The 57,671-nt window shown below is 38.2% G+C and carries 51 protein-coding genes, 11 pseudogenes and 2 riboswitches (2 of these 64 cut by a window edge); of the genes and pseudogenes, 25 read left to right on the plus strand and 37 right to left on the minus strand.

The window, feature by feature from the left end:
- Positions 1 to 445, minus strand: partial view of an amidohydrolase gene (locus tag ACZYRN_RS12120; RefSeq protein WP_488911864.1) — the start only. It extends 737 nt beyond the left edge of the window; 445 of the gene's 1,182 nt are visible here — the first part of the coding sequence; the start codon lies at positions 443 to 445; its stop codon lies beyond the left edge, outside the window.
- 14 nt (positions 446 to 459) lie between these two features.
- Positions 460 to 1,848, minus strand: a complete 1,389-nt coding sequence (locus tag ACZYRN_RS12125; RefSeq protein ID WP_488912038.1) for an MFS transporter — start codon at positions 1,846 to 1,848, stop codon at positions 460 to 462.
- Between the two features lie 109 nt (positions 1,849 to 1,957).
- Here ACZYRN_RS12125 and ACZYRN_RS12130 point away from each other — a divergent pair.
- Together ACZYRN_RS12130 and ACZYRN_RS12135 are read left to right on the plus strand one after the other, a co-directional pair.
- Positions 1,958 to 2,138, plus strand: a pseudogene (locus ACZYRN_RS12130) (iron-siderophore ABC transporter substrate-binding protein); the annotation flags it as partial.
- 288 nt (positions 2,139 to 2,426) lie between these two features.
- On the plus strand, positions 2,427 to 3,119 hold the full coding sequence (locus tag ACZYRN_RS12135) for an SIMPL domain-containing protein (protein ID WP_488911865.1): 693 nt from the start codon (positions 2,427 to 2,429) through the stop codon (positions 3,117 to 3,119).
- A gap of 99 nt (positions 3,120 to 3,218) precedes the next feature.
- On the opposite strand, the gene ACZYRN_RS12140 is transcribed toward ACZYRN_RS12135, so the two are convergent.
- Positions 3,219 to 3,455: a hypothetical protein gene (locus tag ACZYRN_RS12140; protein ID WP_488911866.1), complete on the minus strand. Its 237-nt coding sequence runs from the start codon at positions 3,453 to 3,455 to the stop codon at positions 3,219 to 3,221.
- 102 nt (positions 3,456 to 3,557) lie between these two features.
- Between ACZYRN_RS12140 and ACZYRN_RS12145 the strand changes: the two genes are divergently transcribed.
- The 3 genes from ACZYRN_RS12145 (at position 3,558) to ACZYRN_RS12155 (ending at position 4,725) form a co-directional block, all read left to right on the plus strand.
- Positions 3,558 to 3,716 carry a hypothetical protein gene (locus ACZYRN_RS12145; protein WP_488911867.1) on the plus strand — a complete coding sequence of 53 codons (159 nt, stop codon included), beginning with the start codon at positions 3,558 to 3,560 and terminating at the stop codon, positions 3,714 to 3,716.
- 285 nt (positions 3,717 to 4,001) lie between these two features.
- Positions 4,002 to 4,493, plus strand: a complete 492-nt coding sequence (locus ACZYRN_RS12150) for a DUF2975 domain-containing protein (protein WP_488911868.1) — start codon at positions 4,002 to 4,004, stop codon at positions 4,491 to 4,493.
- Between the two features lie 10 nt (positions 4,494 to 4,503).
- Positions 4,504 to 4,725 (plus strand): helix-turn-helix domain-containing protein, encoded by a 222-nt coding sequence (locus ACZYRN_RS12155; protein WP_488911869.1) that lies wholly within the window; start codon positions 4,504 to 4,506, stop codon positions 4,723 to 4,725.
- Between the two features lie 520 nt (positions 4,726 to 5,245).
- On the opposite strand, the gene ACZYRN_RS12160 is transcribed toward ACZYRN_RS12155, so the two are convergent.
- The 3 genes and pseudogenes from ACZYRN_RS12160 to ACZYRN_RS12170 form a co-directional block, all read right to left on the minus strand.
- The gene (locus ACZYRN_RS12160) at positions 5,246 to 5,404 is read right to left on the minus strand and encodes a DinB/UmuC family translesion DNA polymerase (protein ID WP_488912039.1); all 159 of its coding nucleotides are present in this window, start codon (positions 5,402 to 5,404) and stop codon (positions 5,246 to 5,248) included.
- Between the two features lie 11 nt (positions 5,405 to 5,415).
- Positions 5,416 to 5,628 (minus strand): annotated as a pseudogene (locus ACZYRN_RS12165) (DUF4275 family protein); the annotation flags it as partial.
- Positions 5,629 to 5,976: 348 nt separating this feature from the next.
- On the minus strand, positions 5,977 to 6,339 hold the full coding sequence (locus ACZYRN_RS12170) for a nuclear transport factor 2 family protein (protein WP_488911870.1): 363 nt from the start codon (positions 6,337 to 6,339) through the stop codon (positions 5,977 to 5,979).
- Between the two features lie 220 nt (positions 6,340 to 6,559).
- Here ACZYRN_RS12170 and ACZYRN_RS12175 point away from each other — a divergent pair, with 220 nt between their 5' ends.
- Positions 6,560 to 8,740 carry an ATP-binding protein gene (locus ACZYRN_RS12175; protein WP_488911871.1) on the plus strand — a complete coding sequence of 727 codons (2,181 nt, stop codon included), beginning with the start codon at positions 6,560 to 6,562 and terminating at the stop codon, positions 8,738 to 8,740.
- 84 nt (positions 8,741 to 8,824) lie between these two features.
- On the plus strand, positions 8,825 to 9,028 hold the full coding sequence (locus ACZYRN_RS12180) for a hypothetical protein (RefSeq protein WP_488911872.1): 204 nt from the start codon (positions 8,825 to 8,827) through the stop codon (positions 9,026 to 9,028).
- A gap of 89 nt (positions 9,029 to 9,117) precedes the next feature.
- Here ACZYRN_RS12180 and ACZYRN_RS12185 read toward each other — a convergent pair.
- The 3 genes and pseudogenes from ACZYRN_RS12185 to ACZYRN_RS12195 form a co-directional block, all read right to left on the minus strand.
- Positions 9,118 to 9,728 (minus strand): annotated as a pseudogene (locus ACZYRN_RS12185) (PhnE/PtxC family ABC transporter permease); the annotation flags it as partial.
- A gap of 316 nt (positions 9,729 to 10,044) precedes the next feature.
- A complete protein-coding gene (locus ACZYRN_RS12190) occupies positions 10,045 to 10,383 on the minus strand; it encodes a tyrosine-type recombinase/integrase (RefSeq protein ID WP_488911873.1) in 339 nt (112 codons plus the stop codon).
- Between the two features lie 116 nt (positions 10,384 to 10,499).
- Complete coding sequence (locus ACZYRN_RS12195) at positions 10,500 to 11,054, minus strand: hypothetical protein (RefSeq protein ID WP_488911874.1); 555 nt, start codon at positions 11,052 to 11,054, stop codon at positions 10,500 to 10,502.
- A gap of 805 nt (positions 11,055 to 11,859) precedes the next feature.
- Between ACZYRN_RS12195 and ACZYRN_RS12200 the strand changes: the two genes are divergently transcribed.
- From ACZYRN_RS12200 to ACZYRN_RS12215, 4 genes are all read left to right on the plus strand, one after another.
- On the plus strand, positions 11,860 to 12,660 hold the full coding sequence (locus ACZYRN_RS12200) for a HipA domain-containing protein (protein ID WP_488911875.1): 801 nt from the start codon (positions 11,860 to 11,862) through the stop codon (positions 12,658 to 12,660).
- Positions 12,657 to 13,052, plus strand: a complete 396-nt coding sequence (locus tag ACZYRN_RS12205; RefSeq protein ID WP_488911876.1) for a hypothetical protein — start codon at positions 12,657 to 12,659, stop codon at positions 13,050 to 13,052. The genes ACZYRN_RS12200 and ACZYRN_RS12205 overlap by 4 nt, the downstream gene beginning before the upstream one ends.
- Before the next feature lie 175 nt (positions 13,053 to 13,227).
- The gene (locus ACZYRN_RS12210; RefSeq protein ID WP_488911878.1) at positions 13,228 to 14,079 is read left to right on the plus strand and encodes a DegV family protein; all 852 of its coding nucleotides are present in this window, start codon (positions 13,228 to 13,230) and stop codon (positions 14,077 to 14,079) included.
- Between the two features lie 335 nt (positions 14,080 to 14,414).
- Positions 14,415 to 14,852, plus strand: a complete 438-nt coding sequence (locus ACZYRN_RS12215; RefSeq protein WP_488911879.1) for a CBS domain-containing protein — start codon at positions 14,415 to 14,417, stop codon at positions 14,850 to 14,852.
- Between the two features lie 455 nt (positions 14,853 to 15,307).
- On the opposite strand, the gene ACZYRN_RS12220 is transcribed toward ACZYRN_RS12215, so the two are convergent.
- Positions 15,308 to 18,103: a response regulator gene (locus tag ACZYRN_RS12220; protein WP_488911880.1), complete on the minus strand. Its 2,796-nt coding sequence runs from the start codon at positions 18,101 to 18,103 to the stop codon at positions 15,308 to 15,310.
- A 1,853-nt stretch (positions 18,104 to 19,956) separates the two neighbouring features.
- Between ACZYRN_RS12220 and ACZYRN_RS12225 the strand changes: the two genes are divergently transcribed.
- Positions 19,957 to 20,139: a hypothetical protein gene (locus ACZYRN_RS12225; protein ID WP_488911881.1), complete on the plus strand. Its 183-nt coding sequence runs from the start codon at positions 19,957 to 19,959 to the stop codon at positions 20,137 to 20,139.
- Between the two features lie 140 nt (positions 20,140 to 20,279).
- On the plus strand, positions 20,280 to 20,477 hold the full coding sequence (locus tag ACZYRN_RS12230) for a hypothetical protein (RefSeq protein WP_488911882.1): 198 nt from the start codon (positions 20,280 to 20,282) through the stop codon (positions 20,475 to 20,477).
- 123 nt (positions 20,478 to 20,600) lie between these two features.
- Here ACZYRN_RS12230 and ACZYRN_RS12235 read toward each other — a convergent pair.
- The 3 genes and pseudogenes from ACZYRN_RS12235 to ACZYRN_RS12245 all read right to left on the minus strand — a co-directional run.
- Positions 20,601 to 20,803 (minus strand): annotated as a pseudogene (locus tag ACZYRN_RS12235) (IS6 family transposase); the annotation flags it as partial.
- 387 nt (positions 20,804 to 21,190) lie between these two features.
- Positions 21,191 to 21,730 carry a PilZ domain-containing protein gene (locus ACZYRN_RS12240; RefSeq protein ID WP_488912040.1) on the minus strand — a complete coding sequence of 180 codons (540 nt, stop codon included), beginning with the start codon at positions 21,728 to 21,730 and terminating at the stop codon, positions 21,191 to 21,193.
- A 9-nt stretch (positions 21,731 to 21,739) separates the two neighbouring features.
- Positions 21,740 to 23,589, minus strand: a pseudogene (locus tag ACZYRN_RS12245) (putative bifunctional diguanylate cyclase/phosphodiesterase); the annotation flags it as partial.
- A 743-nt stretch (positions 23,590 to 24,332) separates the two neighbouring features.
- On the opposite strand from ACZYRN_RS12245, the gene ACZYRN_RS12250 reads away from it, so the two are divergent.
- Complete coding sequence (locus ACZYRN_RS12250; RefSeq protein ID WP_488911884.1) at positions 24,333 to 25,040, plus strand: IS6 family transposase; 708 nt, start codon at positions 24,333 to 24,335, stop codon at positions 25,038 to 25,040.
- Between the two features lie 128 nt (positions 25,041 to 25,168).
- Here the strand turns inward: ACZYRN_RS12250 and ACZYRN_RS12255 are convergent, their stop codons facing one another.
- The 12 genes and pseudogenes from ACZYRN_RS12255 to ACZYRN_RS12310 all read right to left on the minus strand — a co-directional run bounded on the left by ACZYRN_RS12255 (position 25,169) and on the right by ACZYRN_RS12310 (position 39,557).
- Positions 25,169 to 26,704 (minus strand): Na+/H+ antiporter, encoded by a 1,536-nt coding sequence (locus tag ACZYRN_RS12255; protein WP_488912042.1) that lies wholly within the window; start codon positions 26,702 to 26,704, stop codon positions 25,169 to 25,171.
- Positions 26,705 to 27,201: 497 nt separating this feature from the next.
- Positions 27,202 to 27,858 carry a potassium channel family protein gene (locus ACZYRN_RS12260; RefSeq protein WP_488911885.1) on the minus strand — a complete coding sequence of 219 codons (657 nt, stop codon included), beginning with the start codon at positions 27,856 to 27,858 and terminating at the stop codon, positions 27,202 to 27,204.
- Between the two features lie 26 nt (positions 27,859 to 27,884).
- Positions 27,885 to 29,225, minus strand: a complete 1,341-nt coding sequence (locus ACZYRN_RS12265; protein WP_488911886.1) for a TrkH family potassium uptake protein — start codon at positions 29,223 to 29,225, stop codon at positions 27,885 to 27,887.
- Positions 29,226 to 29,993: 768 nt separating this feature from the next.
- Entirely contained in the window at positions 29,994 to 30,410 is a 417-nt protein-coding gene (locus tag ACZYRN_RS12270; protein ID WP_488911887.1) for a sporulation protein, read from the minus strand.
- 47 nt (positions 30,411 to 30,457) lie between these two features.
- Positions 30,458 to 30,571 (minus strand): annotated as a pseudogene (locus ACZYRN_RS12275) (amino acid permease); the annotation flags it as partial.
- A gap of 325 nt (positions 30,572 to 30,896) precedes the next feature.
- Positions 30,897 to 31,039: riboswitch (cyclic di-AMP (ydaO/yuaA leader) on the minus strand.
- Positions 31,040 to 31,091: 52 nt separating this feature from the next.
- Positions 31,092 to 31,478 (minus strand): Na-translocating system protein MpsC family protein, encoded by a 387-nt coding sequence (locus tag ACZYRN_RS12280; RefSeq protein WP_488912043.1) that lies wholly within the window; start codon positions 31,476 to 31,478, stop codon positions 31,092 to 31,094.
- Between the two features lie 110 nt (positions 31,479 to 31,588).
- Positions 31,589 to 31,709: riboswitch (cyclic di-AMP (ydaO/yuaA leader) on the minus strand.
- A gap of 541 nt (positions 31,710 to 32,250) precedes the next feature.
- Complete coding sequence (locus tag ACZYRN_RS12285; RefSeq protein ID WP_488911889.1) at positions 32,251 to 33,699, minus strand: UDP-N-acetylmuramoyl-L-alanyl-D-glutamate--2,6-diaminopimelate ligase; 1,449 nt, start codon at positions 33,697 to 33,699, stop codon at positions 32,251 to 32,253.
- Positions 33,700 to 34,242: 543 nt separating this feature from the next.
- Positions 34,243 to 34,383 (minus strand): annotated as a pseudogene (locus tag ACZYRN_RS12290) (JAB domain-containing protein); the annotation flags it as partial.
- Between the two features lie 276 nt (positions 34,384 to 34,659).
- Positions 34,660 to 37,275 carry a phosphoenolpyruvate synthase gene (ppsA, locus tag ACZYRN_RS12295; protein ID WP_488911890.1) on the minus strand — a complete coding sequence of 872 codons (2,616 nt, stop codon included), beginning with the start codon at positions 37,273 to 37,275 and terminating at the stop codon, positions 34,660 to 34,662.
- A gap of 366 nt (positions 37,276 to 37,641) precedes the next feature.
- The gene (locus ACZYRN_RS12300; RefSeq protein ID WP_488911891.1) at positions 37,642 to 37,863 is read right to left on the minus strand and encodes a hypothetical protein; all 222 of its coding nucleotides are present in this window, start codon (positions 37,861 to 37,863) and stop codon (positions 37,642 to 37,644) included.
- Between the two features lie 294 nt (positions 37,864 to 38,157).
- Positions 38,158 to 38,739, minus strand: coding sequence for a DUF4256 domain-containing protein (locus ACZYRN_RS12305; protein WP_488911892.1), 582 nt, complete (start codon positions 38,737 to 38,739; stop codon positions 38,158 to 38,160).
- A 398-nt stretch (positions 38,740 to 39,137) separates the two neighbouring features.
- Complete coding sequence (locus ACZYRN_RS12310) at positions 39,138 to 39,557, minus strand: hypothetical protein (protein ID WP_488911893.1); 420 nt, start codon at positions 39,555 to 39,557, stop codon at positions 39,138 to 39,140.
- Between the two features lie 358 nt (positions 39,558 to 39,915).
- Between ACZYRN_RS12310 and ACZYRN_RS12315 the strand changes: the two are divergent.
- Positions 39,916 to 40,161, plus strand: a pseudogene (locus ACZYRN_RS12315) (IS30 family transposase); the annotation flags it as partial.
- 60 nt (positions 40,162 to 40,221) lie between these two features.
- On the opposite strand, the gene pssA reads toward ACZYRN_RS12315, so the two are convergent.
- Positions 40,222 to 40,905: a CDP-diacylglycerol--serine O-phosphatidyltransferase gene (gene pssA, locus ACZYRN_RS12320; RefSeq protein WP_488911894.1), complete on the minus strand. Its 684-nt coding sequence runs from the start codon at positions 40,903 to 40,905 to the stop codon at positions 40,222 to 40,224.
- A 180-nt stretch (positions 40,906 to 41,085) separates the two neighbouring features.
- On the opposite strand from pssA, the gene ACZYRN_RS12325 reads away from it, so the two are divergent.
- The 3 genes and pseudogenes from ACZYRN_RS12325 to ACZYRN_RS12335 all read left to right on the plus strand — a co-directional run.
- Positions 41,086 to 41,868 carry a phosphatidylserine decarboxylase gene (locus ACZYRN_RS12325; RefSeq protein WP_488911895.1) on the plus strand — a complete coding sequence of 261 codons (783 nt, stop codon included), beginning with the start codon at positions 41,086 to 41,088 and terminating at the stop codon, positions 41,866 to 41,868.
- 106 nt (positions 41,869 to 41,974) lie between these two features.
- Positions 41,975 to 42,580 (plus strand): TVP38/TMEM64 family protein, encoded by a 606-nt coding sequence (locus ACZYRN_RS12330; RefSeq protein WP_488911896.1) that lies wholly within the window; start codon positions 41,975 to 41,977, stop codon positions 42,578 to 42,580.
- A 55-nt stretch (positions 42,581 to 42,635) separates the two neighbouring features.
- Positions 42,636 to 42,755: pseudogene (locus ACZYRN_RS12335) on the plus strand (transcriptional regulator); the annotation flags it as partial.
- A 596-nt stretch (positions 42,756 to 43,351) separates the two neighbouring features.
- Here the strand turns inward: ACZYRN_RS12335 and ACZYRN_RS12340 are convergent.
- From ACZYRN_RS12340 to ACZYRN_RS12350, 3 genes are all read right to left on the minus strand, one after another.
- Entirely contained in the window at positions 43,352 to 43,600 is a 249-nt protein-coding gene (locus ACZYRN_RS12340) for a hypothetical protein (RefSeq protein WP_488911897.1), read from the minus strand.
- Positions 43,601 to 43,829: 229 nt separating this feature from the next.
- A complete protein-coding gene (locus ACZYRN_RS12345; protein WP_488911898.1) occupies positions 43,830 to 44,498 on the minus strand; it encodes a response regulator transcription factor in 669 nt (222 codons plus the stop codon).
- Positions 44,491 to 45,882 (minus strand): HAMP domain-containing sensor histidine kinase, encoded by a 1,392-nt coding sequence (locus ACZYRN_RS12350; RefSeq protein WP_488911899.1) that lies wholly within the window; start codon positions 45,880 to 45,882, stop codon positions 44,491 to 44,493. The genes ACZYRN_RS12345 and ACZYRN_RS12350 overlap by 8 nt, the downstream gene beginning before the upstream one ends.
- A gap of 152 nt (positions 45,883 to 46,034) precedes the next feature.
- Between ACZYRN_RS12350 and ACZYRN_RS12355 the strand changes: the two genes are divergently transcribed.
- Together ACZYRN_RS12355 and ACZYRN_RS12360 are read left to right on the plus strand one after the other, a co-directional pair.
- Positions 46,035 to 46,616: a YdhK family protein gene (locus ACZYRN_RS12355; RefSeq protein WP_488911900.1), complete on the plus strand. Its 582-nt coding sequence runs from the start codon at positions 46,035 to 46,037 to the stop codon at positions 46,614 to 46,616.
- Between the two features lie 161 nt (positions 46,617 to 46,777).
- Positions 46,778 to 47,200 (plus strand): hypothetical protein, encoded by a 423-nt coding sequence (locus ACZYRN_RS12360; protein ID WP_488911901.1) that lies wholly within the window; start codon positions 46,778 to 46,780, stop codon positions 47,198 to 47,200.
- A gap of 263 nt (positions 47,201 to 47,463) precedes the next feature.
- On the opposite strand, the gene ACZYRN_RS12365 is transcribed toward ACZYRN_RS12360, so the two are convergent.
- The gene (locus ACZYRN_RS12365; protein ID WP_488911902.1) at positions 47,464 to 48,165 is read right to left on the minus strand and encodes a class I SAM-dependent methyltransferase; all 702 of its coding nucleotides are present in this window, start codon (positions 48,163 to 48,165) and stop codon (positions 47,464 to 47,466) included.
- A gap of 326 nt (positions 48,166 to 48,491) precedes the next feature.
- Here ACZYRN_RS12365 and ACZYRN_RS12370 point away from each other — a divergent pair.
- Together ACZYRN_RS12370 and ACZYRN_RS12375 are read left to right on the plus strand one after the other, a co-directional pair.
- Positions 48,492 to 48,578, plus strand: a pseudogene (locus ACZYRN_RS12370) (CPCC family cysteine-rich protein); the annotation flags it as partial.
- Positions 48,579 to 48,707: 129 nt separating this feature from the next.
- Complete coding sequence (locus ACZYRN_RS12375) at positions 48,708 to 49,415, plus strand: IS6 family transposase (protein ID WP_488911903.1); 708 nt, start codon at positions 48,708 to 48,710, stop codon at positions 49,413 to 49,415.
- A gap of 169 nt (positions 49,416 to 49,584) precedes the next feature.
- Here ACZYRN_RS12375 and ACZYRN_RS12380 read toward each other — a convergent pair whose 3' ends face one another.
- A complete protein-coding gene (locus ACZYRN_RS12380; RefSeq protein WP_488911904.1) occupies positions 49,585 to 50,208 on the minus strand; it encodes a hypothetical protein in 624 nt (207 codons plus the stop codon).
- Positions 50,209 to 50,520: 312 nt separating this feature from the next.
- On the opposite strand from ACZYRN_RS12380, the gene ACZYRN_RS12385 reads away from it, so the two are divergent.
- The gene (locus ACZYRN_RS12385; protein ID WP_488911905.1) at positions 50,521 to 50,685 is read left to right on the plus strand and encodes a DUF2512 family protein; all 165 of its coding nucleotides are present in this window, start codon (positions 50,521 to 50,523) and stop codon (positions 50,683 to 50,685) included.
- Positions 50,686 to 50,930: 245 nt separating this feature from the next.
- On the opposite strand, the gene ACZYRN_RS12390 is transcribed toward ACZYRN_RS12385, so the two are convergent.
- Positions 50,931 to 51,647 carry a vanadium-dependent haloperoxidase gene (locus ACZYRN_RS12390; protein ID WP_488911906.1) on the minus strand — a complete coding sequence of 239 codons (717 nt, stop codon included), beginning with the start codon at positions 51,645 to 51,647 and terminating at the stop codon, positions 50,931 to 50,933.
- 267 nt (positions 51,648 to 51,914) lie between these two features.
- On the opposite strand from ACZYRN_RS12390, the gene ACZYRN_RS12395 reads away from it, so the two are divergent.
- Together ACZYRN_RS12395 and ACZYRN_RS12400 are read left to right on the plus strand one after the other, a co-directional pair.
- Entirely contained in the window at positions 51,915 to 52,109 is a 195-nt protein-coding gene (locus tag ACZYRN_RS12395; RefSeq protein ID WP_488912044.1) for a hypothetical protein, read from the plus strand.
- 432 nt (positions 52,110 to 52,541) lie between these two features.
- Positions 52,542 to 52,709 carry an aspartyl-phosphate phosphatase Spo0E family protein gene (locus tag ACZYRN_RS12400; protein WP_488911907.1) on the plus strand — a complete coding sequence of 56 codons (168 nt, stop codon included), beginning with the start codon at positions 52,542 to 52,544 and terminating at the stop codon, positions 52,707 to 52,709.
- A gap of 345 nt (positions 52,710 to 53,054) precedes the next feature.
- On the opposite strand, the gene ACZYRN_RS12405 is transcribed toward ACZYRN_RS12400, so the two are convergent.
- The 5 genes and pseudogenes from ACZYRN_RS12405 to ACZYRN_RS12425 form a co-directional block, all read right to left on the minus strand.
- On the minus strand, positions 53,055 to 55,028 hold the full coding sequence (locus ACZYRN_RS12405) for a helicase-related protein (protein WP_488911908.1): 1,974 nt from the start codon (positions 55,026 to 55,028) through the stop codon (positions 53,055 to 53,057).
- A 30-nt stretch (positions 55,029 to 55,058) separates the two neighbouring features.
- A complete protein-coding gene (locus ACZYRN_RS12410; RefSeq protein WP_488911909.1) occupies positions 55,059 to 55,370 on the minus strand; it encodes a restriction endonuclease FokI C-terminal domain-containing protein in 312 nt (103 codons plus the stop codon).
- A gap of 560 nt (positions 55,371 to 55,930) precedes the next feature.
- Positions 55,931 to 56,152 (minus strand): annotated as a pseudogene (locus ACZYRN_RS12415) (VWA domain-containing protein); the annotation flags it as partial.
- 487 nt (positions 56,153 to 56,639) lie between these two features.
- Positions 56,640 to 57,257, minus strand: a complete 618-nt coding sequence (locus tag ACZYRN_RS12420) for an HAD family hydrolase (RefSeq protein WP_488911910.1) — start codon at positions 57,255 to 57,257, stop codon at positions 56,640 to 56,642.
- A 54-nt stretch (positions 57,258 to 57,311) separates the two neighbouring features.
- On the minus strand, positions 57,312 to 57,671 hold the 3' end of the coding sequence (locus tag ACZYRN_RS12425) for an excinuclease ABC subunit UvrA (protein ID WP_488911911.1). 1,920 nt of this gene lie beyond the right edge of the window; 360 of the gene's 2,280 nt are visible here — the last part of the coding sequence; its start codon lies off the right edge, out of view — the gene reads right to left on this strand; its stop codon occupies positions 57,312 to 57,314.

Raw genomic sequence — 57,671 nt, forward strand, 5'->3', positions numbered from 1 at the left:
TACTTTTTGCTCCACCTGGTGGAACCTCTTCAGCATGCTGATGGATTATTTTAATGGTTCCGGATAGTTCTGATTTCAGTTGAATTAAACAATCTGCAAGAATTAACAAATATGCTGTATGACCATCATGTCCGCATCCATGCATGACACCTTCATTTTTCGACTTGAACGGCACATGCGTTTCTTCTACAATTGGAAGAGCGTCAAAATCTGCGCGCAATCCCATTGTTTTTCCAGGTTTCCCACCTACTATTGTTACAATAATTCCGTAACCATTTCCGACATTTGTTTGTACATCGACGTCTTTTCCTTTGTAAAAGTCAGCAATATATTGAGCCGTTTTTTCTTCTTTAAATGATAATTCAGGATGTTCATGTAAAAAACGGCGAATTTGAATCATTTCATCTTTACGTTCATCCAACATTTCCATTAATTTTTCTTTCATAACTAAAACACTCCTTATTTAACTTCACTTTTACCAGCATTATTTGGAACCATGAAGATAATTGATAACAATGCGATAACTGCGAAAATTATATTGGCAATAATACCTCCAGTTGCCGCTGCATCTACCCCACTTTTGTCTGCGATCATCGCATATACAGTCGCAGAAATCGCAACCCCGAAAGCAGAACCGAGGGAACTTGCCATTTTATAAATACCCGATGCTGCACCAATTTTATCGCCAGGTGCATTCGAAACCGCGGTGTCTGTAGATGGTGTTGCATAGATCCCTAATCCTAAACCGAACAAAGCGAATCCTATAATTACAACGACTGTGTAAGCTACGTCTGGTAAGAATGTTAAGCCCATCATCCCAACACCGATAAGCGTCAAAGTTGTACCCCAAAGCATTGGTTTTTTCGCACCAATTTTTTGAAGAATCTTTTCTCCAACACGAATCATTGCAAGTACAGCAATTAGATAACCGATGGAAAGCATACCCGATTGAAAAGATGTAAAACCTCTTCCTTCTTGTACATATGTATTCGCAACAACAAGCGTTCCGGCAACAGCATTGAGTAAGAAGTTTGAAACTGTTGCACCAGTGTATGGCGCGTTTTTAAATAATCCAAAATCGATTAGCGCATTCGATTTACCATTTTCAACTTTTATAAAGACAATCGCACCAATTACTGCGACAACTAACAGTACGATAGTAATCCAGTTTGTCCAACCAATTTCAGCACCTTGTGTGATGAAAATATTCAATGCTAACATTGTTATAATGAAAACAATTAGACCCCGAATATCAAATTTCGAATTACCAGTTTGCTTTGCCTTACTTTCAGGTGTGTCTTTTATTAACCACAATGCAAGAATTGCAAAGATAATGGAGAAGATGAAAATCCACTTCCATCCCATATATGTTGCGATAGCTCCACCTAATAACGAACAAACACCAGAACCACCCCAAGAACCAATTGACCAGTAACTAAGTGCTCGTTGACGTTCAGCCCCTTCAAAATAGTCTTTCATCAAGGCAATCGTTGCAGGCATAATACAAGCAGCCGATAAACCTTGAATGATCCGACCAATAATGAGTAATGTTGAACCATTTGCTAAAACTAAACAAAGTGAACCAATGATACTTAATATTAGTCCGATATTCGTTATTTTCTTCCGACCAATTTTATCGGCAAGACCACCTGCAGCGACGATAAAAATACCCGAGAAAAGTGCTGTTAAACTAATTGCAATGTTTACTGTTCCGGAAGAAACTCCTAAATCCTTTTGAACTGCGGGAACTACGTTGACCATTGCTTGAGCAAAAAGCCAAAATGTTATTACCCCAAATACAATCCCTGTAATCAATTTATTTGTACCTTTATAGGCGGTTGTCATAATTTGCTCTCCTTTATTTTTATTGCTTAATTCATTCTTTACAGAGCTACTAATATCTATGCATAAAGGTTCTGGTGCAAAAACTTCAAGACAGTTGCAAATCATCTTTAAAGTCCAATGGGCTATTCATGATGTTGCTCTCGCCCTCGGAGTTGTCCCTGTAGGCTTCTCTGCAGCGAATTACGGCGTTCAGGATGACAGCGACTTTTTTGCCTTGGACAGCTAAAAAGCTCGAGGAACTTGACGTAGATGAACCTAATATATTCCAGGATACCGATGGTCTTGATATGGAAGAAAATAAGATCCCTTCTAGCATAATTGAGTCATCCGATTGTGTTAATTAATAGCAAAAGCCATTCCTATTCAGGAAACAGCTTTTAATTCATTTAAGCGTCGGTCTTTGTGCTTTTAGGTACTGATATACTTACAGGAAACTATACTTAGTTTAATGCAAAGTGGTAGGATTTTGAGATGTGATAGTATGTCAAAAATAATTACAGTAGAAGGGCATTGGCATATTGCTACGAGGTTTTCCTTACATATATTAGACAATATCATTAAGTTAGGAGGGTGAACATCGGATGCAATATAAGGCGCAGCCTATAGGATTAAGAGGCTATGGTTATTTTTCATATACCGATCAATCTTATAGAAATCAAAATAACAAAACCATGACCATAGAAGGGAACGCAAATGTAACAGTAAAACCAGACCAAGCAATGTTAACCATAGGGATGATAACAGAAAATGTAAATATACAAGCAGCGCAACAAGAAAATTCATTAAATTCAAATCGATTAATTACAGCTCTAAAACAAGCAGGTATTGAACAAGATGATATAAAAACAACTGTTTATTCAGTTAATCCAAGGTATGATGTGGTTGAAGGAAAATCAGTTTTTAGAGGGTATGAAGTACGGCATTTTCTTCAAATAACTGTAGTAGAAATTTCAAAAATCGGAATGATATATGATATCGCTATTAGAAATGGGGCAAATCACACTGAAAGCCCCGAGTTTCAACACTCACAATCAGACTTATATTATCGTCAAGTATTATCCATGGCGGTTAATGACGCTCGGGAAAAGGCTCAACAAATTGCTAAAACCCTAGGAGTCTTTTTAAATAGTGTTCCTCAGAAAATAACAGAAGTAAGCAGTCAGCCAACATTTTATGCGCAAAGGACTTCCCATTATTCGGCGCTTGGACCACCAATACAACCTGGAGAACTTACATTTAATGCAAAGATAACAGCCATTTTTGAATATTTTTAAAAATGTAACAAACCGATATAACAGTCCTAGAAAAGGCTTGTTATATCGGTTTGTTTTTTCTAAAGGGCTATTTGGAGTTTTAGGACTATCCTATGTATCTTAGATCTGCCATATTAATCTCATATTTCGTGTCCTTAGTACTACGACAATCTCTTCAATCTGTCTGCCTAATCTTAAGCCTTCATTATTACCTGCTTGAAAATGTACTCCGGCATATAAACGAGATTGGGCAGAAGGGCAGGAAGGAAAACGTGGGGTAAACAATACGGTGGATATGTTCTTTTTATATTGATTTGGACGTATCCCATCCGAAAAAGGCATCATTAATAGCAGCATGAAAATATCCTAATATTCTTAGGTGAATACCTATAATACCGTAAAGTGTTTTAATGAAGGCCACAAAAAGAAGGGTGGATAAGAATAAAGGAGAAAATATCCATGAAAAAACCATTAAGTGTATTAGTTGCAGCATTAGCAGCAGGAGCAATTTTCACGTCGTCCGTTTCACCAGCGTCCGCGTCTTTCATTATAGAATGTCCTGGAAGCCCCTCACAGCGTTTTGATTTAAAGGTAATAAAAAAATCTATTATTCATTAAAAAAGCATTCTAAACGGACGCTTTAGCTAAATAAAATGTGCTGTACATACTTATCAAGTACAAATGATGTAAAAGTTGTTTCGGAATATAGATCTGTTACAAAAGCCTTGTTTCGTACATAGATTCTATCGTAATCCCGTACACCGTCATTTTGAAGTATTTCTTTTACTAAAAAGGAATATTTTTATAACAATAAAAATACAGTATAAAAGAATAATAATTTGTTGTAATACGATAAATGATGTATTAAAATCAAATTATCAATAAATAGGTGAGGTGTTTTTTATGAAACAAGGATCAACACTCTTTTTAAAAATAGCTGTTATTCTTATGGGAATTCCAGTTCTTGCTTTGTGTCTATTTTGGTTGCCGCAGATAACGAATGAAGCAAATGAGGCAGCAGAAAGAGGCGCAGATGTGGCTTTTGTAGTATATGGCATTTTAATGGTTATGTATGTTTCGGCGGTACCGTTTTACATGGCTCTGTATCAAGCATTTAAACTTTTAAGCTATATTGACAAGAACAAGGCTTTCTCGAAATTATCTGTAAGGGCTCTAAAGAATATCAAAAACTGTGCCCTCATAATCAGTGGCTTGTATGTAGTAGCCCTGCCATTCGTCTTTATCATGGCGCAGACAGATGACGCACCGGGTCTTGCATTAGTCGGAATGGTCCCTATCTTTGCTTCAATGGTGATTGCAGTCTTCGCTGCTGTTCTTCAAAGACTTTTACAAGAAGCCATCGATATAAAATCAGAAAATGACTTAATAGTCTGAGGTGAAAACAATGGCCATAATAATCAATATTGATGTGATGCTGGCGAAAAGGAAAATGAGTGTAACAGAACTGTCGGAGAGAGTTGGAATCACAATGGCAAACCTTTCGATCTTGAAAAACGGAAAGGCAAAAGCGATACGATTATCCACTTTAGAGGCGATTTGTAAGGCGTTAGATTGTCAGCCGGGAGATCTTTTAGAATACAAAAGCGACGAAAATGCTCAAGGATAATAAAGCAGGGATATTTAACATGGTGAAGGCCATCGAAACAAATTTTTTGATTTCTCATTTGCTGGCAGGCGTATTCAAGCACTCAAGAATGCCCCATCAAACAATAAGAAACATGAAGCGAACGAAACTTCCCGTGGTAAAATAAACAGGAAAATAATGGCATTTAATGAATCTCACTTAAGCCTCTGCAGCAAAATTTGCAGAGGCTCAGGCTTTATCCTTTTTTCAAATATGGCCTTTATAGAGGCACACCGTATGAAGCTTTGCTTTGCATAAGGCACAGTAGAAATCGATCTGGTTGGCACACAACAGGTTTAAACCTGCTTGAATACCTTTCAGAAAGGAACCGCACAGATTTGCTCAGTTATGTTGAACTTCCCTTATGCCCCCCCACATGCCCGGCACGCTGAAGATACGTTCCGCCCCTCATCAGACTGTAGGCACGGAAGATCGCATCCTTGCCAAACCGGTCGCGTATTTCATCAATCGTTTCATCCAAAATATGCCGCCGTTCGTCCAATTACGGCGGGGTGAAAAGGTCCATTTGCTCGTGTCCGGCCTGCTGGAGCTTGCTGCATACAACGTGAATTTGGCGCACCGGCTGCTGATTCCAATACTGCTTAAACAGCCGCACAAAGTGGTCCGCAAGTTCAGCTGTTGTATTTGTCGCGCGCGGCAGTTTGTAATATCTTCTGCCTTAACCCTGTTTGCATTCTGTGTCATTAAAGCATTTTCATCACCTTGATAAAAAATATAGCATTCATTTTTCTTTAATTTATTAAATGCGTCAATGGCATCTTGGCTTTCTAAGCAGGCTATTTTTTCGAAACTAAACACATGCCAAAGATATTGATTAAAGTGAATTTTGCTTTTTTGGGACTTGCTGAGGTGCTTGACGAATGCCTCTTCCCACTGTCCTCACAGTTCTTCCCCTTTATTTTCCAATTCAGTAATTAGGGCCCCTTTATCTTTCAACAAGTCAATCTTCCCCATTTTTATTCCTCACTTTCTTTTTAATTTTTTACTAACCTGTCCCGTTAGTTGAATAACAGAAACATCGCAAAGGTGTACCTTTTAGACAATTATTCAAAAAAATAAAATGAATCCATATCTAGGTAGTAGACCGAAACTGTTGAGTATGAAAATTAAATAAAATGTTTAAAAAGTTATTGCATAACCTTCTTATTTTTAAGCTCTTTTAAGTATCATTGTTGATTTTCAGCTAAAAACCGAATTAGTACTTTAGTTAGTTCACCGAGATTTTGTTTTTGTTCCTTGGTGAAAAAACATTTGCCATCTTTTATCTCTAAATTTCCATATTGAACTACGCAGTGTATGCTGCATTGTTTCTTCATTAGATGTTCGATAGGTAGCTAAGACTGTGTCGCTTGATAACTGGTATATGTCAAAATCATATAAGGTCATCTTTACTACACCAATACCTTCATCACTAATGCCATCTTTTTTATACCAGACGTGACCTGAACTTCCAAATTCAAAAAATTCATCTGCAAGCAATTTTGTAAGTTCTTTTCGTGATGTACGTATCTCAGATTTTAACAAGTTCTCTTCATGTTGTTGCAAGTGCTCTTTTAAAGAAAATTCACTTTCCATTTTCCACACCTCTTTTTTACTATTCTTTCAAGATCATACTATATTTGCACCAAAGCTTTTTATATTAAAAACAGGAAGAAACTCTTGTTTTATTTTTGTATTTTAGGTATAATATGTAAATTTACATTGACTTTTAGCTCATTCCATATATAATTATAAAATAATTCTATGGAAAATTATTTTTTGTTAATTACATAAATAATTATGGAGAGATGAATAGATGATTTTTTACAACAATCGAATAAAAATTACTACATTTATGGTCATTGTATATTCGCTAGCATACTCTTTCTGGTTTTTTTACTTTAAGGGGGATGAAAAACTAAATGACTTTGACTTTGAAGGGAGCGTATTCTCACTGATTGCCCCTATCATGGCAGCCCTTTTTATCTATATAAATATTCAAAGAATTAAAGGACAAAGAAAGAAGTATTGGATCCTATTAATGTTCAACTGTTTTATTTTTTTCCTAGCGGAATTAGTATGGACATGCGAACTTCTTTCAAGAACGTTACCCCCTTTCCCTAGATGGTCGGATCTGCTTTGGTTTATAAATTTGGGGTTATTTTTATTCGCCGTGCTTTATCGAGTGTACACAGACAAAGAAAAGTATCGCCTGTGGCAGCTATGGTTTGAAGCATGTATCGTAGTAACGTTTTTCCTCACAGTTTGCTGGATATATTTGCTTAAACCCGTCTTTTTTGAAATATCATTAACCGTATTGCCTAGTATTGTTTCTTTTAGTTACTCTTTTGGTTACTTATGCATCTTACTGGGAATTATTTTTGTCTATGTATTCTACCAAAAATTATTCCCTCATAAAGTATTTATCTTACATTTAAGCACATTTTTCATCTATCTCATTTTTGCTCCTCCTTGGCTTTATCAGTCAGTATTTTATAATTTGGAATACTCTCCTTCTTTAGCGGAACCGTTATGGAGTATCTCTTTAGCCCTCATGGGATTATCCAGTTTTTTTGAAGAAGAGACAGAAAAAAAGAACGAAGAAAAACGGGGAGTAACCAAGGTAAATCGACTTATTATTCCTTACATTAGTGTAGTGATACTTATTATATTAGGTTTTTATAATGGCACTGAATTAAAAAGTATATTTACAGGTCTTACCGTTATATTGGTACTTATGATGGCCAGGCACCTTATTATCCTACGTGAAAATGACAGAATATTAGAAAATGTAGTGAAATTAAATGAGACATTGGAAGACAAGGTGAAGGAAAGGACAGCCCAAGTAATAATAAAAAATGAAGAACTGTCTTATTTAAATAATCATTTGGAAGAGATCGTCGGAAACAGAACGCATCAATTAGAAAAAACAAAAAAGAAGCTCATAGAAAGTGAACAACGGTATCGGTCTCTTTTTGAAAACCATCCGCATACCATTGTTTTATTTGACTCGGAGGGAGAGTATCTACAGGTAAACCGCTTTAAAACAAATCTTATAAATGAGCAGAAAGAACTGTCGATTACTCAGTTGGATCAATCGTATCCAACTCACTATTTTGAAAAAGCCCTTCAAGGGGCACCCCAAAGTTTTGAAACGACGATTGAAGTGGAGGAACACTCCTGTGTCAACTATATGGTCACGTTTGTTCCGGTTTTAGCTGACAAAAAAGTGATTGGCATTTTTGGGATTTACGAAGATGTCACGGACAGAAAAAGAACAGAGGAGCTCGTGCGAAAATCGGAGAAACTGGAGATTGTCAGCCACCTAGCAGCCAGCATGTCTCACGAGGTAAGGAATCCACTCACAACAGCGAGGGGATTTATCCAGCTACTATCTGAAGATGTAGCGATGCAAAAGGGAAAACCATACTTGGAGATCGTAATACAGGAGATCGATCGCGCCACGGAAATCATCAATCACTATTTAACGTTTGCCAAACCGGCACCTGTCATAGTTGAAAAAGTAGACGTTTTGGAGGTAGTACAGTCTACAATTAAAATCATCACCCCTCTATCTAATATGAATGCTGTTCAAATCAGCTTATCTTATAGCCACCAGTCAGATCACTTTATTAGGGGAGAAAGAAAAAAACTTCAACAATGTTTGGTTAATATCCTCAAAAATGGCATAGAAGCCATGCCAAATGGAGGAGAACTGCACCTGCATCTTATCTCCAGTGATATCGGTATCCAAATTGAGATACGGGATACAGGCATAGGCATGACACCCACACAGTTAAATCGACTAGGCGAGCCCTATTTTTCAACAAAGGGACAAAAAAACGGAACTGGACTTGGGATGATGGTGGCCTTTAGTACTGTAAAGGGGATGAATGGACAGATAAGAGTAACAAGTGAGGTCGAAAAAGGGACATGCTTCTTCATCCAGTTCCCGGCTTATCACAACCAATTAAGTAAGGCAGATAGGGCTCTGTAGATTGGAGAAAGAGTAGGTGCTACAGGATAACCTTGTTGCTGAGCATAGCAAGGTATTTGTGAAGCATGTGCGACGAAATGCGAAATGTTTAAAGATGCCCATGGTTCTGGTGCAAAACTTAGGGACAGGTGCAAATCATCTTTAAATCTTGGAGATACGACCATTACGACTGCCTCCATTTTGGATATGGACCTTGTTGACTATGCCCGCTATAAATTGAAGGTCTCAGCTACTGGAGGAGTAATAGCAGCTGTATTATTTGTTGTAAGCAGCTTTTTCGTTTCTTGAAAAAGCTGCCGGCACACTTGCTGAAGGTTCATATAAAAACTCCCGCTATTGATTCGATAGCAGGAGTTTTTGTTTATGCAGTTCGATCCCTACAGCGCCTTCAGCTTCCTCTTTATTGTTATCGCAACAATTTCAAGAGTAATGGCAACAGCAAGGATAAAATAGGTGATGGTTCCGATTTCCCCGATATCCAAATAAAAGCTGCTAGCCATGAACATGTCGTACCTGATTCCTCCGGCTCCTGCAGCTGCTCCCGTGGCGATTGCTACCGCAAAGTTAATTTGAAAGCGGAGGAACGTCTAGGAAATCATATAAGTGATGGATGAAGGAATGACCGCTTGAAAGACAATTTGCCACCAATTGGCGCCGCTTGCCTGCAGGGCTTCAATCACTCCTTGATCCAATTTTTCGAATGACTCTGAATACGCCTTGATTTAGTAGCCGATGGAATGAAAGGTCATGCCAATTACTGCAGCTGGGCTCCTAAACCGGCGGCAACCGTGAATATCAGCAACCATAGCACAGTCGGCACCGCTCTAATAAAAGCAACCATTCCCTTTATCATTACCGAAACCCGTTTTGATGACAGGTTCACAGCTGCCAGCAATCCAAAAAGGACAGCAATGATCGCGCCAAACAAAGTGGTTAAAAAGGCAAGCCCGAGTGTTACAAATACTTGATAAATAGTATGGCCAAATGAAAGAAGCGATAGCAGTATCGGCAGCTACCAAGCACTGCAAGCCATTAAGGATCAAATTAGAAAAACAGCTTAAGACTTAATTTTTTTGTGTCCAGATTATTGACTTAAGTCCATCCCTTCTTTTTTAATTGATATCTAAACTTTACCCTCCTTTGATAAAAAACGGTCTCATTTTGACGTGTTTCTTCTATTATATATACCGACCTAACGTGTTCTGATTCCATTTATGAATAGCATGCTGTTCCCGATCCATGATCTTCTGTAAATAAATCATCGTCGTTTCAATCTGTTCATGGCCAAGCGCCCGCATGATTGCTTAAATATCTACTCCGTTAAGATAGCTGATGATCGCAAAGCTGTGTCGGAACACATGCGGCGTGATCCGGTTTGTCCGTGCTTGAATGGAACGGAGTGGCACCTTCTCTATCGCATTGCCGAGAAAGGTAGAGAAATAAGGTGGACGGAACGCTTTGTGCCTGCTGTTTGGAAAAAGCGGTTCATCGCTTCCATCTGGAAAAGCGGCTGACAGAAACCGTGCTTTTCGGTATAAAACAATGCTGTCCATGACCTTTTCCTTTAGCGGTATATCCCTCTCCTTGTTCCCTTTTCCCATCACATGCAGATAAAAACCGCCGAGAATCGGATCAAACCGCACATCGGACACTTTTAGTCGGCACAGTTCATCGTTTCACAGACCGGTGCCCACTAACACGTGGATCAGGCTGAATACAATGAGATTGCCGGCATTGTGAAAGTAGTCCAGTAGCTGAATCACTTCACTCGGCACAGGTCGCGGTTCGGTCGGGCATCTTTCCGTACAGTGGAGGACAACAGACTCTCATGAAGCGGTTCCTTGATATACCGCTTTTCATAGAGAAAACGGAAAAAGCTTTTGAGAACAACCGTTTTTCGTGACAGTGTAGCCGGTGAATACGGTCCATTCTCTTTCACATACGGACTGGATTCTGCCAGCCATATCTGATAGCGGCGCACATGACGAGGCGAAAGGCTTTTGAACAGAGAACCTTCGACGATATCCTCAATGTCTAGCCGGATTTCTTCGGTGTACTGTAACAAGTTTCGGATCATCTGCTCGAGTTCCAGTTCATATTCCCGAATCGTCCGGTCCGATCGGTTGGCTGCTTCATTGAGGTTTGTGTTCCGGTATAAAAAATAATGGAGGACATCGCGGTCATTCAAATAATAGAACGCCTCTTTCTTCTCCTTTTCCGCCTGATCCATCCGCTGCACCAAATCTGCTATATATCCCTGCCGATCGTCTGGAATTAAGTTCATTTCTATTTCCATTAATGAAATAATCTTCATCTTCATCTCATCCTTTCTTTTTTGTTTAGTTGATTTACTTCATAAATTTATAAAATTATTAATTCTAGTAAAAAAATATAGTATTTGTTTCACTTGTTATAATATATTTTAATTAAAAAATATTATAATATATAGTAATTAATACTAATCCTGTTAATTATTTAAATTAATCAATTTAGATATACTACAATTATTAAACAAACTGTGTGAAAGTTAAGGATAAATGCTTATATTTATTTATTGATAAAACAAATCAATATGAGGGAACAATATGCACACAAAAATCAGCAATGCATTAATAGAGTAACGAGCAATGAAGCCATTTTTTAGCGATTTTCGTCCTCTTCTATACAGGAAGCACGGCTGTTCCGTGAAGGATTAGGGGATTGGTATTTTATCGTCCCGAAAACAGGACAAACGCTCTCCTATAACGAAGGGATTTATGAACATAAGTTAAAACCTGATTATCCAGTGGTGTTTGGAAAGCGAACTGGCACACCGGGTTATGCAACGCTGAAACTCCCCCTCCGCTATTCACTCACCTATCAATTCGTGGATCTGCTTTATCAATATGCTCACGTAGCCAATATGTATATGGATATGGAAGAAGATCGGCTGATTGTGTTAGTGAAAGATTGTGTATGCTTTGATGTATCTGAAGAATTGGCGAGCTTTATCCAATCACGGATCGAGGAAGGTCAGGCTAGGTTTCAACGTGGTGTCCTGGCTATCGAATCAGAAGAAGAAACCTTATCTGTCCGCTTATCCCGGGAACCCATATTTTTAAAAGTTAGGAGGTGGATCAATGGAACGCATTTTTATTCCAGAAGACGCCAACGAAATCAAAAGTACTTCGAGTAAAGGGGATCAATCCAAATGGTTAATCGGGACGAAATGGATCAAGCAAAATACAAGAGGGTATGAACACTTGGCTGAGTATGTGGCCTCTCTCATTTTAGATTGCTCTACCCTCTCTTCTGAGGAATATGTATCCTATACACCGTGTTTATTAACATTTCCCGATGGCCATGAATCCATTGGATGCTACTCGAATGACTTTAGGGGGCTGCAAAAGCAGGAAGTATCACTAGAACGTTTATTTGAAGCGAATTTTGAATCGACTGGTGATATTTTAGACAATAGAAACTATTCAACCGCGGATAAATTTCAAGCCTTAACAGAAAAAATTCACGTATTCACGGGCTTAGATACCAGAAAAGCGCTGGCAAGAATGCTTGCATTTGATGCATTCATTTTGAATGAAGATCGCCATACCAATAACATCTTGTTTCTTTATCACACCAAAGAAAACACCTGGCAGCTTGCACCCATGTTCGATCATGGATTGAGCTTATTATCCGATGTAAAAGATTATCCTATGAACGTCGATGTTCGAATTTTAAAGCGTAAAGTGAAAGCAAAACCGTTTAATCGCGCATTTAATAAGCAATTAAGTCTCTATGAGGAGGAACCATTTATTAGTAGAGATAAATTGCGCCAAAAACTCACCTCATCCCCCTATGACTTAGGAAGAGCAAAAGAAGTTCTAGATATGCAGCTAGATGATCCCGTGTTTCAAAAACTGTTAATTGAAGGTGAAAAATGATGATTGATTACATGAAATTTGATGTGATGCTGTTTGATGACATCATTGCAAGCGTGGATTTAAAGCCTAAAAACAGTGACCAGCCTTATGTTAAAAACTATATAAAGGGCTTTAACAAACAATTTTCACCGAATATGGAAGGGTTCATTACACGTGAGGAAATTGAAAAATGGTTAAAGTGGCGCACTTTCCCGCCGACCAGAGCTAATGCCGATGAGCTGCTAGAAGCACTTGGCCTGAATGCATATAATCGCTGGGGAATCGTACGCAAAACGCATGGTGTGATGGCGGATGATGAAATTTGGCTGCGTTTCAAAGGGGAGGAGCATCTGCGCCACAGGGATGTTTCTTTGCGCAAAGAGCAGTATTATCCCGATTTAAAAACGAAATGAAATGTAGCTTTGAAATAAAGTGTAACCATGAATACTTTCATTCTGCCGGTAATAATCGAAGGTCGTTTAAAAAACGATGCACCTTATTAGAAGACTTTATCTCTGGTTCTAATGAAGGAACATTCCAGTCTTTATGAAGAAACGGGTAAGGCAGTACAAACAAGGAGGAGATAGGATGCGGGAAATTATTCTTTCGACCGAGAGCGGAGCGGATTTACGGAGCGATTTAGCTCAAAAATATGGTGTCCAGGTCGTCCCCATGCATGTCATTATGGACGGAAAGGATTATTTGGATGGCTTCATACCCGTTGCCGATATTTATGACTACTATGAACGCACGAAAAAAATACCTTCTACCACATCCACCAATTCCAATGAATATCATAATTTTTTCACGAAGATCAAAAAGGACTTTCCCGGTTGCATCATTATTCACATCGGCTACACGTCGCGTGCTTCTTCTTCTTTTCAGAACGCGACCATTGCAGCGAAAGAATTTGAGGATATTTTTCTTATTGACGCCTTGAACGTATCAGGCGGACTGATGGCGATTATTATGTATGCTGTTTCCATGCTGGAAGCGGAACCTTCTATTGACCCTGCCCGTTTAATCGAAAAAATCGAATCACAGGTTCCTCAGTCTCGACTCGCGTTCGTTCCCGGCAGCCTCAATTTTTTAAGAGCAGGCGGTCGCGTCTCCAATGCCGCTTATCTCGGCGGATCTTTGCTGAAAATGAAGCCGCTCATTGAATTAATTAATGGCAAGCTTGTATCGACAAAAAAATATCGCGGAAAAATGAGCCGCGTCACAGAGAAAATGATGAGCGATTATTTAAATGAGTACAATATTGATAAAAGACAGCTGTATTTTCTTTATTCAATCGGACTAGATGAAAGTATTAAGAAGAGAATGGATGAAATCGCTGAAGAAGCCGGTTTCAAACACGTAACATGGATTGAAGCTGGCGCCGTCATTTCTACCCATGGCGGTCCCGGCGCCTTCGGAATTGCCGGATTAGAAATATAAACTTTTCACGAGTTTTAGAACAAGTAAAGGGATGGAATTATTTCTTTCCAATATCTCAATTAATCCTATGACAAGCGTAAATTAAATTGAAAATAATAAAAAACTAGCATTGAATCATTAAAACGCAGGATCAAGAAATTAAAATTAGAAAAGGACAATGGGGGTTTACGAGGACAATTAAAGGTTGCTTATACAAAAGTATGTGAAAAGTTTGGAATGAAAAACTTACAGATAAAGATGAAGAAACCTCAGTTTGTATTTAAAGAAAAATTTACTATGCATAACTATAACTAATGTTAGTCAACCTATAAAGGAAAAATATTGGAGGTGATTTTATGGAACAGTATTTAAGAGATATCATGACACCAAATGTTATGACAGTTAACGAAACACAGACAGTACAGGAAGCTGCATTGTTAATGAGCCAATATAATATTGGAGCTATACCAGTAGTAAACAACAATGAACAAATGGTCGGGATAGTAACGGATCGTGATATTACCCTTCGCACAACAGCACAAGGGCAAAATGCACAAACACCAGTATCTCAAGTGATGACTGCACAGCAAATCGTACAAGGCACACCTAATATGGATGTACATGAGGCAGCACAACTGATGGCTCAACAGCAAATTCGCCGATTGCCGGTTGTGGAGAATGGACAAATTGTAGGGATAGTTGCCTTAGGTGATTTAGCAGTACAAAATCAATATGCAAATGAGGCAGAACAGGCATTACAAAGTATTTCAACTCCTTCCGCACCTCAACAATAATTGAGGAACTTCTTCATATTATTGTAATAGAAATAAGAATGAGGCTGTAATAAAAGGTTAAAAATCATAACCTTTTACCACAGCCTCTTTTTACTTTTAGGCTGGTTCTTCCCGTATTTTGGCGAAGCCTTTTATAAATGGCTGTAGTAATAAACTATTCTTTTAGAGGCGATCACCGTGAATGGTCAGATTTTTTATCCAGACTGGACATTTTTACATTTTGTTAATTCTGCCACAGAGGTTCACTTTTATATTCAATCGGAGCAATTGGGCAGTCTCTCCCCCTTCATGCCAGCCCTTTTCTTGCCAGATCCATAGTCACTACTGGCGAACATTATGAGAAAAGAGAAAAGAAAAAAGCATGCCATTAAGCATGCAACTTAGAAAAAAGAAGTATTTAAATAATATCATAGATTTTTTGCATCAGATCCCTTTAAATCATACTGAACGCCCACCTATCTGTATAACCATACCCGTATAATTGAAAACAGTTGATCTAAATTTACGGGTTTACTAATATAATCCGATGCCCCTGCCTCAATACATTGCTTTCGATCGTTTTTCATTGCTTTAGCCGTAAAGGCAATGATCGGAAGACGTTGAAATTCAATTAATTGACGAATTCGGCGAATCGTCTCAAATCCATCCATTTCAGGCATCATAATGTCCATAATAACAAGATCGATGTCTGGATTTTCTTGTAAAATAGCAATTCCATCCTTTCCATTTTCCGCAAACAGTACTTCAACTTGATAACTTTCGAGCACTGTTGTTAAGGCAAATACGTTCCGCATATCGTCATCCACCACGAGTATTTTCTTTCCTTCTAGCAATGCTTTCCTTTCAGGTATTTGTTTTAAAGAATCCTCCGCCTGAAATGGATACTCTGACGAAGCAACAGGTATAATACTTGAAGTTTCAAGAAGCGACGCAGCTGCCTCTGCTTCAGAATGGGCTATTTCTTTCCTTGCCACGTTTTGATCTTCTTCCTTGACAATGTTTTGATAATGAGGCAAATATAACGTAAAGGTGCTACCATAGCCTTCTATGCTTTCAACCTCAATGAAACCGCCTAATAGATGAGCGAGTTCTCGGCTAATGGGAAGCCCTAATCCCGTTCCGCCATATTTTCGGCTAATGGTGCCATCTGCTTGTTTAAAGGCATCGAAAATAATGTCTTGATTTTCTGCGGCAATCCCAATCCCTGTATCTTTAACAGAAAAAACAAATTCTATATTTGACTGAGTGAAAGCCTCCTCTGTCTCTTTTGCAAACATTCCTTTTTCCGCTTTTTCTATGGTCAATGTGACAACCCCATGTTCGGTAAACTTAAAGGCATTGGATAATAAATTTTTCAGTATTTGCTGCAGCCGCTGTTTATCCGTATGAATCATTTCCGGTAAGTCAGAAGCGAGCTGAACATGCAGTTGAATATTTTTCTTGTCGGCGACAGGAGTAAATTGCGCCTCTATAAATTCTTTCACATTAGTCAGTTCCACGTCTTTCGCTATCACTTCTGTTTTTCCGGCTTCGATTTTCACGATGTCTAAAATATCATTAATTAAGTGTAATAAATCATTTCCCGATGAGTAGATGGTTTTCACGTAATTCACCTGTTTATCCGTCAGATTTCCATCCATATTATCCGTGAGCATTTGAGCCAGTATTAACAAGCTGTTAAGAGGCGTTCGCAGTTCGTGAGACATGTTGGCTAAGAATTCCGACTTGTATTGCGAACTGAGCGTTAACTGCTGTGCCTTTTCTTCTAGCGCATTTTTTACTTTTTCTACTTCTTTTGTCTTCTGTTCAGATTGTTCATATTGCTCTTCCAGTTGTTCATTAACCGTTCTCAGCTCCTCTTGCCGAGATTGAAGTTCTTCCGATTGGCTCTGCAATTCTTCCGTTAAAGCTTGTGATTCTTGCAGCAGCTTTTCTACTTGCATATGTCTTAATATACTTTTTATGTTTGTACCAAGATTGCTCATGATCTCTTTTAGCAGCATTTCCTCTAATTCATTAAACGGTTCAAATGAAGCTAATTCAATCACCGCTAATACCTCTCCTTGAAATTCTGCTGGAAGAACAAGTATATGAGATGGCCGGGCTGACCCTAAGCCAGACGTAATTTTGATATAGTCTTCCGGCACTTGCTGAAGCGAAATAATGCGATTTTCCAGCGCACACTGCCCCACGATTCCTTCCCCTAATTGAAAGCTGCTAGCACCAACCTCTTGTGGATTATTATAATTATCAGCATAAGCAGCAAGCTTCTGAAAGCTTCCTTTGTATCTATTTTGTTCATTTATATAGATGACGCCATACGCCGCACCTACCATAGGAGTAACTTTAGTAATAAATATGTGGGCTAATGTTTCTAAATTATCGATTCCAGGATACATGGTCGCAATTTCAGCAATTTTTGTTTTTAACCAGCTCTGCTTTTCTGCCGCATTTTTTAATTCTTTCTCCTGCCTTGTATGTGTTTCAAGAGCTTCCGCCATTTCATTGAATGAATGAGCAATTTTTCCGATCTCATCTTTTGTTTTAAGGTGGATACGAGGTAATTTATCCATGTTTTTAAAATTAACTTCTGACATGACGGAACTGACCTTATTCAATCGGCCCGTTACATTCCGCCTAATAAACAGTAACATTGTTAATCCAAGCAAATAAGAGATAGACACATATACTCTAACTATTACAAATATTTGATTATACGTTTTATTTATTTCGATGGAATTTTCAGCCGCTATCGTATTCACCCTATTTTTGAGTTGAGAGGCAACTTCATTCATACTATCCATACTTTCTCGACCCTTATACCAGTACAGTTCAGCTGCTTCCTCATTTTTTCCTTCTTTTATGAGTGCAACCGTTTCTTGATCTATTTCCGCATACGTTCTCATTGTTGCCTTTAATTTCTCTACTATTTCTTGTGCTTCTTTATCTTTTCTCCACTTTTCTAGGGTATTGATTGCTATATTCACATCTTGAAGGTCTTGATCCCGCTTTACCTCAAGGGTGCCTTGAAGTTCTTCAGGCGGATTCGCGATCAGATCTCTCGATTCTTTGCTGTAATCATTCAATCCATCTTGAATGATGTTCGCATACATCAGTACCTCATTGCTCTTGGTGAAATTCTCCATTTCTTGATTAAAGTTAATCATCCTTGTCCCGACATAAATATGAAGAAGAGCATCAATCCCATAAATAATGCCAAAAGCGATAAACAGTTTCTTTTTAAACGTCATATAAATCCTCTTTTCTGGCTTATTATTTTCCTATCAACTATCACTTCCGAAGGAAGAGGATAACGTTTTTTTACTGATTAGTATCACTACCCTTATCATAAAAATAATCATATATAATCTTTTTATAGTAATTTAAAATTTACTGAATTAAAATATAAATCTTAACTATCAGACTTTTTATACGAACATTGATTATCCCTATTAGATTAAATCCTTCCACGAATTTCAAAATAATTGTGCGGGAATAATGCTATTTCAGCATCAGATACGCCATTAATGCCGCAAAAATCTGATAGTATATGGCGTTTTTATTCGTGCTAAATAATATTGGCACGTTTAAGTTTTGCTTGGGGCATCGAAAAAATGATTCAATGGCTCAGCGCACTTTATAATATCGCCCGCGATCTCCTCTGGGATGCGTTTTGAGACAGTTTACAACATAGGTTTCATGATTTTCATGGTCGTTATGGTCGTTTTGATAAAACGAATCTGTGCCGTTTCCTTGAACAGGATTGAACGGTTCCAGGCTAACATGCGATATTATAAGCTGTGTTCAATCTTTTCTATGGCAGTCGTTGCAGTGGCTTTAGAGCAGATAACTCAATGTTTTCTTTCATCTGGATGACAAAATCTTGTTTGTCCGTTATATACTGTTCTATCTGTATAATCGCAAAATAAGCACGGTCTTCTTCTACGAGCAAAAACCGTTTGTCAGTAAGGAGTTTACTAATCTAAGCCATGCTAGTTTAAATCGGTATCTAGCAGCTTTTTTATCTTAAGCCTAAAACCTCACATGAAGCTTGATACCAGAACGTTCATCATGATACACAGCCTATGGAGCACCTGTTTTCTAAATGCACTTGCGGAGGAGAAGTACAAAAACCTATTTCGTGAGCTCCTCATCCAGCTGCCTAAGCATTTTAGATACATTCGAATAATTTAATCGACGAGACCCACAGCCGATACTAGGTTCTTGATTATAAAGTTTTTTACTTAGTGGCTGCAGTTATTCATCAGAAATAAACTTTTGAATCATGTTCGGGAACAAGGTATTCTGTTTCATTTCTCTTATAATTCCATGTTGAATACAGAAATTCCTTTTCAGGTCCAATAACGGACTTGAAAAGGAATTTTGAATTCAACAAAGCTGTACATCTTTCTTATGCAATTGTTTGAATAGATAAAAAAGGTGATTATTAACATCGTGATCAAGAGCCTCTTATGTTTCTATTGCGTAAATTAAGACTGGAAAAGTGCGTAAAATAAAATTAAAATTCATACAAACAAAAGATTTAAAAGCGGAAAATTGGAAAACGGGAGTTCTATTCCAAATAGAAAAATGTTGAAAAAGCTTCCGAAAGCGAATATTTATGGGACTCTTTATCTTTAACGAATGGGGCCTTTATTTGCAAGAAATTACAAAACTGCACAATCTCCGATTCCTGTCACTAGTTTAAAGCGACAAAAGTTTGTTAACTCGGTGCGAAGTTACAAAGAAAAACTGATGAAATTTCTATTAGTAAAGAGGAAGAATGAAGAAAGAAAATATATATGACACATTGCCAGTGCGTTTATTAGTTAGGTTTTATTATCATATAAAAAAGAGGTATTTTGTCTGACGCTATGTATTATGAATTAGATTTGATCAGACAATCAGCTAATCGAAAGGGGATCACTTTAGACTAGCTGTATAAAAAAAGGTTGCTGATGGCCAAAATTAAAATAAGCCCTTTTGCTCTGATTTTTATGAATAGAAAGAGTTCTACTTTAGATTGCTGAGGCCACCATCCGACTTCATCGGGTGTTTTTTGCGTGTATTACATTCATAAAAAACAGCTCGAGAATATGCGGGATTGCTGTACCAGTCGAAATTGAAACACGGCGAAAAACGTGATAAAAGTGGAAAGGACAATCAAGGCGCACGCAAGGCACCTGCACTGAGAACAGCGAACGTGAAAGAAGGAAAGAAACGAAAAATGGATGAAACAATCAGTGCTGTCAGGGTCATTCTCGTGCATCGAACTTTATCTGCATGAATAACTCTCCGTTTAATGCAACACAGGCCGCAATATATGCAAGGAATGGGTAATGATTCTGCTGTAATCGAAAAGCCATTTCTTTTTTTAAAAAAATTTCAGGAAAAAATATAAAACTCATTTTGAGGGGTATCGATGTTATGAAAGAAATTGAACAGATGTCGGCTGATCAGATACTAAAAGCAATGAAAGAAATGGACAAAGGTGAGAGAATAAAGTTATTAAAAACACTTTCTGTTAAACAGTCTGGAAGGAGATCACCTTTAAAAGAGGAAATAGCGAGACTAAACTATGTGGCCATTTGGGGGGAAGATGATGACGAAAAAGGGGCTGTTTAAATTAGCCCCATTTCCCTATATTCTGCTATTTTCTGTTTTCGTGTAACATCAGCTAAAACGGTTCTGGTGCAAATAATTGGGGAAGATATAAAGAGGCAAAAAGTTCCCTAGTGGAATCGGGTCTTAAGCAACAATTCTAACTAGTTGATGGATGAACTTCACTTGATTTTGGACAGACTTATCCCGTAAAACAAGGTACCTTTTTTTACTATATGCATAGCTTCTATTTCAGAAATAATAGATTTAGCTGTGCGAAAGGATTTTAATCCTACCATTGAACGAACTCGCTTTTTAATAAACCGTTGCCCTTGTTTCACTATGTTATTGGCCTTATTTAGAGGTAACCGGGCATCAAGCAGAACAAAAACAGCGCCCCTGTTATCTAACGCTCTAGCCGCTTCCTTCCAAGTCCATGTAAACATCACATCATGTCCAATATGGAAGCTGAGTCCAGTCGCTGCTCGTGTCTCTTCATCACGGCTCGCTTCTTCCATATGAGCAGACCGTCGTAGGATTATGAGGGATTTATTTGGCCACAAGATCAGCCAAGGGACGATTTCTAACAAGATCTCCTCTCTTTTTACGCCTGTTGTGGAGGAGATCTGGGAACATCTTCTGTAATCGCCTAGCTACTTAAGCAGCGAGCTTTTTTTTAAAACTGTCCATTTTAAAAGGCACAGTTCACCCCATTTTATGCTCTTTTATTTTCATACTTATAATTTCTTAAAATAAGTCAATATGTTTTCTGTCACAAATGAATGTCCTGGCAAAAGCGGGTTATGTTTTAACTGCACTTGAAATTGATTAAATTGTTTAATTAAATGTTCTCGCTGCTGCTGATCTGCAACAATTTTAATACCATACTCGTACAAATGATCGCGTTCTAAACAACGTACAATTCTTCCATATAGTATCAGTTCTTTATGAAAGACTTCTATTTGAAATTTCAGAAGAACGTCTGACCTTGTAGGTAGTTTAATATTGGATACAAAACATAATCCCCCTGGACCTATGTTCTCCATTAAAACGTTGGTGTTACCTAAATCAATTTTCTTCCCATTTATTTCAGATACTGTCATAAATGCTTCGAGCGGGTACTGGAAAGAAATTCTAAAATAATTTCTTCTTTCTTCTGTAACAGAAGAATCATTTTCTGATAACCATTGTCCCTTCAAAAGCTTCTCAAAATCTCCTTCTGGTACAGGTCTGCTGAATAAATAACCTTGAAACCAATCGCATTGCAGATCAGACAATATTAGTTGTTGTTCTTTCGTTTCAACCCCTTCAGCCACAACACTTATTCCTAGTTTTTTTGCTAATTGAATCGTAAATGTAACAATTTCAGTACTCGCTTTATCAGACATAAGATCTTTTATAAACGACTGATCCAGTTTCAATGTATCTGGTTTCATTTTTTTAAATGCGCTAAAGAGGAGTATCCTGTTCCAAAGTCATCAAGAGAAATTTTTATGCCCATCTCACGCAGCTTCGTCATTTTTTCTAATACTTCTTCTTCTCGTTCTAACAAAGTGCTTTCCGTAATTTCAAGTACAAGCCACTCTGGTTCAAGTTCATTTTCTTGTAAAATATGTTTAATCGATTCTATAAAATTAGTTTGAAAAAATTGTATAATAGATAAATTAACCGACGCTTTTATATAGTAGCCATCATTATGCCATAAGCGCACTTTGCTGCAAACTTCCCGTAAGATCCAGTCGCTTATTGGAACGATCAATCCTGATTCTTCAGCCAACGGAATAAACTCCTTTGGCGAGACGATTCCCCAGTCTGGATGGTTCCAGCGAAGAAGTGCTTCTGCCATTACAATTTGCTTCGTTTCAGTATGCACGATTGGTTGGTAATGGATAACAAATTGATTGTCATGTAAGGCTTTTTGCATGTCACTTCTTAAAGAAAAAGCTTTATAAGTAGCCACATTGGCTGTTGGTGAAAAAATTTTATATTGATTTGTTTTTTCTTTTTTAGCAAGATACAAAGCTAAATCAGCATTTTTCATTAATGTGCCCGTGTTATCCCCTGATTCAGGGTAAATACTAATACCTATACTTGCCTTTATAAAAAGGCTATAGTTTTTAATAAGAAATGGAGTCTCAAAAATCTGTAATATCTCTTTTGCGAGTAGCTCAATTGCAGCATGATCTTTATTATTTGTTGTTAGAAGAGCAAATTCGTTTCCGCTTAATCGTGCGACTAACTCACTATCATTTTTAAATGTACTTTTTAATTTTTTAGCAACTTCTATTAATAAAAGATCACCCATATCATGTCCAAGAGAATCGTTTAAATATTTAAATCCATCTAAATCAAGAAACAAGACGGCAAACTGTCTCTTATCAATATTAGCTAATCGTATCTCAAGGTCCACCCGGTCTTCAAACGCTCGTCGATTTGGTAATTCTGTTAAATAATCATGGTAAGCCATATATTGGATTTCGAGCTTTTGCTTTTTTATTTCCGTCATGTCGCGGTAATTGCACACAATCCCCTCTATACTTGAATTATGAAGATGATTTGTAAAAATAACTTCAAAGTCGCGCCATTCTCCATTTTTATGCTTCAACCGCATCTCGAGTGTAAACGGTTTATTCGGTTGATTCACAATTTCTTCGAGCTGGGCCTTCAGAAATGGATGATCATCTGGATGGATAAGATCAATACAGTTCTTTCCTGTTAATTCCTCGCCTTGATATCCGAGAATCGTCTCATTTGAATGATTTTCAAAAAAAATGGTTCCATCGAGAGCTAATATCCCAATCATTTCATGAGAATATTGAATTAACGATTGAAATCTTTCTTGAGTTTTTTCAACGAGATGCTGCAATTCTTGTCGACTCGAACTAGTATGCGTTAATCCATACACGCCAATTACTTCACTGTTTTCTAGTTGAATAGGAACGATCGTTACCTGTACTTCGTTGATCGCACCATTGAGGTCATTTACTCGATATTTAACAGATTGAGCGACTCCGTTTAATGCTTTGGCGAAATAGCCGCTTACCTTCTCTACATCTTCTTTATAAATAAATTCATTGTATTTTTTCCCAACGATATCAACTTCTTTGATGGTGATTGGGTCATCTCTCCACTCCACCTTTACGATGACTCCTTTTGTATCTACAACGAAGACGTTAATGTCAAGAGAGTTTTCAAAGATTTGATGATAAGAATGTTTTTCCCTCTCTAAATAATCCTTTAATTTTCTTGTTTTATTAAATCTAGATAGCAATCGTCCTCCTGGCTATCTTTTAGTATGAAAAATATTCCCTACTATGCGATGAAATAATCGAAAGATAACCAGGACTCACCTCCTTTAAAATAAATATTAAATAATTCCCATAACAAATAAACGCTTTTAAGCCAATAACATTTTAAGAATTTCTTGGGCACTGTAGTACTATCTTTTTTGCTTAATTTTTTAGAGGAAGTTCAGTTGTTTGATCATTTCACTCCATCGTTTATAATTTCTGTTATCTCGACGATAGCCTCGACAAACGTCCATTTTATCTTGTCTTTAGCTTCCTTCTCGATAAAGGGTTGAGACATGTACGTTAGTATTAAGTAGAAGACTTATTATAAAGTATGTTATTATTAACAATTTCACAAATAAATGTTAATAATAACATATTATCACACCAGAACGGTTAATTATGGATTATTTTCCATAAAATGAATAATAAAGAGACGCCTTCTTATAAAATGTAAGCACGCCTAAACATTTATGAGAAGAAGCATCTCTTTTTGTGGTTCTGGTGCAAAAACTTAGGGACAGTTGCAAATCATCTTTAAATCTTGGACATGCTGATACTATTACTTTAAAAAAGGTGCGTGATCAGTATGAAAAAGCAAAATTTATTCAAGTGGAAACATTATCAGCCTGACATTATTTTGTTAACAGTGAGGTGGTACCTGCGGTACAACTTGAGCTTTCGTAATGTGGTGGAGATGATGGAGGAACGGGGCTTATCGATGGCTCACACAACGATTATGCGTTGGGTTCATCAATATAGCCCGGAATTAGATGAAAGAGTACGGCGTCATCTTCGACCAACAAATGACTCTTGGAGAGTCGACGAAACGTATATCAAAGTAAAAGGTCAATGGATGTACTTATATCGTGCAGTGGATTCCAAAGGAAACACCATTGATTTTTGCCTTAGTAAAACAAGAGACAAACAAGCTGCAAAGTGCTTCTTTAAGAAAGCTTTGCGGTCTTTTCATGTTTCTGAGCCTCGTGTCATAACAGTAGACAAGAATCCAATCTATCCTGTAGCAATTAAAGAGTTAAAAGAAGAAAAACGTATGCCGGAAGGCATACAAATAAGACAAGTTAGATATCTCAATAATATAGTAGAACAAGATCACCGTTTCATTAAGAAACGTGTGCGCTCTATGTTGGGATTCAAGTGGTATAAAACAGCCACTTATATATTGAGTGGCCTCGAAGCGATGAATATGATAAAAAAAGGGCAAGTTCACCAAGGAGAGAAGTCTGCCCAAAATGAAGTTGAATTCATACATAAGTTGTTCGGGATAGCATCATAACTCGCAAGTTAGCGGGTAATATAGGTTCTATCTTTTTATCAAATTATTTTCGCACCAGAACCATTGCTTCTACTACCAATTTTGGCGGCCGTCCACCGAACAACGATTAAATGGAAGATCGAGTATGGTTAAACCGGTTCCTGAGGGCTTTCCAAATGAACGATTTCGTCTGTGATCCTGTCATGTTCCTGCTGTGCTACCTCATTAGAGATAATGCCTTCTTTTAATAAGTTATCGACTGCTTCATATTGAGCATATAAGGAATGTTTTTGTAAAATGATTTGCTGTTTGTTTTTTAAATCCGGATATTTTTTTAAAAGTAATTCTGTTTTTTGCCGGAGCTCGACCAATTCTTGTTTATAGCGGTCGGTGATTTCTTTTGAAATAGCTTCGTGTATCAGAAGATTGTTTTGAACATGCTGGATTTCTTTAATAGCAGTCTCTAAACGATGTCCCTGGGCAATTAATTCTTCATACTCCCGATTGCCTTCTTCTTTTTTATTAACCCCTAACAGCGCCAGAAGAGGTTTAACAGAAAGTCCTTGAACAACCAATGAAAATAAAACAACACTAAAAGCCAAAATGAGGATGTCTTCGCGCCCTGCAAAATCTCTTGGAAGACTCAAGACAAGGGCAATGGAGAGAGAACCTTTTAAGCCGCCCCAATTGATCGTATGCTTCCAGGCAGCCGGGAAATTCCTCACAAATGCTAGGCTTGCATAAACGGATATACTTCGGGCGATGAGCACAATGAAAATAGCTATGAAGACCAATCCCCATTTGTCAGCTAAGTTAATTCTAGTGATTTCGAGTCCAACCATTAAAAAAACAAGAGAGTTAGCCAGCAGTGCAACGACTTCCCAGAAATTATTGATATTGAGCTTTGTCGTTGGGCTCATTCCGATTCTTGCTCCGTAATTACCGAAAATAAGCGCAGCTACTACAACAGCAATAACACCGGAAGCTCCAACCGTTTCTGCCAGCAGAAATGAACCGTAAAAGAGAATAATGCTGAAAATAATTTCTAACGGATAATCATCATAATACTTGGTGAGCTTTGAGAATCCGTAGCCAAGAGCTCCGCCAACTATCAGGCCAAGGGAAATGACTTTAATAAACTCCCATAATCCATAACCGGCTCCTTCTATGCCAAGATCCAAATAAGTAAGCAGGTAAAAAGCCGATATATTAAATAAAACAACGGCTAATCCATCGTTAAATAGACTTTCTCCTTCAATGACAGTAGCAAGTTTTTTAGGTGCACCTACACTTTTGAAAATAGACAGGACACTGACCGGATCCGTTGCACTCATAAGGGCAGCAAAAACAAAGGCTGCCGGGATGGAAAGGTTCAAGAGCCATATAGATGAAAAGCCAACGATAAGAAAGGATAAAAGTGTTGCCCCAAATGCCAGGGCAAGAATGGGCTTTTTATTTTCTTTTAAATGAGAAAAGGGAAGCTTAAAGGCCGCTTCTCCTAACAGAGCCGGTAAAAACAACGTAATAATAACAAAATTAAAAATTTCTGCTTCTGTAATAAAATCTTTTAATGGTTCTAATCCAGGAATACGAACAAGGCCTATAATGGCTCCAATTACAACTAGCGCAATGGGATAAGGCTGCTTAAACTTTTTCGCAATCGCTGTAATACCAGCAGCGATCATCACTAAAATAAGGCCGAGTTCAAATATGTAATGTAAATCCAAATGTTCCTCCACCTGCTTCCCTCCATTGCTTCTCTTGGAATAATGAATTGGCGTACCTAAAAGGCTTCCCTAACAGCGTGATCAATAAACCTATTCTTAAAAGACATAACCAGTTTTTGCATCCTAAGAAGTGTAATTGTTCATATACATTGGTGTTAAACATTGCAAAAAAAGAACACATAATGAAAGAAAAAAAGAATCTATCTGTTCCTGTTATCGCCGAGATCACAAGTCACCAGCATATCCAATTATTCAAAGACGTTAAGGTTGATGAATTTATCCTTACAAAAGGCATTATTTCCAGTAAAATAGTACAATCATTGTTTCCTGTTTAAATGCCCTCTATAAAAAAGAAAAAGCCGAAACTCCTTACGTTATATTAGGAATTTCGGCTTTTTCTTTTTTATAAACAGTCCAACTTTGTTTTAAATCTACATAGGATATCCAGACAATTGTCATTCTATATTTGAAAATCTGGCCAGACTTTTCCTGTCCCCAATCACCACTAATAAATCTTCTTTATGAATAATTTGAGCTGGAGATGGGGACACGATAATATCCGTGCCACTTACAATGGCAATAACGCTAATATTGTATTTAGCACGGATATCAATTTCCTGCAGGCTTTTTCCAGCCATCCCTGGAGGGGTTACTATTTCTTCTATATTATACTCTTTTGATAATTCGATGTAATTCAATATATTTGGTGATAAAAGCTGGTTTGCAACGCGTTCCCCCATATCTCTTTCCGGATATATAACCCAGTCGGCCCCAACTTTCTCTAAAACCTTTCCATGATGCTTACTCAAGGCTTTCGCAATTACTTTTTTCACTCCCTGCTCCTTTAGCAACAAAGTGGTTAAAATACTGGATTGTATGTCATTTCCGATAGCTACAATCGCACAATCAAAATTGCGAACTCCAACCGCTGTAAGTGTCTGCTCTTCTGTGCTGTCCCCTATGACGGCATGAGTCACATATGATTCAGCCTCCTCGACCCGTTCTTCATTTACATCAATTCCCAAAACATCATTATCAGCCTCATGCAGCCTTCTAGCTACCGCCGTTCCAAATCTCCCTAAACCAACAACTATATATTGTTGTTTTGCCATTTTTATCACCGCTCCCTATATTCTGATTACCCAATCATGATTTTTCCTTTTGGATGACGGAAAGCATCCGGTTTACGCCTCATCGCAAGGGCAAAAGCAATGGTTAATGGCCCTAATCTGCCGGCAAACATCGTGAGAATAATAAGTATACGGCCAATAGGAGATAATTCTGGCGTCAATCCCATAGAGAGACCCACTGTTCCAAAAGCAGAAGCTGCTTCAAATAAGTAAAAGATAAAATCGAACCCTTTTTCTGTAATGCTTAAAAGCATGGTAAGAGCAATAACAATGAACATGCCAATTAGTGTGATGGTAAGTGCCTTGAATATGGTTTCCATCACAATTCTGCGTTTAAATAATACAACATCTTCTTTCCCTTTTATCTGCGACCATCCGGCTGCGACCAAAACAGCTAAGGTCGTTACTTTGACACCTCCTGCTGTCGATCCTGAGCTCCCTCCAATAAACATAAGAAGGATGGTCAGGAACAAGGTAGGCTGTGTCAAATCAGCAATGGGCAGTGTATTGGAGCCTGCTGTCCTCGGAGTAACCGCTTGATACAAGGACCCAAGTACTTTCCCCGTATTGGACAAAGATCCTATTGTTTTATCATTTCCGTATTCAAATGCGAAGATTAAAATGGCTGCACCAAGCGTTAGAATTAAGCTTGTCACCAATACTACCTTTGAATGCATGGACAGACGGCGGGTATGAGAGTATTCATACAGTTCACTCATGACGAGAAAACCGATTCCACCTAATGTGATAAGGAGGCATACAGTAAGAACTACAATCGGATCTTCTACATAAGGGGTCAAACTGCGAAATTCTCCCATTAGATCAAATCCTGCATTATTGAAATTTGATATAGCATGAAAAAAACCAAAATAGATGGCTTTCCCAATTGGCATATCAAAAGCAAAACGAATCGATAAAATCGTTCCCCCGATAATCTCAATCACCGCAGTAAATAGCAATACTCTTTTTACTAACCTTACGACGCCTTCGATCGAAAGATTGTTTAAGGATTCCTGAAGCAGCAGCCTTTCCCTTAAAGAAATTCTCTTACCCAATAGGATAAATAAAAAAGTAGCAAAAGTCATAAATCCTAATCCACCAACTTGAATAAGCGATAGTATGACCAGCTCACCAAACAGGGTAAATGTATCTCCAGTATCTACAACGACAAGTCCTGTTACACAGGTAGCAGATGTAGAGGTAAATAACGCATTTAAAAACGAGAGACCTTCTCCGTCTTCTGTCGCAATAGGAAGAGTCAACAACAATGCCCCGATAAGAATCACAGTTGCAAAGCCCAACACTAGAATTTTTGGCGGATCCAGAAATCTTTTTTTCATTTTTTTCATAATGACCTCCCCACTGAATTAGTTTTTCATATTCATTTACTTTTTAGCCGACCATATTGCTATGTATCCAAATCCCTTGTTGCAGCTGTAACACTTACGCTAATCATCATTCCAATTAATAACCCAATGTGTTGAATTGGCCCTTCTTGATTAAGTGCTCTAAAACAAGTGATGAGTAAGCTGCTAAATAAGGCGGTAAATGATTAAGCCGTACACATAAGAAAAACACTTTTTAGTATTTCCCTTATTTTCAACCCCATTCCTTTGTCCTGTTCAGTAACAATTAACCGCTTAACTATCGTTCTGCCTCCATTCAGTCTTTAATAACTTTTGTGCATTCTGAATCGAAACCTAATATCTATCCAGGCTTCAGACTGTCAGGCTGCCTTGGGGTTTCTACCACTCTTTACAATGGTCAAACTTTAATCATTTGCCTTTTTAGCAAGCAGTACTTATATATCATCACCCCCTAATTCTTTTTGTTACTGTATTTTTTTCGCGGAAAAAGAACTTGGTTTATTAAAACCATAAAAAATAGACCAATGCTTACTCTTTCCCCGATATGCAGCCGTGCAAAATCTATCCAGGTTCCTTCAGTAAACATTACGATTTACACATCCGGAACAAAGAATGATTTGCAAAAGTAAACATTAAAAGTGGAGAAAAAGTACTCATTGGTCTACCTAGCGCCCAGCAAGCTGAATAGCTCTCTTTGCGTTCTGTCCCCAAGAATCCTTTTCATTTATGTTGCATTGGAAACCTATTTGTCTAATTGGAAAATAGATTTTTCCCATTCAGGATTTTAATTTGATCATGATCAACACTCTTAGTTCCATCATTAAAAACTATTTTTGTGCGGAACCGATACGAAAATTTATTAGGTGAAGTATCTAATTTGCTTGGCAATTGGAAACTGAACGGAATTTGGCTTGATTCTTTTGAGCTAATTGTTTTTGACATCAATCTTGTTACAGCACTTTCAGTAAATCCCTCTTCCTGTTTTCGTTCATTTGTTACAACCAAATCACATTCGAGCCTATTGATTTTTTGCTCAAACCACCCACCTTTAAGAGAAAAGTATCCGGTCACTTTTTCTCCAGGTATAAATTCATCTTTATCTAATATAAGATCAATATTTGCAAAGCCAATACGCAGACGTAATTGACTCATAAATTTTCTAATCACTACGTGTAAACCCTCCTGAACTGAATGTTAAGTACTTATCCGATCATTATCTTTTCTTCTGCATAAATGGCCAGCGCTTTCGTTTTGTTTAGTTTTTGTTCCCCTAGCACATTTGATCTTAACGGCCGCCCAATTAAAAATCGTTTTACGGAAGAAAACACTGATTTTCACCGTCCAATATTTTATATGTACACTTCCCTGTTCATAAAAGCTTAATCAACCCATTTCTTTTTAAAATAAAAAAGACCAATGACGTTTTTCTCCGCACAAAAACAAAGGAAAAATTCTTCCTGTTTTGTAAGAGAAAAAGACATCATTGATCTACGTAACGCCCAGCAAGCATCGCTGCTCTCTTTGCGTTCTGTCTTCCAAGCTGCTTTTCCTAAAAATAGGCACAATAAAAAGACCTGCTTTTTTGCTCAAGCTGCTCTTTTCCGCCGCGCATAACGCAACAAAAAAAAGCCCCCTGAATAAAGGTGGTCTTTAGACCTCCTTCGCTTTAGCCGACGAAGTTAGCTGACGGGCAGGATGGCGAAAGAGTTGCTCTCATCCCTTCTACTAAACTGTAGAATTAGCCCCACTAGATTGGGTCCTCCGTTCCCGATGAAGGGACTAGGCCGAGGTATGTAGTTGTTGATGGAATTTATTCTACTCTGCTTATTTTTTAAAGTCAATATTAATTTATTCAGCAACGAATACTTTTTCTAAGTTGCGATCCATAATAAATACTTCGATATGCTCACCTGTTTTTGTGCTCATATCACTGTGACTGGAAAGGACTTTGCACTTTGTATGCTTTTCTACAATTTCTTCAAATTGCTTACTGTACATTTCCCGAAGCACTTGGCGCATTTCTTTCACCAATTTTCTTCCGTCTGGATGTCCTGTTAAATGCTTTTCTTCAACCGTCATAACTCCTTTGAAACGGGTGATGACCATGTCCTGGGCAATATATGTTTTTGTTTCCTGCGGCCCACGGCCAATCAATTCACGCTGTAATTTAATGAGTGCCTCACTCAGCTCTGCTTCGAGCTTTCTCTTCTGTCCCGCCACGATTGCTTCCTCCATTCTTGAAAAATCATAATGCCGTATTTCATTCATTTGAGCAAATTCAATATACGATCTAGAAAACACAAAAAAACTAAGGTCCTACTTAGCATTCTTTAAAACAACAAAGCAAATCTTCTTTTGAAACGCTGATGGGGTGAGCTGTCGGATTTGGACCTCGAGAAGGATTCACCTCTAGTAGTGTACACGAAATCGGATCCCCCACTTCAATGGATTAAGTGATATTAGATCTGGTTCAATATGCGTATTAAATTGATGATTGCTACTATACTCCTGAAATAAGTGTTTGTAAAGAAGAAAAATAGATTCCTTTAATTGATATACATTCGAACGAACTTGCTTTTTAATCATTCGATGATCTTGCTGATTCTGCCATCCTGCTTAAAAAGTAGAGTAAAATAGCAAAACTTCTTCCAGATTGATGCACATTCACTTGATGATCATTATAAAGTGATTAAAAAATCAGGATACACTGAAGGGTCTGATTCTTGATCCGCTATAAGAATAAATGTTAAAAAAGCTTCCGGAGTTCTTGGATTCCGAAAGCTTTTAGTGCAATATAATTAGATTTTCTGCGATATTTTTCTTAATTCGAGCACCCGTGGATCAGGAAGATCACTAATATTATTCTTTAAATTAATCACTTACAATCGATACACGGATTCACATAAAAAAAGGGAGCACTTCATAAGCAAAAGCTTAAGAAATTAGCTGTCGTGCTGTATATAATCAGCCGCCTTCTGCGCCTGTGCAGCTACAGAAACATATATTTTTACCCGTTTAAGTATTGAACTGCCTCCATATCAGAAGTAGTTGGTATGGAATAATTTTGTTGATACGCTTCGTGTCCTTTGCCTGTAATGACAACCCAATCATCCTCAGTCGATTGATTGAGGGCATGCCTAATAGCCTCGGTGCGATCGGGAATAATTATGCGTTTTTCTTTACCTGTTTCGTGTTTATTTAACCCGTGAAGGGTTTCGATCATTTCTTCTAAAGGGACAGTGTTTAAATCATCAACGGTTAGAATGTATTGTTCACTTAGTTCGGCAGAAATTCGAATCATTTCTTCTCTCTTGCTAGGATCCCTGTCCCCCCGGAATCCAAAAACATGAACAATCTTTTTGGCTCCACAGTCTCTGGCGGTTTTTAAACAGTGAAAAATTGCCTCGGCTGTATGTGCATAGTCAACAACTACTGTCACACCGTTCTTGTATTTAAATAATTCAAACCGGCCAGGGACTCCCGTAAAACTTCGAAGAGCAGCAAGAATTTTTTCGCTTGGTATCTCAAGCTGCTGAGCAACTGCAAATGCCATGACAGCATTGTATAAATTATGTGAGCCTGGAATAGTAATTTGAAGGTCCATTTTCTTTCCTTGATGGTTCGAAACCCTTACACAAGCGTCATTTGAGAAGAGCTCATGTATTTTGAGGTCTACAGAAGGAGAATGGCCAATCGAATATACCGGTATGCCCTTCTTTTTTAAAATGTTGCTTAACTTTTCTCCCCATTCATTATCCGAATTGATAATTGCCCGTCCGTTTATTTTTAGTTTTTTAAATAACTCCGACTTTGCTTCAAAATAATGATCCATTGTGCCATGATAATCCAAATGATCACAAGATAAATTAGTGAAAAGACAGTAATCGAACTCTATGCCTTCTAACCTGAATTGGGATAGCCCATGTGAGGAAACCTCAATAATAACTACCTCATCTTCACTTTTGGAAAGCAGTTCATTTAAAACCAACGAGCTTGGTGTTGTATTAAGAGCAGTCATTTCTTCACCATTAATGATATTTTTAATCGTCCCGATCAAGGAACAGGAAACACCATTTTGATCTAAAATGCGCTTCAATAGAAAACTCGTCGTGGTTTTGCCATTGGTTCCGGTTATACCGATCATCACTTTGTCTTTTGAAGGATCTTGATAGAACCTTTTGGAAAGTATGCCTAAGAATTTTCTGCTGTTCTTAACTTTTATATAGGGCACAGATAGATCTTGTAGGTCTTCTTCTCCGACTATGACGGATGCGCCGTGCTTTATTGCCTCCTGTATGTAGATGTGTCCATCAGAATTATGTCCTTTAATCGCCACAAATAAAAATTCCTTGAGAACTTTTACAGAAGTATCTGTGATCCCTCTTACTGGCTCATTTTTTAGGTTTTTTAATGTATCTTCATTTATTAATCCTTCGACTAAATCATGTAAATTCATTTTCTTACTCCTTAATTACATTTTGACTTATCTGATATTGTATCCAAAAAATGTGAAGACTTTGTAGAGATTAAAAATTTTAATACTGTTACATTTTGTTAATGGTTAAACAGCCCTTCCAGAAGAGACTCTTAATGTCTTCTGATAAATATAAAAGTCCCCGACAACATTCCAATGGATGCTGCTGAGGGCTTCAAAAATCTTTAAGTGGAAAGTACATATGGATGTATATTCACTTGATAATGATTATAAATTGATCAAAAAGCAGAAGATACAGGAGGATCTGATTTTTAATCCGCTAAGAGAATAAATGTTGAAAAAGCTTCCGGAGTCCTTAAACTCTGGAAGCTTTTAGTGCAATATAATTAAATTTAATGACACCTTGTTCAAGCTGCTCAATAATTTGATCCGTTACCATTTTGTATATTTTTTCACTCATTTTATACACTCCTTTTATTCGTTTTTACAACAGAAAAAGCCAAATCCGGGGATGGATTTGGCTTTAAAAAATCTCTATTTGCTTTTAATCATCCGCTGTCTATTTTACAGGCAGCCCTTTTCTTTTAAAGAAACGTATCTGTCGGGGCAGACAATGAGGTGATCCAGCACGTCAATGCCCATCATCTTGCCGCATTCCGCTAGACGCTTGGTCACATCCACACCTTCTCGGCTCAGTTCCGGGTCTTATCAATAGTAAATTTCAAAAAAATCATTTAAATCAATGCTCTTACTTTGAATACATGTATTTAATGTGGATGACAATTACTTTCCTAAGTATTAAAGCCTGTACCATAGATTACCTAGTAATAATCTTAGATACAGGCTGTTTTTTATTCATTCGTTCTTGAACTAAAGCCCCCATTAGTTGAACAAAAAACCTTAAAACATAAAAATGATTATTCTATAACAAAAGATAAGAATTTCAATATAACATCTTTCATACTGTAAGGTATTCAGCAATTACAATATTTCGATATACCCTTCTGTTCCATGCACGCGAATTCGTTGCCCGTCTCTTATCAGTTTGGTAGCATTTTCCACACCGACAACTGCTGGTAAGCCATATTCACGTGCGATAACTGCTCCATGGGTCATCAGTCCACCAACTTCGGTGACTAGGCCTTTTATGGATACAAACAATGGTGTCCAGCTAGGGTCAGTAAAGGAGGTGACTAATATATCTCCATCTTCTAGATCAGCATCTTCCATGTTTAAGATGACACGTGCTCGTCCCTCTATAAATCCGGAAGAAACAGGTAGACCTACAATAGCTTCGGCTGGGAGATTTTCTCGTTTGTACTCACCTACAATGATTTCACCATCAGACGTGATAACACGTGGTGGAGTTAGTTTTTCATATAATTTGTACTCGTCTTTTCGTTTGCTGATGATCTGGTAATCTAGTTTATTTGTGCGTACGACTTCGTGAAGTTCTTCAAAAGTGAGATAGTATATATCTTCTTTTTCATGAATAACGTTGGCTTGTACGAGTTGTTCGGCTTCTTTCAGTAAAGCCTGCTTATAAACGAAGTAGCAATTAACCATGCCGTATTTTGGATATTCCCTAAACCCGCTGAAATTCCGGATTAGGTCGATCATTCGTTTTGTTTCTTTGGCTTTTTGTTTACCATCCGGTAGTTGCTTCAATCGATCTAATAACTCTTGTTCTTTTTTCAAAGCAACACGCCGCCCATGCTCAAATTTCCGATTGCTAGCATTAGGCTCAAAGTTTTTGATATTACTAAGAATCATGGGGACAAGTGTAGTTGGTTTTTCGCTCCAACGAGTTTTAGTAATATCGATTTCTCCGTTACATCGCATTCCATATTTGCTGAGATAAGCAATTATTGCGTCTTGGGTTTCCTGTCCACCAGCAAACTTAACCAATTCATTCAAAAAGTTATCATCTTTTACATGTTGTAAATAATCAATTACTTCTGGATAAGGACGAATCACATCTGCGACATCCAATAGCACCAGACCCATTTCCGAAGTAATATTGTTTGGCACAGATTGAGAAAGCGTATCTGCTACGTTTTTTTCACCTAACCACTTGTTCATTTTTTCATTGATCCATGATGAAGCATCCATAGCAGCCATAATCACACCCAAACTTTGTGGGTCAAATAAAATCTTCTTTAATTGCTGGATATCTTCTAGAATAAAATCAAATAAATCTGATCCTGATTTCGTTTGGATGTTTTGTTTTAACTCTTCTATCGATGTTTGACTACTCTTAATCAAATCAGAAACGATTGTCGGATCGTTTTCGATTTGTGCTTGAAAACCCGCAGACGACATACCTTTATTGCTTTTACTGGGACTCAGTTCTTTTTTATCATTTGGTAACGATTTTATAAAATCTCCTCGCTCTATTATGGTCATAAGTGCATCTTTTATGAGCGGATCGGATTGTCCCAGGGTATCTAATAAAATTTCTCTGCTAACAGGTGAAGCCAGATTATGTGTGATATCAACAAACAACCTTCCACCAGCTTTACGCATGGGTGCAGGAGTCGTTAACAGGAAAAAAGACAATCCCAATGGTTTCATGGGGTCGGTCATCATTTGTTGATGACCAACAGATACATAGACGTGATTTTCTTGATCATTCGCTTTAGGGATCGGGTATAAAGTAGTGATTGGACGACTCTGGACAATATAAAATGTATTATCAACCAAACACCATTCGATATCTTGTGGGCAACCAAAATAAGCTTCGATCTGTCTTCCGATGCGTGCCAGTTGTAAAATTTGTTGTTCAGTAAGTGTTTGAGTCTTTTGCTGATTGGGATCGATCTGCTGGGTCTCTGTTCCGCCTTCTTTTAGTCCATAGATAGCCAATTTTTTGGTTGCTATCCTCTTATCGACGATTTCCTCTTCCTGTACTTTATAACAATCGGCAGAGACCAAGCCAGAGACCAGTGCTTCTCCAAGTCCAAAACTGGCATCGATTGATAGCAGCTTTCGGTTAGAAGTAATCGGATCAGCGGTAAATAAAATCCCTGAAGCCTGTGGGAAAACCATCCTTTGAACGATAACGGATAAATAAACTTGACTGTGGTCAAATCCATTTTGCATACGGTAGATTACCGCGCGATCCGTAAATAGGGATGCCCAACATTTGCTGATATGCTGCATGATTGCTTCTTTGCCGATGATATTTAAATAGGTGTCTTGTTGACCAGCAAAAGAGGCATGTGGTAAATCTTCAGCAGTCGCACTAGAACGCACTGCATAAGCATGTTCATCACCAAACTGGGAGAGATAGTGAGTAACTGCTTTCACAACATCGGAAGGAATTTCTACTTCCATAATGATTTGTCGAATCTTCCTGCTGATTTCACCAATTTGATCTCGATCTTCTACTTTTAGCATTGTTAGTCGATCCAACAAAGCATGATACGTTTCGTTTTGTTCGATGGCTTTTTGATATCCCACTGTTGTAACACAAAATCCTTCTGGTACTTGTATTCCTTCAATTTTTGATAATTCCCCTAAATTTAACCCTTTTCCGCCAACGAGCAAAAGCTGCGTTTTTTCCATTTCCTGAAAACCGAGAACCAAAGAACTCATTCTATATCTCTCCCAACTATTAGATTTCTTTTATTTTCTTTGATATATTTATCCCTCTCAACCAATCTAATTAAAGTTCTATCGTATTTTAGCAGTAGCAAATAAGAATAAATAGTCTATATTTACCATTTTTTATATGCTATAATTAAATTAGGAAGAGTTAGAGTTCAATTTTCAAAAAATAGCTAGATCCTACCATACAGTAACCTGATAACCCGGTTCATCCCCTCGAAAGTAGCTCATATACCTTTTAGTCCACAATGAATATGGTTAAATTCAACTTTTTTCCATCTAATCTGTTTATTTTTCCCCAAAATACCTTGTATTAATATGAGATATCAAGCTCTTATTAAACAAACCTGCCCGTTAGTTTAAGTACAACTCTTCACAATCTAATTTATAACTTAACATAACGCCTTTTTCATGAACCAAGCTGTCACCTTCTTTTTCAGGAAAGTCCAAAGTGGCGTTATCCGAGATCATGTATTTTGTTGTTTTGACATGAAGATCTAATCCACCGGAATGGGCTAATTTTTGATCTTCTGTTTCTTGAACACGAATAGTAAGAGGCTGACTTTTCCGATTCAACTGTGGCATATCTTTTTCATTAATAGGATAGCATCACATGATGTAGGTTTGAAATAAAGTTTGATCAAAATAGGCTTATAAAGCCTAATTTAGCAAAAGACCAGAGCCTGCCTTTGAAAAAAAGATTGATCAAAACAGGCTCTTAAAATATTCATTACGGAGATTTTTTGTAAAAAAGTTTGATCATTTTCTACTCGTGTTATTCCATTAAAGCGCCCGATAATTGAAGAATGAAATTAAAGCCTTTCCCTAAGTGATCCGTTCTCAAATTCAAATTTAGCTGTCTGTGCAAAATTAGACCCTTAGCGAACCACGGAACCCTCTGGATCCATAGTAAGAGGACGCACCGTTATGGTACACGAAGACGTGCCCGAAGCGATAATCGCAAAAAAGAGCACCCCCGAGTTCTCTAATATCAGAGGGTGTTTGTACCCAACTCGACGTTTTCATATCGAAATTTTCAAGTTTCTGCAACGCTCGATATTGTTCTTCCGTTAAAAGTTCAATGCCCATGGCAGTTGCCATATCAATAGTGTTATTTTCTGGCTTATGGTTTTTCCTTGACTCCAGCCCTTCACGGTCGTAACAAACACTTCTACGACCTTTAGGACTTTCCACTGAACAATCATAAAAAATGTATTCGTCCTTCTTTTCATCATGACAAATAACATCCGGTTCACCGCCAGTTCTTTCCATTTCATTGAGCGACCACAGTTTTTCAGCATTAGCATCCAGCTTTGCTTGGACTTTTGCCCATTCAAGGTTTTTATGGCGGTTCATGTTATTCTCAAAACGGTCTTTCAATACTCTGAGTAATTCTTCACGTTGTTCTAGTGACAATTCCTTTTTATTGCTGCTTTTATTTCTATTTGTCATTTTAGTTTCCCCCTTATTGTTTTTACTCATAATCGTATAAGTATAAATAAATATATGTTTTATAATAAATCGTTTAAATAATTTCGTGAATTCAGTTTACAACAAATTATATGATTAAGTAATTTTCACCATAAAAAGCCCCCCTTAAGACAAGATACATCCAAGAGGGAAGCTTCACAACTTTTATATAAATATCGTGACTTTATTCAAAACGTCTCATCTTTTTTTACAAACGGTACGACTTTATTTCAAATCTACAATAAGGTAAAAAGGAATAAGTTATTGAACATAGAGTATTGGACAGAATTTTATTACACAGAACACAATAAAAAAGCGCCCTTTTGAGAACCGGACGGCCGTGTTCAGAAAAGGACTATTACTTATTTTAAAAAAGCACCCTACACGGATGCTTTAGCTAAATAATCATTAAAAATGTGCAGTACATACTTATCAAGTACAACTGATGTAAAAGTTGTTTTGGAATATAAGTCTGTTACCACAGCCTTGTTTCGTACATAAATTATATCATAATCCCGTACACCGCCATCTTCAAGTATTTCTTTCACTAAAATCGAGGATGGTTTTCTGATAAATTCAAGTCCAGTGTTACCTATTTCGATTTCTAAGAAACTTGAACTTTCAGATCTGATTTGAAAATTTAAACTTTTGGCCTTATCAAATTCATTTTTAAGTGATGAACCAATTGCGTCAAAATATTGAATTATGATTTTCTGTACTGAATCTAACATTTGCGTTTCATAAACCTCACAAGCAAACTTTATTTTAACACCTTCAACTAACATACCGTGTACATTCATCCTATCAGCCTCTTTTCACCTAATTAATTCAGCAAAAGGAAATATAATCCTGCTAGATTTGTAATAATTTTTACCCTACTGGAAAAATCATTCGTTGCTATGGTGCTTTATTAATTCTAGTTGGCCAATTCATCCAAATAGTTGATCATGTTGCTCTCAGAATATCTCAACGAAATCATTGTGACCTAAAACCAGAGTCGACTGTTCCCCATCATTGAGTCTACCTTGATCAAAAATTTCTTGATATGATTCCTGCTCATAAACCTTACTCACCAACATCGCATTCAAAAAGTTACAAATCACTTCAATATTATGTTGTTCTTTCGGAAAAACGTCCATGCGAATCTTCAGCAACCTGCCGGAGAAGGTCTTTAAGACCGCCACCACCCACTGAGGAAAAGAATTCAGCTGTTATTCAGTACTGGAAATCGCCTTTTATTTTGCCAATCCCTATTCGTCCTGGCAGCGTGGAAGCAATGAAAACACCAACGGCCTGATTCGTGAGTTTTTTCCAAAAGGCACCGATTTTAACAAGTTGACCGGCGACGAGCTTGGCCGGGCTTTTCAGCTGCTCAACAACCGGCCAAGAAAGTGTCTTGACTGACGCACGCCAGACGAAGCGTTCATCAACGAAGTGTTGCACTTAACTTGGCAAAAGACCATTTCAATGCTCTTTTACCTTAATGAACCGATAAGCTACATAAATGATGTATATAGGTGTTGCCACATAAAGTAAGTAAGGAAATCTTCCGGAAGATTCAATATTGAGCAAAACTAAAAGGGAACCAAAAAATAACGTTACGATCGTCCCATATTTAGGCAGAGGGATCTGTTTTAAACTTGGTATTTTAATTGTGCTGACCATTAAAAAACATAAGGCGGTAAAAATAACCGTTGTGACTATACTGGAGACTTGGTCATTGAACAGAGTTAACAACGCCAGTATCCCGCCGGCAGCCGTGATCGGAACGCCGGTAAAATAGGTGCTTGTTTTATCCTCTGGAGTAATGTTGAATCGAGCTAACCGGTAAGCGCCAAAAAGCGGAAACATCCCGGAAACGGCAACACCAAGAAAGCCATTATCAAAAAAGATGGTGTAATATACTAAAAAACACGGCGCCACACCAAACGTTACGATATCGGCCAAAGAATCCAGCTCTTTGCCTAAACGACTTTCAACTTTCAGCATCCTAGCAATCCGGCCATCCATGCTGTCTAACATCATTCCGATCAAAACTAAAATAGCTGCGTTTTTAAACTCTCCGCCGGCCGCATACCCAATCGACAAAAAGCCGCAATATAAGTTTCCTAGCGTACATATGTTTGGTATTTGTTTCTTTATATTCATTTTTTCTCCATCTGTATTTATTGTTATTTCACAAAAAGTTTACAACAAGTATATCATTTACTTTGTTTATAAAGAAAATGATAATAGAGTTTGTTGGAAAAAAGACATTTCTTCTTTTTATAAAAACGATTAGATATCAGGAATACGGTGGAAATATTTTTTAAAAGGAGGACCCGTTCATTGTTAAAAACATTTCTTAAAATCTTTGTCGAACTAACAGGTAATCCGTTTATGTCAAGGCAGCTCATGACTGTCACAAAGTCTGGATGGAGCCGGAAAATGATTCCTCTTTTTGCGAACGTGTATAAGGTAAACCAAGAGGAGATGGCAGTACCGTTGTCTAAATATACGAGTCTTCAGCATTTTTTCACGAGGACGCTGAAGCCGGGTATGAGGTCAGTAAAGGGGGAGAAAAACACTTTTGTGAGTCCGGTAGATGGCGTGGTGAATGCGTTCGGATTGATAAGCGACGTAACAGATTATACAGTGAAAAACAAACAAATTGTATTAGAGGAAATGATTGGAAGTAGAGAAAAAGCAGAGAAATATAAGAATGGAATGTACATCATTTTTTATTTATCCCCCCGGCATTATCATCGAATTCACAGTCCTGTTACAGGAAAGATAATGGCCAATTGGACGCTGGGTGGTAAATCTTATCCGGTTAATCGCTTTGGAATAAAATACGGGAACCGGCCGCTGTCGACAAACTTCCGCACTATTACCGAGCTAAAAAGCGCGCACAAAAATGTAGCGGTTGTGAAAGTTGGCGCCTTAAATGTAAATAGCATCCATCTTACTCATTCCGGTGAAACCATACAACAGGGAGAAGAGTTAGCTTATTTCTCATTTGGGTCTACTGTTATTTTGTTAATAGAAAATGAAAACTTCCAAATCTCCTCCGCATTATGCGAAGGCAAAGAAATAAAATATGGAGAAAAAATTGGGTGTGTTTCTCAATAGGTTTCGTTCTTGCTGTTTTGGGAGATTTTCCGCTCGCACTTATGGTAAATTGAAAAGAGGAATGTTGGTAAAGAAGAGGTGTTTTAGGATAAAAAGAATAGTCAGTGTGGCCGTGATTGCATGCATCCTTCTGCTTGGCATAACTCAAAAAGAACAATTGCTGCAAATAGTTAATGAAGGTGGTTCTTACGCCATCCTCATCAGCATGCTGCTGGTGGCGATCTGTGTGTTTGTCCCGATCGTTCCATTTCCTGTGCTGGCGGGATTGATTGGCGGCATTTTCGGCACCCCGCAAGGCGTCATTATTACGCTCTGCGGCGCCATGGCCGGGACGTTGTTGTTTTTCTATATTGTCCGGTACGGTTTTAAGGAATGGGCGCAGACGAAAATCGAACAGTATCCTCAGGTGAAAGAATATGAGGAAAAGATGAACAAAAATGCGTTTTTGGCGATTTTGTTCGTTCGCTTAATACCGATTGTGCCTTCTCCCGTTGTCAATATCGTCTGCGGATTAAGTAAAGTAAACGGGCTCGTCTTTTTTCTCGCATCAGCCATCGGGAAACTGCCGAATATTCTGCTGCTGTCGTTTGCGGGAGCGAGTTTTTCTGAAAACAAATGGTTTTCTTTTGGGCTGTATGGGTTCTATGTGCTCATCATTATGATTGTCAATTACATTATTGTGTACAGAAAAATAAACAAAGCGCCGGAATAATACCGGCGCTTTATTTCATGTTTTACGCAACCATACAGTTGCTTATACTCGATATATGAATTGGGACAAAGACGCTATATTCAAAGCACTTAGTGACTCGACTCGGCGGCTTATATTAGACGAACTATCGGAACGCAACGAGCGGACGTTGTATGAACTTACGGCACGTCTCATAATGTTATAAGCAAACATTACCGGATTATAGATATGGACTATTATCGCTGGTTTAGTTCATTTGAAAAAGATGAAACGTTTATGTATTTTAATGAACGTACTGTTGATTAACTTCTCTTGCAGTTACCTCCTCCAATTATCGTTACAATTAGGAAAGGAGGGATACAGATGAGAATACTGTTTTATTTAACTATCGGGATAATCCCTGGCTTAATACTTGCTGGTCAACTAGGTGTATTAATTGGAGTAGTTGGCGGAATGCTCTTATATGTAATTGACTAATTAAATATGATTAATCAAAAGCTAGATTTGATACGTACAGATGCAGAGAAGACTAAGAAATAACGGTCTTCTCTCCTCAGCAGTTTCGGTCTACTGTCCTTTGGGCTAAGCTTAACGCTGCTTACTTGTATGAACGAACTGTTGAGCACCAGCCTTTTTACTTACTTTTGTACCTTTGGTAGATAACAATGTGACTATTTCATTTTTATAATTTTTTATCTCTATTTGGCTTTTTTGAAAATACATTTTCATTTTCATCAAAACCTTCTGGCATCCAGTAAGAATCGGGCAGTTCACTTTCTTCCAATCTTTCCCTCAAGTAGTAAATAGTTTTTTCCCAGGTAGGAAGTATCTTATAAGGATAAGGGGCTGCCCTTCATCCTTCCATATAGCCCACTGTCCACCCGGAAGTTCTGTGGCAGACCATCCAATGTCCCCTTCTAAATGGTAAATAAAAAAGGTGTTTTTTTCAGCAGACTTCCAATCCTTATAACCTAGTGTTTCTGCAAATTCATCGTATTGTTTATAAAGCATTGAATGAAAAAAATTTTTAATGAAATTCACACTTTATTTTCCTTTATTTTCCTGGTTGCTGACAGACCTTCTTTTCGAAGTAATTTTTATACACATTTATTCCAGTTTAACAAGAAAATAAAAAGAAGTGATGATTCCATTTAGATATCTTAATCAACAGTATCGGTCTACTATGTAATTACGTAATGTGAACGTACTGTTGATTAGAAGAATAAGGAGAACCTCAATTATATTTTTCGTTTTACGCTATCTCCATCATTTAGTTTACCCACTTATACCCAATTCCCCAGACTGTTTGAAAATGGTCATCAATTGAAAAACCGGCTTCGCGTATTTTTTCACGAATGTTTCGAACGTGAGAGTCAACCGTTCTCCCTTCTGTCTCGGTGTCGTACCCCCATACCAGTTCTAACAGATGGCCACGTTCAAATACTTTATTTGGATGCTTCATTAAAATGCCGAGGAGAGCAAACTCTTTTGGCGTTAAGCGAATGGAGTGGTCCTGATAACATACCTTAAACTGTTCTTCATCCCACTGCAGCCCGTTTATTTGAATTTTCTTTGATGGAACGCTTCTTCGCAAGAGCGCCTCGATCCGGGCAAGAAGTTCCTGTTCACCAAAAGGTTTCGTTACATAATCATCTGCTCCAAGTCTAAGGCCTTTAACAATATCTTCTTCCTGATCACGGGCCGTAAGCATGATAATCGGAACAGCGGAGAAAGCCCGAATTTCCCTGCATACCGCCCATCCGTCCATATCAGGCATCATAATGTCCAGCATAACAAGGTCAATCGATTCCTTTTTCATCAACGCCAGTGCTTCTTCACCATTTTTGGCCTTCATGCACATATAACCGTGCGGTTCTAAATAAAGGGCGATCAAATCGAGCATTCGCTGCTCATCATCTGCCAATAAAATTTTATACATTCCGATCCTCCTCGCGTTTAAGCTGAATTGTTGCTTCCGTGCCGACGCCCACTTCACTGGAAATATGAAGAATTCCGCCATGTGCTTCTACAATTTCTTTTGCAATCGACAATCCGATACCAAACCCGCCGCTTTCTCTTGATCGTGATTTCTCCACACGGTACAGGCGGTCAAAGACAAACGGTATCTCTTCTTTTGAAATGCCTATACCTTCATCTTTTACTTGAATGATGACGTCGTTGTCTTTTTCGGACACAATGAGGAACACATGTGAACCTGCTTCTGAATATTTTCGCGCATTGTCAAGCAGGTTAAGCAGCACCTGCTGCATTCGCTCCATATCCATCATGATACGAATGCCTTTCTTTCCTGAAATGACTAGTGATTTCCCCTCCCTTTCAAAAGCATCGCTGACAAAATGCGTCGCTGATTCAAGCAGTTCATCCAGGGATTTTTCTTTTTTAGAAATATGAAATTCATGGCGATCCATTTTGGCCAGTTCAAACAACTCTTGAATAAACCCTGTTAAACGAACCGTTTCTTCCTGAATAATGGCAGCGTATTTTTCTTTTTCCTTTTCGGACAAGCCAGGTCGGTTTAAAATATCCGAATAGCCTTTTACGTATGTTAATGGCGTACGCAGTTCATGTGAAATGCTGCCCAAAAATTCATTTCGGGTCTTTTTCAGATGATCGAGATCCTGTGACAGCTTCGTAATCGAAGCCGCCAGTTCACCCAGCTCATCATTCCGGTCGATCATCAAGTTTACTTGATGATGGCCAAGGCTCAGCTGTTCCGTTGCTTTTTTCATTCGAATAAGCGGGAGCGTAATCAGTCGGGACAACCCCATAATTGTCACCACGGTTAATACCACTGTAATCACACCTGCCCCAAAAAACTGCTGCTGCAGATGGTCCACCATTCGCGCAATGTCTTCTGTATCAGAAAACATAAACACATGGCCAAGATGATCCCCCTCTTTCATTACTGGACTGTCTGAGGCAATATATCTTTTTTCATTCCAATGTGTTTCAACTACTTGACCGCCAGCAGGCATGGACAAAAAATTCGTGTTATTTATAACGGTTTCCATCTCGGGTTCAATTGGGTCGGAGTGAATTAAAACTTGGCCTTTTGCGTCTGTCACAATCACGCTGAAACTCGATGCCGCTTCCATCATCCCGACATGCTCGAGTGTTTCTTCTTTAAAGCTGGCTGCTAAGACAGCACTGTGTGTTTCTCCCCTTGCCAGCAAACTCTCCATTACTTCGTCCACCCGATCATTTACCAGCGTGACATACAGTGTATAAAACAGGAGTGACTCAATTAGCAGGATGCAAGCAAAAAATAAGAAACCGATTTTTAATGATAATTTTGTAAACACCGGATGCCCTCTCCTCCTCTAGATCGTTCTGTCCTTATTATAGAAGGAAATTATTTATTTTTTGTGCAGAAAAAAATGAAAAATGCACAGGAACTGCAAAAAGTTTGGATAAGGTAGGCGGGAAGATAACATTAAGGGAAAGGATGATTTTTATGAATAAAAAAGCAGGCACGTTAGTTGGTACAGCACTTTTCGCCTCATTTTTGCTTGCAGCCTGTGGTGACACAGAAGAAGCAAATGTAGAATCAGGAGCCGAACCAACGGAGCAAATGGAAGAGGAAGATACACATTCCGGACATAACATGAATCACTCTGGCAGTGGCGAGGTTCCAGAAGGCTTAGAGGAAGCAGCAGACCCCGCTTATTCAGTTGGTTCAACAGCCATCATTCAGGACGGCCATATGGACGGCATGAAGGGGGCAAAAGCCACCATTGCCGGTGCATACGATACGACAGTCTACACCGTTTCATACACACCAACAACTGGTGGCGATCCGGTTGAAGACCATAGGTGGGTGATTCATGAAGAAATTCAAGATGCCGGCGATAAACCTTTTGTAGCTGGAGACGAAGTGACTCTGGCAGCGGATCATATGGAAGGTATGAAGGGGGCTTCCGCCATGATTGACTCTGCTGTTAAAACCACTGTGTACATGATCGATTTCACTACAGCAGACGGGGAAAAAGTAACCAATCATAAATGGGTAACAGAGGACGAATTAGCAGCGGAATAAATGAAAGCGATGCTGGATAGCGATAAGGGCTATCCAGTTTTTATTGCAAACAGAAATCAGTGAAAATTACTCAACAGTATCGGTCAACTGTTGACTAAAATAGGATTTTTGTTGCTGAAATTTATGGTACCATTAATAAAAAATGGAAAGTAGGTTTTTGAGTGAAAAATCATTTATTTTCTCTTTTTTTATTAGTTTTTATGATTTCTTTGCTTGCTGCCTGTAATTCTACTGAAAACGACGGACAAGATCTGTTATTTAAAGGGCAGGGTAAAAACTGGGAAGCAGAAGTGTACACAGGTAAAGTAGAGGAACCCGAACTAAAGGAAATAGAGCCTTATGTATATTTCAAACCAAGAGGTAAAGGTTCCAAAGGGATAAAAAGTATTGAATATAAGCTGGAATCTAATCAAGGAAGTTTTGGTGGAGGAGATATCTCTTTAAATGAACTAGGGGAAATTTCTTTAAGAAACGAAAAGATTACTAAGACAGTAACTTCAGAAACAGACAAAGTTACAATAACACTTGACTGGCAAGAAAACAATGAGACAAAAACTGAAGTATTTATTTTAGAAAAAAAGTAATTTCCGAGCAGTTTGTTTTTTTAAAAGGATCTTACTTAACAGTATCGGTCTACTTCTACCTATAATAAAGTTAGTGCTACTTGACTGTATGAATGAACTGTTGAGTAACAATTTGAGTTGTTATGCTTTAAATGTTTAGGCTCTACTAAACGATGGCATTGATATTTTATCAAAAGAAAAAGAGGACCGATTTTTTTGGTCCTTTGCTTTATTTCCTTATTAAACTTAAGCACCCGTTAATGCGATAAAGAACGCATTGATTTTTATTTTACTCCGCCAAAAACAGCTAGTTCCATCCATTTAAAATAACAATCCGAATGCTTAAAACCAATTTCTCTAAGCCAATTAACCTGAATATCTACCCTCTCCAATCTATTATCTTCTTTGTCAGGACGGTTATAATATTCCTTAGCTACTTCTTGCCTGTCCCTTTTATTATGGGTAGAAAGATGATTAATAAAAAGCTCATTATACAATTTTTCAATTTCAGGAGTGGCAGAAGCCGTATGCTCAATGTTTATGAATATCCCCCCGTCCACTAAAAGATTATATATATCTCTATAAACTTCCTGTTTCTTATCGTGCGTAAGATGGTGAATAGCAAAACCCGAAACAATGCAATCAATGGAATTAGGTTCTGCAAATTCTTTAATAGAATTACTAAAATCACCGTAGATAATCTCACAACGATTTCTATATTCACTCATGTGCTCACGAGCAGCTTGTACCATTGGTTCGGAGTGGTCTAATAATATTGCAGAGGCATCTGGGTAAGTTTTAAGCAAAATCTCAGCTAAAAATCCATTTCCACATCCCAAATCCATAATTCTTTTCGGATTAGAGGTAAAATAATTGATTACTTCAAGCATAATTTTAGCTTGTTCAGCTCCAAAAGGAATTCCCCCTCTAACCTGTTCTAAATAATGTCGTGTAACATCTTGTCGCTGCCAATTTGTTTTTACCATTCCTTCCCCCCCCTTTTTTACATAATCTTCGTAATTTTCCTTATCCTATTATATAACTTTATACTAATCAACTCATATTTCTTATTGAATAATCTACCCCGTTAGTTTAACAAGAAAATTAACAGTATTCTTTAACAAGCCTTTCTTTTAAGCCAGTTATCGAAAAAGCCTTTTACTCAACAGTTTCGGTCAACTGCTATCTAAGCCAAAGTTAATATTGTTTGCTCCTGGAGATAAACTGCTGAGTAGACAGATTTATTTTTAAAGCTTTGTAATCGAGTTGTATTTCATGTGTGTAGGAGAATTTAGTAAGAAAACATGAATATAACTGCCCTTGTTGTGGATATAAAACATTAGATAAAGAACCGACAGATACCTACGAATTTCGCAACATATTAAGGCAGCATAAGTAGCATTTCTAATAGATAAATAACAATACATAGTTTATATGGTTCTGGTGCAAAACCTTCAAGACAGTTGCAAATAATCTTTAAATCTTGGACATGCTGATACTATTACTCTAAAAAAGGTGCGTGATCAGTATGGAAAAGCAACATTTATTCAAGTGGAAACATTATCATCATGATATTATTTTACAAACAGTAAGATGGTACCTACGGTACAACTTGAGCTTTCGTGATTTGGTGGAAATGATGGAGGAACGGGGCTTATCCGTTGCTCATACAACGATCATGCATTGGGTTCATCAGTATGGTCCTGAATTAGACAAACGAATCCGTCGTCATCTCAAGCAAACCAATGACTCTTGGAGAGTGGATGAAACATATATCAAAGTAAAAAGTCAATGGATGTACCTGTATCGTGCTGTGGATTCGAAAGGAAATACCATCGATTTTTACCTAAGCAAAACAAGAAATCACAAGGCTGCAAAGCGATTCTTCAAGAAAGCTTTGCAGTCTTTTCATCATTCTGAGCCTCGTGTCGTGACAGTCGATAAGAATCCGGCTTACCCTATAGCAGTTGAAGAATTAAGAAAAGAAAAAAAGATGCCATTAGGCATCCAAATAAGGCAAGTGAAATATCTCAATAACATAGTGGAACAAGATCATCGGTTTATTAAAAAGCGAGTTCGGTCGATGTTAGGATTGAAATCTTTTCGCACAGCAACGTCCATTATTTCTGGAATAGAAGCGATGCATATGGTAAAAAAAGGGCAACTTGTTTTACTAGATAAGTCTGTCCAAAATCAAGTGAAGTTTATCCATCAACTATTTGGAATTGCTGCTTAAGACCAGATTCCACTAGGTAACTTTTTGCCTCTTTATACCTTCCCTAATTATTTGCACCATAACCGTTTCCCCCTACTGTCTATTTCATGTTAACCGTAATTATATTATGGTTAACTCTTTCAACCAAAATTCTTTTTTATTGAAAGAGCTTAAAGCCGATTCTAAAAAATTATTCGTCGTCGTCACCAATTTTGGCAGCTGTAAATACAAACCCGATTCCTATGTGAACCAGCTTGAATACATTCCCATTATGCTCGTAGATGCCAGCAGCATCCGGAGTCACATTAGCGACATTCAATTCATTCTCAAAGACAGCCGTAATCTGATCTTCCGTTAAGGATGGCAAAGCCATTGTCTGCTCCGCTGTGTGTAAAAACAGTATGGCATCTGCCCCAATTTCTTCACTCATATCACACATACTTACAATTTGGCGTACTGTAAAGTCTTCATTATAATATCCGCCGTAATTAAACGTATCGCTGAATGCGTGCTGAAAAGATAATTTTTCATCATCAAAGGTAAAGCTTATCTTCCCTTCTTCTGTTCGCCCTTCGTTTAGAAAATCTTGTAAATCAGAAGGTGTAATGCCAAAAGAAAACTCCGGTGCTGGAGCTGCCGGCTCACTAACTACTGGTTCTGCTGCAGGCTCTTCCACTAATTCCTCTGTTGTTTCTTCTGTTTCCTCAACAACCGCTTCTTCCTCGGCAGCTGAATCCTCTTTCTTGTAAGCTCCCTCAGAACAACCCGCCAGGATCAATGCTAATGATCCGCAAAGCAAAATACGTTTAGCCATCATTCTTCTCTCCATTCATCAATTTATTTATCAAAAAAAAGCCCGTACATAGGCAGGCTGTTTAAAAATGTATTCTTTTTTTTAAGGAAGCTGTAATTCCAAGCAGCAAACATCCTTTTCGTGAGTAACTCCATTATCAATACCTCTACATTAGCACTAAGTATTATAGATTGGGTGGACATTTTTTGTAAATTATCTAATTTTAGTTAGACCTCTACTAAATTACGTTCATCTTTAGAAGGAAGTTTCTTCATGTCGTCTTGTTCATGCTCCATACCAAGCATGTAATCAACCGCTTTAGTTATCTGGCTCATGGGGAAAGAACTTTTTACAGATGATAGTGATGTTTTAATAGCTTCTATTCTCTCAGCGGTTATTATTGCAGCAGGGGAATGGTTTTTCCATAAATATCTCGACAGACATGTATTTGATGAAAAGCACCTCGATGACAGACACACTATCCGCCATAATAACTGATCTTTGAAAAGAGAAAAATTCAAAAAGGCAATTACTTCGTCCAGAGGTAATTGCCTTTTTTTGTTATCATGAATATAACATTATGTATAAAAGGTTGCGGGGAATTTAAAAGTGAATTTAGTCGCTGTTAAGTAACAGGCTTGTTCCCCTAACGGGGAAGGTTAAGAAAATGGATTGTTCTCCAACTGCCTAGAGGAATTTAAAAACCATATTTCATACACTGGGGCTGAATCTGACTTTTCACACTATTTAAAAGTATTTAGGTTTTGTGCCCTCAATAATTGTGTAACCATCTCCCCGATTTGTCTCCCCAATTTTAGGCCCTCATCATTGTCTACTTGAAAATGTACACCCGCGTATAAACGTGATTGAGCACTTTCCTTCATCATTTTTTCGATTCCAGACGATTCTTGTGGAAAGAAATATTTTAGTATTACTTCTGTACATCCCGCAATGGTTGCGTGGGCAGAAGGGTATGACGGAAAACGAGGAGTGAACAAAACTGCAGGCAAATTTCTGCCGTATTGATTTGGACGTGCGACATCCCAGTGATATTTGAGAAACCATGTGATAACAAAGACATCATTTATCGCAGCATGATAGCACCCCGTCACTCTGGCAACAGCCGGCGACCCCAGTCTATACTTTCGAGCCAGATTAAAAATCATAGTCGTGATTTTTTCAATTAATTCACCTGTTCCCCAATATCGTGCAATGCCCATTTGTTGAGACGTTAAGGAATGCATTGTTTGCTCAACAATGCGCAGCTCTTTTGTCCAATCAACAGCATTAGGATGCTTGATTTTCCAATTGATCTGCTGATGAAAGGGATCGAAAAATTTATTATCTGTCCCCCTGGAAATGTAAAACATGGGCCAGTATGCTGAATCTGGAGAACCTTTAGGAGGGTTTGTTTCTCCCTGGTAAGAATGTTCTGTCCATTTTCTATAGCTTGTTTGCATAGAGCCCAACTCCCTTTAGAATGTTCTTCTTGAACCTTATGCATTAAGATTGAAAAAATAACTGTGTTTAGAAGAAAGTGAAATTAGTGGTTATTATAGTTAGTCTAGGTTAGGAATATGCTATGCATCACTGTGTCCATCGCCTGCGCTAAGGTTCAGGTGAGGAAGGTTCAAAATACTTTAATATCATACTGACATTTTAACGCAACATTGCTATAGCGCGAGAAGAAAGCGGGAAATTGACGGCATATAAAGTGACATTACATGATGGATCATAAGCTTAGTCGTCGGGATGGACGGCTGCTTGAGACACATTTATATAAGCAGGCCGAAGACAAGAGTGGCATTTCAAAGAGCACGTTGATAAGGGTGCAACGTAAAGTTGCGGCGGCAAGGGGACGGTTGCTTTATTATTTGTGCCGATCCCAAAGAGTACATGATAAAACTCCCTCTTATAATTAAAGGAATTTCCTTGTTTAATCATGGCACGCATTTCTGTTTCTAGGCTGATCCCAATGATAGCATTAGACGAGGCTTTTGTGACTGTTTGTTGTCCTGATCCGCCGCAGAACCATTTAAAGAATTGGGAAAGCCGTACGTAGCTGTTGTGCCAAGTGAGCTTATTCCCACTGTTCCTGCTAAGGTATAACCTGTAACTTTTTCTTTTTTACATATACATCTTCATATTAAAAGCCTCCCGAGTCTCTTAAAATAAAGATGCGAACAATATTTTTAACGGCCAGGAGAAGTATTGGTTTTTATTCCCTAAAAATGGGTAAGCTATTGTTGTGGGGTATTTCCCCAAATCCCTATGCATTTTCTATTACAGCCGGGTTCCCTCGGCTTTTTTATTTTTCACTTTCGGACTTTTAAAATTATAGGTGGTATCTCACAATGCAAATTAAAGATAATTTTGATGAATTAGTTTTACGTATTAATGACCTTCGTAAGTTGATGGTTTCCGCTGGAATAACCAAAGGTTTTCATAGTAGTGAAACCCTTAAGTATAGCGAAGAACTGGACAAGTTAATTATCCAATTTCAATTGCACAGCAGGTCTTAAAAATCTATCTGGGAGAAATCCCTGTCTCTTTTGTATAAATTGCTATTGAAGAAGAACAAAATTTTAAAAAACCATAAACAACCGCTCTTGGTTAAGAGCGGTTGAACTACTTTTTTTGTGAGTAAAAGCCTTTCATCAATTCATCTATTTCTCAATTGTTCCAACAGATCTGGAACCTATACTTGGACAAGTTCCTTTTCCAAGTCATTGATTGACTATCGCTTTGATTAGCAGCTGCTGGTTTTCCCTGACTTCTCCTGCATTCTTACTTGTATTTACCCAATCAAAAGCAGAAAACACCGATTTTTATTTGTCTTTTACATAGGGCCGTCTTTACCGTACCACTTACATCTCGTACCAATTCTCCTGCATACGCCCATAGCACTGTTGGCAAATACCGTGCGGGTAATCCCAGTCCAGTTGTCTGCCGCACCGGCTGCACGCTTTATTCAATGTTTTCATGTTTTGATCGAGCCACTGGTGAATATCATCCGCCAGCTCTTTTTTTACCCGCTCCCAATAATACGCTTCGGTGATTTGATCCTGCCGGTATAAAAACATTAAATGAAGTTCTACCGCTTTGTATGACAGCTCCAGCTTCTCGAGACTCCCTTTTTGAATAGCCGGCTCCGGCATGGCAGTGCCGCCGATCAATGATGCAAGCGCCAGTTTCCATTGGTCTGAGAGCATTTTTTCGTAAGCAGAAAACGGCATCTGCAAGTAGCTGTACAGTTCTTCCATCGACAGGCGATCTTCAATTGGTGTTCCTTTCACAAGTCCGTAAAGCAGCTTTTCTTGAGTAAGCGATGCTTTTTGAGTTCCTCTCGGCGGTGTAAATTCCGCCCAAAGTGAAAAAAACGTGTCGAGGTCTTGATAATAGCGCAGGAAACGCTTGAGCACGCTTCGGGTAGGCGCGATGGTAAACATTTGAATCGGCGCATCGCCTCCTTCGAGCAGCTGCTTCATTCGTTTCCGGTCTTCCATGAAAATCACTTCTCCCTGATCGTAAAGACCCCGGCGCCCAGCGCGTCCGGCAATCTGTTTAACTTCCTGCGTTGTCAATATACGCCGGCGTACGCCATCAAACTTGTGGCTGTCCATTAAAATGATCCGCCGAATCGGCAAGTTCAGTCCCATGCCAATCGCATCAGTCGCGACGACCACCTGCGTTTTTCCGGACACAAAATCTTCCATTTGACGCTGACGTGATTCAGGCGGCATGTTGCCGTAAATGACGCTGACTCCGTGTCCGTCATCTTCGAGCTTAGCGGCAAGCTGCAGCACCCGTTTTCTTGAAAAAGCGACGAGCGCATCTCCTTTTTGAATACGGTTGAGCCGGAACACCTTGTTGCGGACAATCAGCGGGGTTTCCCGTTTGTAATGCCGCACTTCCACATTGGCTTCTTCGCCCAGCAAGCCGAGCACCAAGTTTTTCATATTCGGGCTGCCGATAATATGCACTTCTTTTGCGCGCGCTCTTGTAATGCTGCGAAACCAATGAAATCCGCGTTCTCGGTCTTGAATCATTTGCGCTTCATCAATCACAATAATATCGTACGGTGTTTTTTCTTCGAACATTTCTACCGTACAGGAAGCGTGGCTTGCGCCTTCTGTTCGTTTTTCTTCCTCCCCGGTCTTCATGTCGCATAATACGCCTTCCCGGTTCAGCTTTTCGTATACTTCCAGCGCCAGCAGTCGAAGCGGCGCCAAATACAAACCGCTTTTTCGCTTTTTCAATTCTTCCAGCGCGGTATATGTTTTCCCTGTGTTTGTATCTCCCACGTGAACGATATACTGGACATGCGGCAAGGGCGCCGGTGTGTATTCTTCTCCAAAAATATAAGAAAGGCGCTTTTGCCGTTCTGCTTGTTCAGCTTGTGCCCTTATTTTACGCGGGGAAAGGACAAGCCGCTCTCGTTCTTTTCCTTTTGATTTTCGGCTTTCCTTTTCTTTGTACGGAGTACTCTTCGCCAGCTGGCTCCACTTATCTTTGTATTCGCTTTTTGCCCACTCATAGCCGTTAAAAGGACGGAAATCCTCGAGCGCTCGGTAAAACTTCCGGTTGATTTGGCCCGGCGATCGCCCCGTTTCATTTAAATAAGCGGCTTTTTCGTCCCCGCTGAAAGAACTGACGAGCATTTCTCGCCATTTTTTTTGCCAAACCCCCTCCAGAAAAGTTTTTTGCTTGCTCAAGTACTCTTGAAAACGAGGGTTTTCTTCTGTTTCCAAGTACTGTTTTAGGTTGCTTTCAATGTGCTGCTTCGTGCGCATGACCGCTTTTTCGTGCCGCGCGTCAATCTCCTGCTGGGTAATGGCCATGTTTCTGGTCTCCTTTTCAGTGTTTCTTCGTTATCTTCCTGTTCTACTGTAAATATTTTGGATTTGATTAGAAATATTGCTGCCGAAACCATCAGCTACATACATGAAAAATTTTAGGTTGTTGTGGCTGTTTCGATAAGTCGTTATGTAATTATTAACCATACGATTTCTATGGTCATTACTTATTGAATAACTTCTATACGCTTTGGTATCAATTATTCCCGAATAGTTTTGAGGTGATTCGACAAAAACATCAGGATGTACTGCATGATGGCCGACTGGAGCGTCTACACTTATCTGGACAGAAAAATTGTGCTCATTACTTGAGCGACAGATGAACAAACCGCACCAGACCGAACTTAGTTACAGTTTTGTTTTACTAATTATTGATCGGGATTGAGCTGCTGCTCCTTCAGTCGTTTTGCTTTTTCTTCTACACTTTCTGTTTTTTTCATCAATTCTTTAATTGCCGGTTCATCCATCGACATAACATATATAATAAGATCCCAAGAGTCGATTTAATAATGAATAAAGGGTCCCGGATAGTCACTGATGCAATTGTTCCTTTTCAACAAAATCCAAGAAATGCGATTTTGTAAAAATACTGAATTGATGACCTTTCCATTCCTCACCATCTTTCCACCTACAAGCTTCTTTCCCCCAATGGCCGATTGCTTGTCCTAAAACGATAATGGGTGCTGCTATATCTGCTAGTTTTAAGAATTATCCTTTATGTCTCCAATATGGTTTGCTTTACTCAAATATGTTCCACCTCTTATCAGAGTATATAAAAAAACGTGGAGCAGCCGAAGCAACTCCGCCATTAAGCGCATTATCTTCCATCCAACCAACCTTCAAGAAAGGATAAGAACTTGTTATGGGAATTGGTAAATAACTCTTTCTTATCGTAAAATCCGCTTCTCTTTCGCTTCTTTTAACCACATAGGGAACTCATTCAATAAATTCTCATAGAGTTCTTCGTCTGATACCTGATCAATATGATCAATGTGAAAGAAATTAGCGTTATCTACAACTCTGCCTTCCATCGTATCTAACTTTTGAAGAACATCAAAGTTAGCATCGCCAATACCGACAAATTGCCAAAAGATTGGTTGTGTGGAAGATTCAAATAATACTAAACAACTTTATTATCATTTTTTCTTTGTCTATTTTCGTTTTTAGCTCAAAATTAAACCACTAATTTTGGATTCTCATCGAAAATTAGGACAGTATCATGCGTGTTCGATGCTGCAGAATTAAACGACTTTATTTGTATTTAACAGTCACCCTTTTACTTCTTGCTCAACAATCGCGCCCGATTGTTTAATTAATACATTCCTGTAATTTGGGAACTAATTCATTGTACTTAACAAAAAAGTCTTTTATCGGTAAAACAGCGAAATAAGCAGAAACGTCTATATCAACTAATAAACACTCATCATAAATTAAACTAATATCCAAACTTCTTTGAGGTTTTGTTCCCCTGGGAATTATCATTGCCGTTAGCAATGTTTGTGCTATTCTTTCCTATGGGTTGTTGGCTCGAGGGAATAAGTAATCAAGGACCGTTTCTTCTGCTTCCAATCAAAGCTGGAGAAACGGCCTCCTCGTTTAAAATAGTTTAACAAGTTCATCGAAGGTCTCAATTGCATAATCATATTCATTTACTTGTCCAAATCCATACTTGGCGTAGAAAAATGGAATACCGGCGAATTGGGCTGCCTTTCGATCCCCTTCCGTGTCACCCACATAGACAGGTTTGGTTAAGTGATTTCGTTCCATGATTAATTTAATATTTTCTCCTTTTGAAAGACCCGTTCTCCCTGGATTTTCATAATCTGTGAAGTATTTTTCTAATTGATGAAACTTGTAAAATGCTTCAATGTATCCATCCTGACAATTGCTTACAATGAAAAGCTTATATTTCTGTGAAAGAATCCTCAATACATCTTCTACTTGGTCAAAAAGAACCCCGCCCTGTTCTCCTAAAAATGTATTTTCTACTAGACAGCTTTCTTCTAAAAATCGATTCCGTTCTTGATCATTTAAGTCCGGAAACAGTTTTTTTCCTATCTCGGGAACTTGAAGTCCCATGACACTCTGAAGATCTTCCTTCGTTATGTCCCTGTTGATTTGCTTGTAATCCTTCATCAAACTATTCCACGCCAGCAGGACCGTGTCTGTTGAATCCCATAATGTCCCATCTAGATCAAAAATTATGCTGTCCATATATTTAAACTCCTTAAACTTATTTCGTAATTTCGATCTTGTTAATTTTTCATATTAAGTGAAATGTTTTCTTACTCCATCCTTTAACCATTTCGCTGTCAATGTCTCTGCATTTAACATTTCTTCTGGTGTACCTTCTAATATAATTTGTCCACCTTGTTTTCCTCCTCCTGGACCCAATTCTATTACCCAGTCGCTCGCCGCTATAAAGTTTAGACTGTGTTCGATTATTATGACAGAATTACCTCTGTTTACGAGATTTTGAAATACGTCTAAGAGTTTTTCATTATCTTCTGTGTGTAGTCCTAAGGATGGCTCATCTATTAGGTAGATTTGTCCTTCTTTTTGTAAGTGGCTTGCGAGTTTTAGACGTTGGATCTCTCCTCCGCTTAGAGAACTTGTCGTCTGTCCTAA

The sequence above is a fragment of the Domibacillus sp. F004 genome (genome assembly GCF_057814295.1).

Bases quoted from the DNA above. Each gene is read 5' to 3' on its own strand.
- ACZYRN_RS12135 (WP_488911865.1), top strand. From the start codon at position 2,427: ATGCAATATAAGGCGCAGCCTATAGGATTAAGAGGCTATGGTTATTTT.
- ACZYRN_RS12140 (WP_488911866.1), bottom strand. From the start codon at position 3,455: ATGCTGCTATTAATGATGCCTTTTTCGGATGGGATACGTCCAAATCAA.
- ACZYRN_RS12145 (WP_488911867.1), top strand. From the start codon at position 3,558: ATGAAAAAACCATTAAGTGTATTAGTTGCAGCATTAGCAGCAGGAGCA.
- ACZYRN_RS12150 (WP_488911868.1), top strand. From the start codon at position 4,002: ATGAAACAAGGATCAACACTCTTTTTAAAAATAGCTGTTATTCTTATG.
- ACZYRN_RS12155 (WP_488911869.1), top strand. From the start codon at position 4,504: ATGGCCATAATAATCAATATTGATGTGATGCTGGCGAAAAGGAAAATG.
- ACZYRN_RS12170 (WP_488911870.1), bottom strand. From the start codon at position 6,339: ATGGAAAGTGAATTTTCTTTAAAAGAGCACTTGCAACAACATGAAGAG.
- ACZYRN_RS12175 (WP_488911871.1), top strand. From the start codon at position 6,560: ATGATTTTTTACAACAATCGAATAAAAATTACTACATTTATGGTCATT.
- ACZYRN_RS12180 (WP_488911872.1), top strand. From the start codon at position 8,825: ATGTTTAAAGATGCCCATGGTTCTGGTGCAAAACTTAGGGACAGGTGC.
- ACZYRN_RS12195 (WP_488911874.1), bottom strand. From the start codon at position 11,054: ATGAAGATTATTTCATTAATGGAAATAGAAATGAACTTAATTCCAGAC.
- ACZYRN_RS12200 (WP_488911875.1), top strand. From the start codon at position 11,860: ATGGAACGCATTTTTATTCCAGAAGACGCCAACGAAATCAAAAGTACT.
- ACZYRN_RS12205 (WP_488911876.1), top strand. From the start codon at position 12,657: ATGATGATTGATTACATGAAATTTGATGTGATGCTGTTTGATGACATC.
- ACZYRN_RS12210 (WP_488911878.1), top strand. From the start codon at position 13,228: ATGCGGGAAATTATTCTTTCGACCGAGAGCGGAGCGGATTTACGGAGC.
- ACZYRN_RS12215 (WP_488911879.1), top strand. From the start codon at position 14,415: ATGGAACAGTATTTAAGAGATATCATGACACCAAATGTTATGACAGTT.
- ACZYRN_RS12220 (WP_488911880.1), bottom strand. From the start codon at position 18,103: ATGACGTTTAAAAAGAAACTGTTTATCGCTTTTGGCATTATTTATGGG.
- ACZYRN_RS12230 (WP_488911882.1), top strand. From the start codon at position 20,280: ATGAAAGAAATTGAACAGATGTCGGCTGATCAGATACTAAAAGCAATG.
- ACZYRN_RS12250 (WP_488911884.1), top strand. From the start codon at position 24,333: ATGAAAAAGCAAAATTTATTCAAGTGGAAACATTATCAGCCTGACATT.
- ACZYRN_RS12255 (WP_488912042.1), bottom strand. From the start codon at position 26,704: ATGATCGCTGCTGGTATTACAGCGATTGCGAAAAAGTTTAAGCAGCCT.
- ACZYRN_RS12260 (WP_488911885.1), bottom strand. From the start codon at position 27,858: ATGGCAAAACAACAATATATAGTTGTTGGTTTAGGGAGATTTGGAACG.
- ACZYRN_RS12265 (WP_488911886.1), bottom strand. From the start codon at position 29,225: ATGAAAAAAATGAAAAAAAGATTTCTGGATCCGCCAAAAATTCTAGTG.
- ACZYRN_RS12280 (WP_488912043.1), bottom strand. From the start codon at position 31,478: ATGGAGGAAGCAATCGTGGCGGGACAGAAGAGAAAGCTCGAAGCAGAG.
- ACZYRN_RS12285 (WP_488911889.1), bottom strand. From the start codon at position 33,699: ATGAATTTACATGATTTAGTCGAAGGATTAATAAATGAAGATACATTA.
- ppsA (WP_488911890.1), bottom strand. From the start codon at position 37,275: ATGAGTTCTTTGGTTCTCGGTTTTCAGGAAATGGAAAAAACGCAGCTT.
- ACZYRN_RS12305 (WP_488911892.1), bottom strand. From the start codon at position 38,739: ATGACAAATAGAAATAAAAGCAGCAATAAAAAGGAATTGTCACTAGAA.
- ACZYRN_RS12310 (WP_488911893.1), bottom strand. From the start codon at position 39,557: ATGAATGTACACGGTATGTTAGTTGAAGGTGTTAAAATAAAGTTTGCT.
- pssA (WP_488911894.1), bottom strand. From the start codon at position 40,905: ATGAATATAAAGAAACAAATACCAAACATATGTACGCTAGGAAACTTA.
- ACZYRN_RS12345 (WP_488911898.1), bottom strand. From the start codon at position 44,498: ATGTATAAAATTTTATTGGCAGATGATGAGCAGCGAATGCTCGATTTG.
- ACZYRN_RS12355 (WP_488911900.1), top strand. From the start codon at position 46,035: ATGAATAAAAAAGCAGGCACGTTAGTTGGTACAGCACTTTTCGCCTCA.
- ACZYRN_RS12365 (WP_488911902.1), bottom strand. From the start codon at position 48,165: ATGGTAAAAACAAATTGGCAGCGACAAGATGTTACACGACATTATTTA.
- ACZYRN_RS12375 (WP_488911903.1), top strand. From the start codon at position 48,708: ATGGAAAAGCAACATTTATTCAAGTGGAAACATTATCATCATGATATT.
- ACZYRN_RS12380 (WP_488911904.1), bottom strand. From the start codon at position 50,208: ATGGCTAAACGTATTTTGCTTTGCGGATCATTAGCATTGATCCTGGCG.
- ACZYRN_RS12385 (WP_488911905.1), top strand. From the start codon at position 50,521: ATGGGGAAAGAACTTTTTACAGATGATAGTGATGTTTTAATAGCTTCT.
- ACZYRN_RS12390 (WP_488911906.1), bottom strand. From the start codon at position 51,647: ATGCAAACAAGCTATAGAAAATGGACAGAACATTCTTACCAGGGAGAA.
- ACZYRN_RS12395 (WP_488912044.1), top strand. From the start codon at position 51,915: ATGGATCATAAGCTTAGTCGTCGGGATGGACGGCTGCTTGAGACACAT.
- ACZYRN_RS12400 (WP_488911907.1), top strand. From the start codon at position 52,542: ATGCAAATTAAAGATAATTTTGATGAATTAGTTTTACGTATTAATGAC.
- ACZYRN_RS12405 (WP_488911908.1), bottom strand. From the start codon at position 55,028: ATGGCCATTACCCAGCAGGAGATTGACGCGCGGCACGAAAAAGCGGTC.
- ACZYRN_RS12420 (WP_488911910.1), bottom strand. From the start codon at position 57,257: ATGGACAGCATAATTTTTGATCTAGATGGGACATTATGGGATTCAACA.